Genomic DNA, 46,934 nt, shown 5'->3' on the forward strand with positions numbered 1-46,934 from the left:
TTATCTCCTTATCCCCTTTCTTACACTTTTGATATATAGCCTGAACGGTTACAATTTTATTATACTAAACATTTTATCTGCTGTCAAGTTATATTTGAATTTTTGTTACTGAAGTGCCATTAAACTGCTTCTTGCGGGTTGATAAGTTGGGTCTATGGAAAGCACCTTTTGAAAGGCAGAAATTGCCTCAACTCTATTTCCTGATTGTGAATAAGCCACACCCAAATTATAAATGGCGGCAATATTTTGTGGGGATAAGACAATTGCCTTTTGAAAACAAGCCACCGCCTCATTGTGCATTCCTTTAGAAATATAGGCACTGCCAAGATTTACAAGGATAAAATCACGCTCTGGGTCTAACTCAACCGCTTTTTTATATTCTGAAATTGCCTCATCAACCTTGCCGAGCTTTTGATAGACAAGCCCTAATCCATAATAACCTTTAGCATCTCTTTTATCAATCGCAATTATCTTATTAAATTGTGAAATAGCCTTCTGCGACTTGCCCAAATCATTATAAACCATACCCAAATTATAATAACTCATCAATCGTTTTGGGTCGGCAAAAAGGGCTTCTTGATATTCGGCAATCGCTTGTGGATATTTACCCATATCCTTGAAAAACCCGCCACGATTGTTATATGCGGTTGCATAATTAGAGATGTTACTTTCTACCCGCTCTTCTTTATATATCTTTTTGTCAAGTATGCCTCGATACCTGAATCGTAAATCTTCATCAATTGCACTTAACTGTTCTTTTAGAGGTGTCCCCTTTTTAAAGACTCGATGACAGATACTGGTTGGAACCAGGGTGTAATCCCTGGCAATGTCCTCATCATAAGGCAAATAAATAGCTCGATGTTGGTTCTTCTCGAAAATAGCATCAAACCGTGTCTTGATAATTTGTGCCGCCTCATTAGTTAATCTCTTGACTCTGTTCTGCGGCTTAAATTCAAAATTTAATTCTTTCTTAATCTGATTAGCATACCAATCAAGGTATAGCGAGTGCTGGTCAATAAGTGTAATATCTTTGCGGATATTTTCGACATAATGAAGATACCATAATGGAAAGGCAAAGGTATCACCTTTGATGTAAAGGATTGATTTTTCTTCTAGAGGAAATAAGATATTCATTCCATAATCATAAGAATAATAATTTTTGCGATGGTCTCCATAATAATGATTACAAGCCCAGGAAATAACCGGGATAAGGGAAATAAACAGGGTCAGACCTTGATTGTAGAATGCAGGTAATCTGCATTCTACAATCAAGGTCTGACCCCATTTTACCCCGTAGCCCATAAATATACTGAAAATAATATAAGCCGGGATATAATAATCTTCTATGTTGTGAATACCATATCGACTGGAATGAAGGATATCGGCGAGGATGATTAAGGTCAAGAAAATGAAGATTTTTAGCCTTTGTTTATATAAGAAAAACAATCCGATAAATCCAATCCAGATAAGATATGGAGTAAACTGCTGGATGAAAAATACAGGATGTTGGACAAATATCCGTTTAAGCAAGGTTGGAAGTGAGGTAGCGAAATAAGTGCCATATTCCTTAGCCGTGATGTGGTCCAGGAATCTTTCAAGATTATCCGGACAACCCCAGTTGATAATTGGATGAGCAGAGGCTCGAATAGGCAGATAGGCATATAAAATAATAATTGGCAGGAAAAACAAAATAGCCATTTTAAGTAGAGAGTTAAGACTTAAGAGTTTAGGGTTTGGACGCCAAATTATGATGATAAGAAATATCGCCGCAGGAACTAAAAATATCGTTTGGAGATGGTGGGTGAAAGATAGACCAAGGATGAAAGAGAATAGGTAGAGATAGTTTTGAGTTTTGAGTTTTGAGTTTTGAGTTTTTTCTCCGTGCTTCGTGCTCATTGCTTCAGCCCACTTTAGGATGATGAAAATCAGGAGTGTTGCAAACAAGGCATTTAGTGTATATTTTTCAGCAATGACTGCCTGTTGCCAGAATACCCGTGCAAAACAAAGCATCAATGCCGCAACTACAGCAGGTAAAATAGGTGAGAAGTGAGAAGTAAAAAGTAAGAACTTACCATCTTGTTTCCTACTTCCTACTTCCCATTTCCTACTTCCCACTTTTAATGTGATAAAATAGACCATCATTACCGCTAAACTCGCTGATGTAGCAGAAAATAAATTATAGCGATAGGCAATATTCCCAAGTGGGATAAAACTAAAAAGCTTACCTAATAAACAATATAGTGGATAACCAGGTGGGTGAGGAATACCAAGGACAAAAGAGGCACTGATCATATCACCAGAATCATGCAGGTCAATGCTCGGGGTTAAGGTATGAAGATAGACAAAAAAGGCAAAGAAAAAGACACCAATGCCTATCAAGTAGTCATAGAGCGTAAAAACTCCTGGTGTGATTTCTTCAGTCTCTGGCTTTATAAAATTTAAAAATTTATTCTGCTTAGCATGAATTGGTGTTTTTGTTTTCTTGTCTTTCTTTTTCTTTCCCATCTTAATTAGTATTATATCCCAAAAGTGTATTTTTGTCAAACTTTTTATCTCTACAATGGAGTTAAATTCTAATTGAAATTGGCTCTTCTATCAGTTTAACAGTGCTTTCTGTAAAGCGATAATAAATCTGTGGACTACTTCAGAATCAAATTTACTACTAAAGAAAAAAAGGAAGACTTTTTTCGTAGAGAAGAGATGATAACCTAACTATATGTGAATCATATAGTTACAGAATTTGGCTTATGCTCTGCTATAGTTTTTTTAAAAAAATTAAAAACTTTTAGTTGACACATTCAAGGCTATATGATAAAATAAAAATTTAAAGACTCACACCATAGTAAGCTTTAACAATAGAAGGTAAATATGGGTAGTCAATTATTCTATCTTTCTTTCCATCCTTGCAAAATAATCGTTTTGGATACAGTTCAATAAATTGCTTATTTGTTGTAAGAAAATAGTTAGTATGATTTTTGCTACTTTTAATTTTTAGAAGAGAGATAATATACCTGTAAAAAATAGATTAAGGAAGCGTAGTGAGAAGTAGAATGAGGGATTTTACTCTATGTGGGGAAGAAAGATAAGTGTTTAATAAGTGAATATGTCTAAATAAGAGACATTGTATCCTGTTATCCTGCTCAAGAAAAGATGAAAAGGTGCCGATAAATATATTAAGGAATAAATAAGATAATGAATAATAAGGGGTTCCCATTTAATATTGTGTGTGACAAATTAGATAGTTTTTTACCAGGAAGAGACCTTTCTGATATTGAGTCAGCTATTGAAAAAATCCGAAAAGAAAGAAATCTTCCAGTTTCTGTTTTTGCCTCTGAGGCTCTCCTAAATGGATTAGTCGAGCATAAGAGCCCATATCAACTCACGGAGGAAGCACATCAGTTAATAAGAGACTTCAAAGGGAAATTTACTCCTGAGTTCATTGAGAATCAGATTATGCATAGTCTAAGAGGGAAGTTCCCTCTTCTATATCACAAACTTCTTTCCAAAATGATGTCTACTTTTTGGACACTTATCGATGAAAAAGTTTTTATAAAAGAAACTATTGAGGAAAAAGCATCTGAGAAACTAATTAGACCTGCCACCTTCCTATTCCTCCTGGTCATTTACGGAGTGATAAAAGCAACTGAGGAGCGATTTATTGTTTGGGTAAAATAAGTCTGCCGTATCGACAAACCAGGATTGAAAAGAATAAAGGGAAAAATATGGAAGACCTAAATGAATGGAGTATTAGACTCCTTTTTTCAGTATTTAAAAATGGAATGAGTAATACAGTTAGTGCAGTTCTAGAAAAAATAGAATCAGCATTTAGATTAGATGAAAACGATGATAAAGATAAAATTTCAATGATAGAAAAAGAACCGGATAACTTTAAAAATGAACTATTGAATCGCCTAACGAGGTATAAAACAATAGCAATAAGATCTCCTATTCCAATTATTCCATTAGTGAAATATGCAACTGAGGTTATAGAAGAAGTAGAAAAGAAAGAAAGGATGGATGTGAGAGAATTTTTAAATTTTATGAGCGATAAGTGTGCCTCCTTAAGGCAAGATATGGAGACGAAAAGGAAGAACGCTATTGAATGGGCAGGAAGTCTGGTAGAAAGAGGAGTAGTATTTCTGAGTGGAGAAGAAAGTGATTTCCCAACGAAAATTATAGAAAAATCAAGAAAAAGTTGGCATAGCACACGAATTATATTTCCTATTCATCGAGAAGGAGAAGACTCTATTCCCTTTAAATTGAAAGGCGAGCGATATGAGGAAGAGTATGAACCAAAAAGAGAAATAGATTCTGATATAGACAGACTTAATGAAATTATTATCGCACCTATAGTTAAACATGTTATTACAGAGGCTTATATAGGGAGTAAAGAAGGAGGTGTACTCTGTATCTATGGTATGAAGAAGATAGCATCTATGATAAATGAAAGGGAAATTCCTTTCTATATTTTAGAGGATTCTTTTTCTAATGATTACCGTGAAGATATTTTAAAGAATATGGTTGAAGAATTTCCTGTAATGAGAAAATTTTGTGATTTTCTTCCTTCAGAATACATTACGGGAATAATTAATGAGAATGGCATTAAAACTCTGAGATTTTAAAAGAGAAACAAGAAAAACTCATTTACCCAGCTTATAAATTTTTCCTCTTCCCACCTGGTAAAATAATTAGTATAGATTTCTTCTCTCGTAATAATATTGTCCACCAATCAATTGTTTTAATTCTTCAGGTCTTGGTGAGTATTTCAAAGCATCTTCATAAGTAATTAATTTATTATCATAAAGTTCTTGTATCGACATATTCATTGTTTGCATCTTATGTTCTTTTCCTGTCTGCATACAAGTATAGATTTGTGGAAGTTTTTTGGGGTCTTCATCACGAATTAGACTTCGGACCGCTTCTGTAGCAGATAGAACTTCGCAGGCTAATATTCTTCCCGTGCCAGAGATATGAGGTAATAATTGCTGTGAAATTACAGCCTTTAGTACAAAGGATAATTGAGTCCTTACCTGCCTTTGCTCATTTTTAGGAAATACATCAATGATACGGTTGATTGACTGGACAGCATCCGAAGTATGTAGAGTAGAAAAGACTAAGTGTCCTGTCTCAGCTATATTCAGAGTAACTCTGATAGTTTCTAAGTCACGCATCTCTCCTACCAGGACTATATCAGGGTCTTGTCGCAGTACATACTTTAGAGCATTAGTAAAAGATTTAGTATCAGCAACTATCTCCCGCTGGTGGACAATGGATTCCTTGGACCGATGAAAAAATTCTATTGGGTCTTCAACAGTTATAATATGTTCTTTACGATTAGTATTTATATAATCAATCATAGAAGCTAATGTAGTTGTTTTTCCTGTACCAGTAGGACCTGTTACCAAAACCAATCCAGGAGATTTAGGAGGTAGGTTTACTATGTCATTTACAATAGAAGGAAGGCGTAATCTTTCAAAATTGGGTACCTCATCTGGAATACTTCGTAACGCAGCACATACTGTCCCTTTCTGACGAAATACATTCATCCTTATTCTAGCTGTATCTTTGACTCCAAATGATAAATCTAATTCATTATTCTCTTCAAATTTCATCTTCTGATCATCATTTAAAATAGAGTAGATAACTTGCTGAGCTCTTTCTGCACTGATTTTCTCTTCCTTCTCTACAGGAGTTAGAACACCATCAATTCGTAGCATTGGTGGTTTTTCTATCCCAATATGTATATCAGAAGCTCCTCTATCTTTCATTAGTTGCACTAAGTGAACAATATCCATCTTAGAAAACCTCCTTCTATGTGAAATATAAAACTTTTAAAATAATCTCCTTTTTCCAATCTTACCAAGAATTTCTTTTATTGTCTCCCGGATATTATCAGGAGAACCTAAGAAAACCTTAACTTGACAACCTGTTATAGTCTCAATGAGTTCAAGACTTTGGGAATCATTAGGGTCAGCTGTAACTACTGTAAGTTGATTATCTATTTTGGCAATAGGTATTAAGCAACAGACTCTAAGAATTTCTTCAGGGATCTTCTGGACAACTTCGGTGTCAATTGTCTCTGGAATTAAGTAGATGTAAGGGACATTAAGTTGCTTACTTAATGTCCAATTTATAGACCCTTCCTCAACCCTATTATTAATTAACGCCTCTTCCAAACTTATTTTCTTTTCCTCTTGTTCTTTCAACGCATTTTCTAACTGTTTTTCTGTAATTAATCCTTCTGGAATGGCGTACTTCTTCACGCCTTCTAACAATGCCATCTCAGTTTCTAAAGACCTTCTATATTCTTTCTTCACCTCAGGAATTTCTTCCTTTGGTCTACCTAATAGTCTTTCAAGTATTAGGTTTTTATGTTCCAGAGCCTTTTCCACTTCTGAATATAAAATATCATTAGCACTTTCTCTCGTTTTATCAATATACTGCCAGATGCCAAATTCCATTGCTTTACGAACATTCTCTAATGAGCCATAGGCGGTTAAGACAATTATCTGTGTAAATGAGTCTTTGAGTCTAACCACTCTTACTACTTCTAATCCTCCTTCTTCATCTTCTTCCCTCAATTTCATATCAACTACCGCGACATCAAAAGCAGGACTTTTTTCAATAATATCAATTGCCTCCTCCTTGTTATCTACTCCCTCTATTTCATACCCTTTTTCTTTACTCTTTTCAACTATTTCTTTTAATGTAGTTAATTCATCATCAACTATCAAGATTCTCGCCATTAATTTTTCCTCCTTTATTATTTCGGATAACTTTTTATTTAAAAACCTCATCTTCTAAGAGGTCTACTATTCGTGGGTCATGACATCCAAAGTATTTGGAGTCTGGATTATTTTTATCACCTTTAATCATGGATAATGCATCCTGTTTAGTTTTTGCCTCGTGATATGGCCGCTTTGAAGTTAAAGCATCAAATGCATCAGCAACAGCAATTATCCTTGCCTCTATAGAAATATTATCTCCTGTGACTTTACCAGGATACGGTCTTGGTCGTCTGTCTTGAATCCCTTCTGGAGGGTTATACCATTCATGATGTTCTCGCACTATATGAGCTATGGGTGGAAGTTCAGAAGGGGTATTTAGAATACGAAAACCTTCCTCAGGATGTACCTCTATCATTCCCCAGTCTGCGTTAGATAAGCCTATTGGTTTATGAAGTACACTTTGATTTATACCAATCTTACCAATATCATGGACCGCTGAAGCTATTTCGAGTTTGTCAATATCAACTTTCTCTTCTGGATAAGTCTTATTCCATTTTATCCCAATTTTTTTTGAATAGTTTACTACGCGTTGAGAATGGCCATGGAGATATGGGTCACTTGAATCAATAGCTACCTTTAAACATTCAATAAACCCTTTTTTAAAAGTTACTTGCTCTCTCTGTATTCCTACATAGGTTAATGCCTTTTCTACCTCAACATCCAAAGTTTGATTTGCATCATCCATATTTCTATTAATATAACCCCATAATCGTAATAATTTCATAGCCTCACAAACTTTTTCATAATCTCCGTGGGCAGTTAGAACTATTATCTCAGTCAATGTATCTTTTTCCCTAACCGCTTTTGCTACTTCCATGCCACCCTTCTCATCTCCCTCCCTCAATTTCATATCAACTACCACAACATCAAAAGCAGGACTTTTTTTAATAATATCAATTGCCTCCTCCTTGTTATCTACTCCCTCTATCTCATACCCTTTTTCTTTAAACCTCTCAACAATCTCTTTTAATGCAGTTAGGTTATCATCAACTATTAGTATCTTAGACATTAATCTCTCCTCCTTTTCTCTGCCTCACAGGCAGAAAGATTACAAATCTTGCTCCCTTACCAAAAATTCCTTCTTCCTTTATAATTCCTTTATGATGATTGATAATAAGCTCTATGATAGAAAGTCCCAAACCAGTGCCATTTTTCCTTGTAGTGACTAAAGGCTCAAATATCCTTGATTTATCTTTTTCTGCCACACCTATACCTGTATCAATAAATTCTATCATAATGTAGTCCTCTGCTTTTAAATTATAAGAATTACTTTCATTAGAAGGAATAAATTTGGTATTAATTTTGAGTTCTCTTTTCCCATCCTTCAAGTCTATTTTTGATAATAAAGTATTAAAATAATCTGGTGCCATATCCAGCATAAATTGGTCTTTTATCATCCTTCGTAATTCTTCTTCCTCTTTTTGCTCCATCTTTTGTTCCCTGATGAATCTTTTTATATTCATAAAATATTTAGCATTTTGAGCTAATTCTGAAAATGCATCCTTTAGTTTTTCTGAGTCTCCTTCTATAGAATCTAACTTCTCATCAAAATTGAAACTTATTTCTATCTGTTCATTTTCAGGAGAAGGGAATATAGCACTAACTGCTTTATTCAAAATAGAATTTACATTTACTGAGCTAATTCTTATCTCTAAAGGCTTTGCAAACTCAGTAATTTCTCGCACAATTCTCCTTGCAGATTCAATTTCCTCTTTCATATCTTTTATCTTATTTTGAATTTCATTAAGATTATTCTTTGATGAGATTGACTTTCGTAGTTCCTCTAATGCATAAATCTTATTCCCTATCTTATGAGCAACTCTTGCGGCAAGGTCTCGCCATTCAAAGAGTTTCCTTGCTATAAAACTTTCCCGAGTTTCGTCTAATTTTCTATTTGTCTCTCCAAGTTGAAGTTGTATCTTTTCAAATGTCTGAAGATGTAAAATAGGACTTGTTATAGGGTTTATTATTCCATTCAGAAATTCCCTATCTTCCTCAGTAAACTCATTACCTTCCTGAAATCTATTTAAGCCAATTACTCCCCACAGGTTTCCATTATCCATAATAGGAAAACCGAGATAGAATTTTTTTGGTATTACTAATTGCTGTTGTGCTGTTTCTCCTATATCCCCTTCACCAATGTTACACTTATTCTTTACTATATAATATTTATCGTAAGGTATTACATCAGATGGTGTCTTAATCTTCTCCAAAAATAATATATCGTCTTTTTTATCATAAAGATATATAGTACAAACTGCTTTGAAATAATCAGCAAGGGTAGTAGATATATCTTCCAAAAGGTCAACAAGGTTATAAGATTTTATCATTATGTTATTGAATACCTTCAACATCCTTTCTCTTTCCAACTTTTGAATAGCAATAGATATTTGACTACTGAGTATTTCTAATGCTTGCCTATCAAGGTCAGTAATAGAATTGTTTGGATAACTATACTTTTTATCTGCTAACATTATTCCTTTTACCCTACCTGTGATAATTAAAGGGATAATGATAAAGTCATCTGAGCTTAACTCTCCTAAGAGATTTTTCACTGCTGCAATTATATTCTCATCTATATTCCTAATATGAAGTGATTCTTTTTTAGAAATACATTTCTCTCTTAGCACATATGGACAGTTTTTAAGAGGAATTTCTATCTTTTTAAGTTCCTTTGTTATCTTTGTTTCTATTGGGTAATTTTTAATGCTGTTCTCCATAGAGACTCCCATTGAAATTGTCTCCTCCCATTCTTCCTCATTAATTGGTCCAATTCCTTTCTCCCCTATTAACTTTTCCTCCTTTATAAGAAAAATCATTGCTCTATTAAATCCTAATCCTTCACTATGAGTAACACCGGTTAAAAAAATATGGAGTAATTCATTCAAGTCTCTTGCATTATGTAAGTATGTAATTATGTTCTGAATTATCTTTATTTTTTCATCCCACCGAGATGCTGTGATTTTTAATTCATAGAGTTGCAAATTTAATTCATAGAGTTGCAAATTATTAAGGATACCTCCTATATGGTTACATAATTCAAGAAGAATTTCTAACTCTTCTTCAGTATAATAAGGTTCTTCTATCTTCTTCTTTAATCCTAATATCCCCAATAACTCATCTCCATATACTATAGGCACAAATAATTCCATTTCCATCTTTTCAAGGTTTTCTTTAAAATTCTCCCATCTCTTTTTTCCGATCAACCATTTTTTAAAGGCTGGCCATCTTTCTAATCTTTCTTTTAATATCACCTTCTTCTCTTTTTTAAGCCATTCAACAATAATCTCATTTAGTCCAAATATCTCTTCCTTTACCAAAGTATCTACCCCAATACTCCAATTTACTTTATACCTACTTTCCCCCTCTTCTAATAACAGTATAACAATCTTATCCAGAGGCACTACCTGTTTAATGGTGTTTTCAATTATAACAAATAAGGCTTGTTTATTATTTACAGAAAGGGTTTTACTCTTAAAGGCTTCAATTATTTGTTCTAACTCATACCTTCGATAGAATACCCATTTATCAATGAATCTTTTTACCTTCTCATTTTCAAGTAGTTGAAAGGCAATTGTTATTAAAATAGCAGAAACAAAAACAAGGATTATTCCCCATCCTGGAGGAATGAGGAATAATCTTCCGATGCCAATTACAAAAAAAATAATTAAAAAGGATAATAAAAGATAAATACTACCCTTTCTAACTACGATTTCCATTAATCTATATTTAAAGATGGCATAACCGACCATCAAAGGGAAAAAGACAGCCATTAAATGTTCTATTATTAAAGCAGGGAGTTTAAAGATATATACTAACAAAACATTAACTATCCCTCCTATCATAGCTACAACTACTCCAACACTTAATAATATTAATTTTCTCTTCTCCGCTCGTTTTTGTGTTAAAAAACCTTTTCTGACCATTAATACAGTCCCATAGGCTGGAAAAATAAAAAAAACTATAAGAAAGAGGATAAGGATATATAGTGGGGCACTTACTTGGGGATAATAGTATTCAGAAGAAGGAAAATGAACAAGGTCTACATTTATATACATTAGTCCAAGAATTGCTAAAACAACGCTGAAAATATATCCTGCTCTTGATGCCCAGCGATGAATACCTTTATAATTATTTGTAATAATTAATATAAAATGAAAAAAGGTAGAGTAGATAAATGGTATAGCTATTTTAGGGAGTGCCAAATAAAAAGTTTTGGGAAATCCAAAAGATAGAATTGCTAAAAAAGGATTAAATTCTTCTTTAGTTTCAATAAGAGAGACTCCTGCATATTCCAATCCCCAGATGCCTAAACAAAGCCCTAATCCTGCAAATACCCAATTTATAACTCTTTTAGGATTTTGAACCCACACAAAAATAGCTAATCCAAAATTGATGAAAGCGGTAAGGAAATAAAAATTAGCGTAATGAATATTTTGTATATCCAAATTATAGTCCCCTAAATTTAACTATATGATGATGCATCAAAAGAGGTTATTCTACCTCCCCCAGACCTACCTTCCAGAATTCCTTCCCCAAAGGTTTCTTTACCAATACCAATAGGTGAAATTATTCCTCTTCCCGTAATTACTACACGACGCTTTTTTATCAGTTTCTTCTATCATTGAAGTTCACTTATAAATTTACTAATGCTTGATATAATAGTTGACTATTCCTTTCTGCAATCTTTTTTATTTTAAGTGTATAAAAGCATTTGGGGTTTTAAAATAAAAATAGCAGGTTAAATTTATAATGTCCTATCATAATTACATATAATTTAATTTGCCTCAAAAACTACATTTACAATATCATAATTATAAAACATATTATAAAAAAGTCAAGAAAAATTATAAAAAAATTGTTGCATAAATTGAAATTATGTTGTAAAATATAAAAGTTGATATTTGATGATAGAGGAGATAAATATGGATAGGTTAGATAGAATAGAAAAAATATTGAATGAAACTACCAAAGGCTTAAAACTATTAAAAGATAGACAATTAAAGACCGATGAGCAATTAAAAAAGACCGATGAGCAATTAAAAAAGACCGATGAGCAACAGAGAAAGACCGATGAAGAATTGCGAAAGACCGATGAACAGCAAAGAAAGACTAATGAAGAAATATCTCGTGTATCCAGAGAAATCGGTGGAGGATTAGGGAGAATGGCGGAAGGATTAACCGCACCTTCTATCCCTAAGTTATTCGCAGAATTAGGCATAAAAGTAAAACATGTCTTTCAAAGGGTAAGAACTATTGAGGATGGCAAATGTATTGGTGAAATAGATTTGGTCTGTCCCGCGAGAAGAAATGGGAAAGAAGTAGTATTACTTGGAGAGGTAAAGGCACATCTTACCTCAACCGATATAAAAGACTTTTTGCCTTCTATTGAGCATTTCAAAGAATACTTTCCTGAATATAAAGAAGCAGAAATTATCACTTTGGTCTCGGGTATGTATGTGGCTGAAGAGGCAAAAAGATTTGCTTATAAAAAGGGGTGTTATATCCTTGCTCCAGCAGAGGATACAATGCAAATTCTAAATCCTAAGGATTTTAAACCAAAAGTATATTAACTAATGAAATACTTACAAAGAGGAGGTTTTTAAATTATGGCTATAAAAGTAGGAATAAATGGCTTTGGTCGGATTGGAAGGGGGGTTTTAAGGGCAGGAATTGATAATTCAAAAATAGATTTTGTGGCGGTAAATGATGTAACTGATGGGAAAACATTAGCCCATCTCCTTAAATATGACTCAAATTTTGGCATACTTAACAAAGAAGTATCAGCGACGGCAGATTCTATTATCGTTGGTGGTAAGGAAATAAAGGTTCTAAAGGTTAAAGACCCGCAAGAACTGCCCTGGAAGGATTTAGGGGTAGAGATAGTTATAGAATCAACCGGACATTTTACAGATAGAGAATCTGCTTCAAAACACTTGCAAGCGGGTGCGAAAAAGGTGATTATCAGTGCCCCGGCGAAGAATGAAGACATTACAATTGTGCTTGGTGTAAATGAGGACAAATACAACCAAAACTCCCACCACATCATCTCTAATGCCTCCTGCACCACGAATTGTTTAGCCCCGATAGTAAAGGTATTGCTGGATAATTTTGGGATAAAGCGGGGATTAATGACGACCATTCATTCTTACACAAATGACCAGCGAATTCTTGACTTACCACATAAAGATTTACGACGGGCAAGAGCCGCGGCTATATCTATGATTCCTACCACTACCGGCGCCGCAAAAGCCATTGGATTGGTTATTCCAGAACTAAAAGGCAAACTGCACGGCATTGCCATTAGAGTGCCAACTCCTAATGTTTCATTGGTAGATTTGGTTGTGGAGGTCGAAAAGGATGTAACTAAGGAAGAGGTAAATGCGGCAGTTAAATCTGCGGCTCAAGGAAAATTAAATAAATATTTAGAATATTGTGAGTTACCTTTAGTCTCAACGGATTTTAACGGTAACCCTAAATCCGCTATATTCGACCCGGAATATACCACAGTGATGGAGAATAACTTAATTAAGGTTTTAGCCTGGTATGATAACGAATGGGGGTATTCTTGCCGCGTGGTGGATTTGATTGAGTATATAATGAGTTAAACAAATTTAAGGAGGACAAATATGGATTTTAATAAATTAACTATTGAGGATGTGGAGATAAAAGGAAAACGCGTATTAATTCGTGTGGATTTTAATGTACCTTTAGATAATGGAGGGAATATTAGTGATGATACAAAGATAACCGCTTATCTACCCACAATAAATTATGCCTTATCCCACGAGGCAAAAGTTATCCTGATGTCGCATTTAGGCAGACCTAAAGGAAAGGTGGTGGAAAAATTAAGTCTGGCACCTGTAGCTTCAAGATTGAGTGAACTACTTAAAATAAAGATCAATTTTGTAAATGAATGTCTAGGAGAAAAAGTAAGAGAGGTGGTGATGGCGATGCACCCCAAAGAGATAGTTCTTTTAGAAAATTTGAGGTTTCATCCAGAGGAAGAAACAAACGACCCAAATTTTGCAAAAGAATTAGCCTCTCTGGGTGAAGTATATGTTGATGATGCCTTTAGTGCCGTCCATCGTGCCCATGCATCTATTTCTGCTATTACTCAATATTTCCCACAAGCGGTAAGTGGATTTTTGCTAAAAAACGAGATAGAATATCTAAGTCGTGTTTTCCTTCATCCAGATAGACCAATTTGTATTGTTCTTGGTGGTGCAAAGGTATCCTCTAAAATTGGCGTTATTGATAATCTTCTGAATAAAATTGATAAATTAATTATTGGCGGCGGTATGGCATATACCTTTTTAGCCGCTCAAGGTAAAAAGGTTGGAAATTCACTATTAGAAAAGGATAGAATCGAAGATGTAAATAGGATTCTAACAGATGCCACGAAATACAGGGTAGAAATTCTGCTTCCATCTGATAACCTCATAGCCGATGCGATTAAAGAAGAGGCAAATACCCAAATAGTAAATTTGGAAGATGGTATTCCTGATGGCTGGATGGGAGTGGATATAGGGCCACAAACTATGGAAAAGTTTGCTAATGCCTTGAAAGGGGCAAAAACTATATTCTGGAATGGGCCAATGGGTGTTTTTGAGATTGATAAATTTAATACTGGAAGTGCTACTATCGGAAAGGCAATTGTAGATACAGGTGCACTGACTATTGCCGGCGGCGGTGATACAGATGCGGTCATCGACAAATTAGGATTAATGAATCAAATAACACATATTTCTACTGGTGGCGGTGCCTGTCTGGAATTCCTTGAAGGTAAAGAGTTACCCGGAGTTAAAGTATTGACAAATAAAGAATAGAGGTAAAATCAATGCGAAGACCAATTATTGCGGCAAATTGGAAGATGAATAAAACAACTAAAAAGGCAATCCAATTTGTGACTGAGTTAAAGGAACAATTAGCTAATTATACAGGTGTTGAAGTGGTTGTATGTCCTCCTTTTACAGCTTTAAGTGGAGTAAAGGAAGTCTTGCAGGATAGTAAAATAGTTATTGGCGCCCAGAATATGTATCCAGAACCAGCAGGGGCAGTTACCGGTGAAATATCCCCTTTAATGTTGATTGATGTTGATTGTGAGTATGTAATTATTGGTCATTCTGAAAGACGAATACTATTTAATGAGACGGACGAAATAATTAATAAGAAACTTAAAGTCGCTTCTACTTATAGACTTAGACCTATACTGTGCATTGGAGAACACATCGAGGAAAGAGATGCGGGTAAAACTGAAAAGGTAGTCTATCAGCAATTGATTAACGGATTGGCGGATATAGGTAAAGATGATATTTTAAAAATGGTCATTGCTTATGAACCAATCTGGGCAATTGGCACGGGTAGAACCTCTACTCCAGAGGATGCCAATGCTATTCATAAATTTATTCGTCAGACTTTAAACGATATTTATGATGAAAAAGTTGCTTCAAAAATCAGGATTCAATACGGTGGTAGTGTTAGACCGGATAATATCGATGCCTTGATGTCCCAATCTGATATTGATGGGGTCTTGGTCGGTGGGGCAAGTTTAGATGTGCGGTCTTTTGTTAGAATTGTGAAGTTTAAAAGAGAGATTGTGTGAATCGTAACATTTTAGTAACTATTCACCGCAGAGACGCGGAGACACAGAGAAAAAATTAAAATCTATTGGCTATACACTTAATTCCATTTCTAATAGACCTGGACCTAATGTCTTATGTATTTCAATTACTGCACCAATATTTTTTCTGTTATCTGATTTATTTCCATGTTTTCTCTGTTCCTCTGCGTCTCTGCGGTGAATAGTTACACATTTTACCCAAAATCTTTATTAAAGACTTAAGGAGGTAAAAATAATGTCTGGACATTCAAAATGGGCTGGAATTAAACATCGTAAGGGCGCATTAGACGCTCAACGAGGTAAGATTTTCTCTAAATTAATTCGCGAAATCACCGTTGCCGCAAGAAGTGGTGGAGGTAATCCAGAAAATAATGCTCGACTTCGTATGGTTTTAGAAAAGGCAAAAGGTGAAAATATGCCTGCGGATAATATTAAACGCGCCATTCAACGAGGCACAGGTGAATTACCAGGAATAGTTGTTGAAGAGGTAACCTATGAAGGTTATGGACCCGGTGGGGTGGCAATGTTAGTCGAGGCAATGACGGATAATAAAAATAGAACTACCTCTGAAATAAGAAGAATTTTTTCACGAGGTGGCGGAAATATGGGTGAATCAGGCTGTGTCTCCTGGATGTTCCATAAAAAAGGTTGTCTATCGGTTGATAAAAAGGAGATAGGCGAAGATGAATTGTTAGAGATGATTATGGAAGCAGGGGTAGAAGATATGAAATTGGAAGATGAGGTCTATGAAATTACTACTGACCCACAAAGTTTTGAAGAAGTGAAAAACATCTTAACTAAAAATGGTCTTAAATTAAAATTCGCTGAGATTTCAATGGAACCCCAAAGCTATATTAAGATTGACGCAAATACGGCTCGAAGTGTCTTAAAACTGATTGAAGCATTAGAAGAAGACGAGGATGTTCAAGAGGTTTATTCTAATTCTGATATTCCAGATGAAGTTATGCAAGAATTACAACAAGGATAAAAGGGTGAGAATGAGAAACACTCAAACCTTAATCTCAAAATATGATTGTATTAGGCATTGACCCGGGATTAGCCACAACAGGCTACGGAATAATTAAAGACAATGAAAAGTTAGAACTGATTCATTATGGTTCTATAGAAACGAAGGCAAATCAACCTTTCATAATACGCTTACAGATGATATACAAGGAGATGAAAAAACTCCTGCGGCTATACAAACCGGATGTAGTTGTTATTGAAGAGATATTTTTCTGCAAAAATGTAAAAACTGCTTTACAAATTGGACATGTTCGAGGTGTAATAATGTTAGCCGCGATTGAGGCGAATAGTGAAATAGCAGAATACACCCCACTTCAAGTCAAGCAAGCACTTACCGGCTTTGGCAGAGCACAGAAAAAACAAATTCAGCAGATGGTTAAAATATTATTAAACTTAAAAACTATCCCAAAACCTGACGATGCCGCAGACGCATTAGCAGTAGCAATATGCCATATTCATTCCTCAAAAGTAAGCGTTCAGGCTGTAAGTAAGGGAAAATGGAAAAGTAGGGAAAAAGGGGGAAAATATTAAAGAATTTCATTTCAAATTTTTGGAGTCCTCAATTCCTGAAGCTGTCAGGAACAGGTTTATTGAAGATTGTGTGCTTTGTCAGTATCACAGAAACGAAGATCAAGCGAAGCGTCTAAATCTGGGACTCCGTTAAAAAAAAGGAACTTATTTTTGCAAAAACTATAATGCGGGAACGAGCAGAACAACTTTTAAATTCCTATACATAAGAATAAATTCCCCATTTTTCCATTATTTCCCCTTTTCCCTTCATTACACTCTGAACGGTTACGACACCAGCACTTGACCACTCATATTCCCACGCTGATTCTACCATCTTTACCCTGACTGGATTTAATTCTACATACCTCACCGCTGATAAAAGATGCTGCCCATCCATCGGAAATGAGGCAAAACGCCCCTGCCATAAATATCCTCGCCACCCTTCGCGCAAGTTTATCATCCGGCTGTAGCGACGATGTGTCTCTCCTATGCCTCGAGCAAAACTTTCTTCTATCTTCGGTACCGCAATCAAATGAACATGATTCGGCATCAAACAATACGCCCAAATCTCTATACCACTTCGATTGCACCATTCTCCCCGCAATTCAATATAATATTCATAATCTTCTCGATAAAAGAAAACCTGTTGCCCCCGATTACCTCGCTGGGTAATGTGATGTGGTACCCCTAAAACAGCAACTCTTGCTATCCGTGCCATAAAAATATTATACCAAAATAACACATTACTGGCAACTTAAAATTTAGTATTGTGTCCCCGGAATTGTCGTTTATTTTTGAAAGAACTTGTAAAAGCATTCAATATCTGGTGAAAACTTGCCGATAAATATAATAGGTTCATCTCTTCTCCTCCCATTATAGATTTAAATTCTTTCTTATTATCTTTAATCGGCTGGAGAAGAGATTTTTTTAGCTCTTTCTGAAAAATGACGAAACTATAGTTGTTTATGTGATGAAATTTTAAAAGCACTGGCGGTAAAAGATGATCCTCAAACACAAATGACCACGGCTGAAGTCATGACCACCGCCATAGTAGCAACTACTTTCTTTGCTGGAAATATCCAAACAAGCATGGACTTTCTTAAAGAGTATCATTATCTTCCAAATATGCTTAGCAAAAGTCGTCTAAACCATCGCCTCCAGGCTATCCCTAAGGATATTTGGAAAAGTTTTCCACCTGTGCAATTAGAAATAAAGGGATAATATTTTGGGGACGCAACATCTTCCTTAATTTTCTACCTGCACAGGTCGAAAGTTTTTTCCAAATACTTGCCGAGATTAACAAAAGTTCAAGTTCCACTCAATCAAATGAATATATCATTAGCACTTATTAACCAAAAACTTTACTTAGAATGGATAAAAGTCGACAACTACCATAGTGAATTAGGGGGTAGCGTGAGATTGAAACGCAGACTAAAGTCTGCGACTACCAATTACTCCTTATTTCTATTTTCTCACCCAGCGCAAAAGTGTAGGTTTAGAAATACCTAATACTTCAAGTGCTTTATTCTTACTTCCTACTTTTTCTACAGTTCTCTTAGCTAAAGACCGCAGAGTCTCATTCCATAATGAATTTCCTTTATATACTTTGATTAAATTATCAATTACCTCATCAAAGGTATTTACCCGTGATGATAAAGATGCAGGAAAGCTACATATCTCAGCAGGGACATCTTCTACATCCAGATATTCACCCTTTCCTCGAATAATCATCCTCTGAATAATATTTTTCAGCTCCCGGATATTGCCAGGCCAATCATATTCTATCAACAAGTCTATCGCCTTTTGAGAAATACCTTTAAATTTTTTGGGAATTTCTCTCTCATATCTTTTAATAAAATAATCGGCCAGGGATGGAATATCATCCTTCCTTTCTCGTAAAGGAGGAACATAAATAGGGTAGACATTTAAGCGATAGAAAATATCTACACGGAACTCACCTTTAGATATAGCTTCCTCTAATTTCTTATTAGAGGCTGCAATAATTCGCACATCCACTTTTATTGGTTTTGTTCCACTAATCCGCTCGAACTCTTTATTTTCCAGCACTCTCAATAGCTTTGCCTGGAGAGGAAGACTCATATCACCTACTTCATCCAGGAATATTGTACCTCTGTCTGCCAGTTCAAACTTACCTGGTTTGCCTTTAGGGTCTGCACCTGCAATTCCAGATCTTGGGGCATAACCAAATAATTCGCTTTCCAATAGGGTTTCCGGTATCGCAGCACAGTTTACTACAATAAATGAGTTGTCTTTTCGGCGGCTATTCTCATAAATAAGTTTAGCTACAATCTCTTTACCTACTCCATTTTCTCCTCTGATCAAAACTGATGCATCAGTCGCGGCTACCTCATTTATATTATCCCTGACTTTCTTAATACCCTCACTATTTCCCACCATCTCATCAAAACTACTCTTAATCTTTTCTCTTAAGTATTTATTTTCATTAGCTATTTGGTATTGATCAAGCGCCTTCTGGACTCTAATCCTGATTTCATCTATAGAGAAGGGTTTAGTGATATAATCAAAAGCACCTTCTTTCATTGCATTTACTGCATTCTCAATAGTACCATAACCAGTAATTACAATCACCATCGTAGATGGATTTATCTCTTTTGCCCTCTTAACAACTTGTAAGCCACATTCTTCATCTAAAGGACCGTCTTCTTCACAAGGCATTTTCATATCAGTAATGATTAGATCAAATATCTCTTCTTTTATCTTTGTTACTGCTTCAGTCTCAGTAGCTGCCTCCTTCAGTTGATGTCCCATCTTCTGTAAAGTAATACAGATACTCTCACGAGCACTGCTTTCATCATCAACTACTAATATTTTACTCAAACTATTAAACCTCCTTAAAATTTTAACCTTTATCTTCTACCTTAAATGGAAGAAGAACAGTAAAACTTGTTCCCTTTCTCTCCTCTGATTCAAAGTATATCTCTCCTCCATGACTGGTAATAATCTTATGGACAATCGCCAGTCCTAACCCTGTTCCTATCCCATTTTTGGTAGTAAAGAAAGGTGTAAAAATTTTATCCTGGATACTTTTGGGTATCCCGGAACCTGTATCACTTATCACAACTTTAATATATGAGTCTTTCTCATCATCTAAACTCAATAGAGTAGTACTCACTTTAAGTGTGCCTCCATTAGACATTGCTTGAATAGAATTAAGAATAATGTTTAAGAATGCTCCCTTCATCTGATTATAATCAAGTTCAATTTTAGGCAAGTCAGGGGTTAACTCACGCTCAATTTTAATCTTAGTATTCTTCCCTGCCTCTGCAACTAATAGGGTGTTTTTTAAGAGGTTATTTACATCTGTTTGGATTAGTTCTAATGAGAGTGGTTTAGAGAAATCTTTCAATTGGGTAATTTTATTCGTTAAATTATTTACCTCAGATAAGATTTTTCTTGTATATCGGTGTTTTGAATCATCAGGATTTAACTCCTCACTTAAATTCTCTGTAAATAACCTGATTCCTACCAATGAGTTCCCAACTTCATGCCCAAACTTTGCCGCTATCATCCCTATATCTGCCAATCTTTCACTCAACCTTGTTCGTTCCTCTAATTCTGAAATTTGAGTTATATCATTAAATATTCCTATGGCACCAACTATATTACCTGCACCATCGCACAATAAGGATGTGTTTACCTCTAATAATATCTTTCTGCCAGCATTCTCCACTAAAGTAATCTTTTTATTTCTAATCTTTTTTCCATTCTTCAAAGTCTTTATTAATATTTCAACAACGGACTTTTTAGATTCCGGAAGCACTTCGGTTATAAATCTTTCTTCCACATCTTCACTAAGCCCTATTATTTCACAGGCCCTTTTATTAATGGTAGTTATTCTCCCATCAGCATCTATCGTTAGAAGCCCACCTTCCATATTCTCAATAATATTCTCAGTTTCTTTCTTTAGATACCCGGCTAATTGTTCGCTTACTTTATCTTTCTGCCTTACAATATATCCACTTGTTATTGCAATAATATAGAGAACCAATATTCTGTCAATCACCAGAGAAGAAGCAAATGTTTTACTTATATCTTGTGAAGAAAAAAAACTCTTACTCTCCAGGGTTCCTGTATAATCCAGGAAGATTAATAATCCGTAAAGGATGGAGAAAATAGTAGCAATTATAACACTTGCAGGTAAGGATAATACTATACTGGTAACTATTACTGTAATAAAAGAGGCTAAATAAAAGGGGCTTTGAACACCATCAGTATAATGGATAGTCAAGAGATGAACCAGAATATCAACTAATAAGGTGCAAAAACAGACCTCCCTTAACCACTTTTTCCTTTTAACCAGAGCTATTGCTGTCAAATTTGAGAGAATGGTAACACCTGTACCTATAAAATATGCGGCCCATGGAATGGTCTGTTTCTCTATCATTACTGTAAGCCATACAACTACATTAACTGCCACGATCATAGTCCATCTTATGTTTATTAACAGCCATGCTTTTTTATCCATTTATCTTCACCGTTGCCTTCTTTTGGTCAATTACCCTCTGCCAAACTCGCAATGTTGTAAAACAAAGTATCGCAATACCAGGATATCCAATGATAACTTCATAGGGAATTCCAAGAGGCGAAATAGGAAAGACAATCGCATGGTAGTCCCACATATTCCAGGCCTTATAGCATAGTGTTTCATGAATACTACCGATAATACACATTGAGCCAGCATCACAGAGTAATAATAAAGGATCAAAAGGATTTATTTGAGGCTCCCCTTTTACCCCTCTATAAAACTCTTCTGAAACTACCTGGGAGAGAACCATTACAAAGAGCCAGCCGAAGAGTATTGATAGCGGAAGATCACGCCAGATTGGCATTGGACATTTGTATGTCCAGCACTGTTCTGTAAGAATCTCCCAACCAATTGCAAAGATAAGAACAGGTATCACCATTACCGGAATATTATATCTTTTTAGTAAAGAAATAACACTTACACATATAAGAAATTCCAGATAGATGATGAATTCACCATCAATAAGATAGCCCAAATTCCAGTAATATACTACTACCCCAATAAACGCCCCGAGTATCCCCCATCTCACCTCCCATTTATCTCCTTTAATAAACAGAGAAAGCACAAACAAAAATGCAATTCCAATAAAAAGGTATGTGTGTGACTGTAACATTTTTCATTCACCTCTTTTAAAATTTATATTGGCAGTCAATGATGTAGGTATCACTACCCCACCCATATTCTACTCCATTCAATGTTTCTGTATCACAATTGTGGAGATAGCAGATATCACACATCCATGAGTCCCTTTCATATCCCACCCCTAAAGAAATATATTTCTTATCTACATCTATAATCTTCGCAAAATCTACTCCTTTGGTTGGGACAGGAGATGGATCGCTAAAAGCTCCTATGCGTAGTGCCCATTGCTCATTAGCCCTGAACTCAAGCCCAATCCTCAGTCGATCAGTATTGTCCCAATTTGACCTCTTAGGCTCAACATCCTTTAGAAGTAAAGTACCCGTTCCTGGATCAATCTCAAAATCCACATCTTCTTTCATATCTACCCAATATGTCCTTACCCACTCTCCTGTAATAGTGAGTTTAGGGTTTATTCTGTATGCTATTCCCATACCAAGGGTTGCCGGATAAACAAACTTTTGGGTATAATCACTCTTCTCCACAACTGAAATCAAAAGTGGTGGAGGGGTAGTACTGGTTCCAATAGGGGATTGAATTTCAGCCGAACCAGCCAGGCTAAGAATAGAACCACTTCGATATACTCCACCAATTCTAATGTTTGCTCCCGGCTCGAACAATAGACCTAAAATCCCCTCTACCCCCATACCATTACCTCTCATATTGGAGTCAAAAATATAGTTATATAAAGCAGGAAGGGTAGGATGAGAATATTCCTTTTTAGCTTTAATTTCAAGACTTCCATAAACTAAGTTCAATCCTGTCCCGATTGAAAGCTCAGGCAGGAGTTTTTTAGACAGAGAGATATTGGACACAAGAATAAACAACTTATTAAAGTAGGAACCATAAATATCAGCATTAGAAGAGGCATCCTTCATTCTATCCTCCCACTCAAAGGCATAAGCATTTGGGGTGTATAAACCAGCACCAATAGTAAAGTTGTTATTACGCTGGTATCCTCCTACACCAATCAGATAATCATCTCCCCTAACTTTCTCCTTATTAAACCTGGAAGGTTCGGTGGGATAGGCAAATCCAAAAGGACCATCTGTCCCATTTGCTATCGAATTCTTATCTGTAAATTTTATTATGGGATACCCAATACTTATTCCTGCTTTCCTTTTATGAAGAGTAGCTAATCCGGCAGGATTCCAGTAGATAGCTGTCCAATCATCAGCCAGACCAATAAAGGCACCACCCATACTTACAGCCCTTGCTCCTAATCCACAGAACTCATAGCCACCAGCATGAAGCACAGGAATAGCTGCCATTATCCAAAATATCCCCCATATTACTACTAAACCTCTTTTCCTCATTTATAACCTCCCTCCACCATCTTCTATATATCTGGCAATACATTTAATTTCCTCTATAGTATAACATGTTGCTGGGGCAGAATAATCCCTTTTTACTATAAAGGTAGCGACCTCCCTTGCTGGCCAGGGTCTCTTCACTGTCTGAATTTCCCAGGAGCCATCTCCTTTTATCTTTGCAAAGGTAAATCCTTCTCCTCCATCTGCATAAGGATGGATGTACCATTTATCGGTTTTAACATACACCACCACCTTATACTGGCTGTATTGGCTCTTATCTAAACCAAATACCCTTCCACGAATATAACTATCTGGCACTATCTCATCTATTTTTATCGACACCTCTTCTTCTTCAATAACTTTTAGTGACAGATAATCCCAGAATAGCCATCTACCAGAATTTGGAGGACTTGCATTCTCTAAGATGAGTGTATTTGTACCGGATTTTGTCTTCGCGTTATCTATTTTGATCTCATGCGTCTTCTCTTTATCCAGGATACTCTTAGAGGTAGAAAATTTGTATACACCAAGCGATTGTGGTTTTTCACCATTAGCCAGGGTAATTACTCTTATTGAAAAATCATCTCCAGCTCCACCACAGGTGTCAAGGATTAGGGCTAAATCTTTATCTGCCTGTTCCTCAGTAAGAGAATAGTGAATATAGATTGGGGTTCGTTCTCCATCATTTATCTCTTTAGGGAATTCATCCGGCGGGTCCCCTCCATTATAATGCCAGGGGAAAGGACCAGGGAATTTTGGTAATTGATTAAACTCCCCAAAGCTATTATCATCCTTACCAATTTCCCAGATTAAGGGAGATAATGGAGGAAGAATCTCAGAAAATAACTGACTTCCTAAACAATCAATCTTCTCAGGAATATTTTTATCTTGTTCTTCAAAGGTAATAATCTTAGATGTTCTTATAGTAAGCTCTATCATATTTATGAGTCTCACAATCACTATTATTTGCTTATTCAACTTTGTAATCTTGCCTGTGGCATAAAAATTTGCCCCTAATCCTTTCAACTCTATTATAGTTTTAGAATCTATTATCCCTTTCATCTCTTCATTAAATGCTATCACATCCAAAATCTCTGGTATGCTTTCTCTTTCAATAATTTCTATTCTATCTCCTCCATACTTCTTAAACGCAGTGGTTAATAAATCAGGGATTGCCCACTGCTCAACTTCTTTAACCCCTGAGATATTTTTAAATTCTGGGGCTACCAGTATCCGAATCTGGTCTCCTTGAGCAGAGGATGGGACTGAGCAGCTAAAGAACAAGATAGCCGCTGCACATAAAACAGTAAATCTTTCTTTTGATATATTTAATCTACACATCTTAACACACCTCCTATAATATTTTTGTAGGGACAACCTGACAGAGGTGCTACCTCCTTGTAGTTGTCCATTGGTTCAAATTTCGGCTTAAATCCTTTCACCTCCTTGCATCTAAAACTCTCCTCAAAGTTTTTACTTCTTGTTCAGCTTCTTCAATAGTTTCCGGTCCTAATTCCGGTTGAACACCATGACTGACCAGTATATCTTTCATCTGTTCTGCACTTACTCCAGCAATAATAGCTGCCTTACCTACAGAGATTCCTCAAGGAAGATCAAACAATCCTTCAATAGTTTGGGGACAGTCTTTAGCTTCAGTATTTCCATGAATAACTAAAATCCCTTTTCCTTCTTCTACTAATAGTTCCTGGTGAGGCAAAAAGCCACATTTTTCATAGATCACCTCAGGAATGTGCACCTTTTGTCCCTCTCCTTTTTCCAGAATTAATCTCTCCATAAATTGACACTTCCTTTGCTATTTGGAATACTTTGGATAGTGTTATTCAAACCAGGCCGTTACTTTTAAATCCTTTATTTCACCTGACCCAAAGACAAATCCTAAAAATTCTCCTTTTTTAGTCGGGAGCATTCTTTATAATCTCCTGTTTTGTTTCTGTATAGATAACATTCTCTCTCCAGTTCCTTTCTGTCCGTAATTTCTCGATCAGTTCTAACACATCATCATAGTTTAACAAACTTAACAAGAACAAGGTAATGAGGAAGAATGTGCTATAATAGGTAAGAATTTTATCCCCAATACGCTTAATTGCCTTCAGGTCATCTGTAATTAGAGGAAGTTCTTTATCTCTTGCCAAATTATAGCACTCATTATCTACTGGGTCTAAGTACCGGATATTTTCTTTCAATCTTACCTCTTCTATAATAAAATTTTCTTGATAAGTAAGAATTTTTTTAGCTATCCTGCCTAATCTATCCTCATACCTTGTAAAATCTTCCAATTCTCCTATTACACCTTTAGGGACTACAATTTCAGCAATAGAAAGGACTGGCTCAATCATCTCTATTAACCCTAAGGAGATTAAAGCTGATGTATCAATGATAAACCTATCTTTTGTGAATTTGCTTTTTGAGTTTTTCTGCATATCTAATTCCACCTTTAACACTCCTTTTTGCAATTGTCTTTAAATCTTCTACCTCTTTGACAAACTCATCTCCTAACAGGCTCTGTAGACCATCTTTTGTAATAATTCCTTTGAGGTAAAGATTACACACCTCCGAGAGTAATCTATCTTTTTCATAGTGAATTAAATTAGTTAACGCTGTAGTTGTCCATCTATCAGGAGTCGAATCATTCAGTTTAGAGATAATAGTTATATCTCTTAATATCTCCTTTGGAACTTTAATTTCTAATTCTGTTACTTCCATTTTGCAACACCTCCTTTTCTTCATTGAAATCTCCACTTCCGTATCCTCCAAGTGCTCTGGATATTAATGAGCCAGAAGGAAGATCAAACAATCCTTCAATAGTTTGGGGACAGTCTTTAGCTTCAGTATTTCCATGAATAACTAAAATCCCTTTTCCTTCTTCTACTAATACTTCCTGGTGAGACAAAAAGCCACATTTTTCATAGATCACCTCAGGAATGTGCACCTTTTGTCCCTCTCCTTTTTCCAGAATTAATCTCTCCATAAATTGATACTTCCTTTGCTATTTGGAATACTTTGGATAGTGTTATTCAAACCAGGCCGTTACTTTTAAGTCCTTTATTTCACCTGGACCAAAGACAAATCCTACCTTTCGTAAAACTCCGTTAGAAACTACTTTTTCCGGAATCTTGTAACTAAATGTTCCATCAGCTTTGTAAATAAATTCCGGATCATCCGCCCGTACATTTCCATCCTCACAGTGTAGTCCAAAATCTTCAACTCCAACTATTATCTTAAGCATCTTATTCATATTGAAGAATTCAGACTTATTGCTTCCTTCGATCCTGACGGTTAGAGTTCTTCTTTCTCCTATCTCAAAATAACCAGCTTTTGTATATCCTCTATAACTACTACTCAACCCATTTGCAACAAAGTAACTTCCATCTGGAGATGGTTGTATTTTTATGTTTCCAAATGGATAGAATCCTACACATCTTATTGGAACTGGTTTTGCTTTTTCATCAATTATAAGTGACAGATAATCCCAGAATAGCCATCTACCAGAATTTGGAGGACTTGCATTCTCTAAGATGAGTGTATTTGTACCGGATTTTGTCTTCGCGTTATCTATTTTGATCTCATGCCTCTTCTCTTTATCCAGGATACTCTTAGAGGTAGAAAATTTGTATACACCAAGCGATTGTGGTTTTTCACCATTAGCCAGGGTAATTACTCTTATTGAAAAATCATCTCCAGCTCCACCACAGGCGTCAAGGATTAGGGCTAAATCTTTATCTGCCTGTTCCTCAGTAAGAGAATAGTGAATATAGATTGGGGTTCGTTCTCCATCATTTATCTCTTTAGGGAATTCATCCGGTGGGTTCCCTCCATTATAATGCCAGGGGAAAGGACCAGGGAATTTTGGTAATTGATTAAACTCCCCAAAGCTATTATCATCCTTACCAATTTCCCAGATTAAGGGAGATAATGGAGGAAGAATCTCATAAATTAACTGACTTCCTAAACAATCAATCTTCTCAGGAATATTTTTATCTTCTTCTTCAAAGGTAATAATCTTAGATGTTCTTATAGTAAGCTCTATCATATTTATGAGTCTCACAATCACTATTATTTGCTTATTCAACTTTGTAATCTTGCCTGTGGCATAAAAATTTGCCCCTAATCCCCTCAACTCTGTTACAGTTTTAGAATCCACTATTCCTCTCATCTCTTCTTCAAATGCTATCACATCCAAAATCTCTGGTATGCTTTCTCTTTCAATAATTTCTATTCTATCTTCTCCATACTTCTTAAACGCAGTGGTTAATAAATCAGGGATTGCCAACTGCTCAATTTCTTTAACCCCTGAGATATTTTTAAATTCTGGGGCTACCAGTATCCGAATCTGGTCTCCTTGAGCAGAGAATGGGACTGAGCAGCTAAAGAACAAGATAGCCGCTGCACATAAAACAGTAAATCTACCTTTTGATATACTTGAACTAAACATTTTAAAGCACCTCCTATAATATATATTTTTGTAGGGACAGCCTGTCAGCTGATGTATCAATGATAAATCTATCTTTCGTGAATTTGTTTTAACCTTCTTTGTTCTAACCTTCTTTCTAAATTATTCTGTCCCCTATCTATTGCTTTATGAAGTATATCCAAAAATAACTGACTTGCTAATAATTTAAACTGACCTGCTAATAATTTAAATTGTGTCGTAATATCCTGTCCATTAATCTTCATAGTTCTGCATGTGTCTATAGTAAGTTCTGGGATATATACAATCTTTGCAATCACTATTATTTGTTCTCCTAACCTTATAATTTTGCCAGTGGTATAATAATTCGCTCCTAATCCCTTCAACTCTGGTATAGTTGTAGAATCTATTACCCCGCTCATTTCTTCACTAAAAGCTATCTCATTTAAAATTTTTGTTATGTTCTCTCTTCCAACAATGCTAATCATCTCTCCTCCATACTCCATAAAACCCTCAATTAATAAATCAGGAATATTTCTTACCAGCTTATCAAGTTCTTCAGTCTCTGTACCATGTTCAAATTCTGGTGTTACCAGCATTCGGATATTAATTAACGTTCGGATATCAATCTCTTGAGCAACACTAACCCGTGAAATCAAACAGCTAAAGAATAAAAGAACTACTATCCATAAACCGCAAAACTTACTTTTTGATGTGTTTGAACTATGCATTTTAAACTACCTCCTCCTACTTAAAAGATTCTATCTTTCTTTCTTACCTTTGCTTTTGTCCTCTTCGGGATGTCTAAATGTGAATTCCACTCCATCCTCGGTTATCTTAATTTTTCCTCCTACTCTCACTATCACTATCACTAACCCAAGGATTATCACATACATTAATATTAATAATAACCCAACTGGATGTTTTTCAGTATCTTGGGAAGATTTCCCCTTTTCGTCCTGATGAAAACTTTGGTCTGTTGTAGGAACAATTAGTTTTATTTCATTCTCTCCTTTTTCCAATTTTTCCAAGTAATATTGAAAGTGGAAACAAATATCCTCACCCTCCTCTGTTAGAATCTCTTCTTCCTTCTGAACCATAATATAGAGACAATATCTATCATAATTCTTACCTATACACTCCTCAAAGTATTTTTGCATTTTAGTCCTTTTGACAAATGTATAGCCAGTTGCATCAGTTGGAGGTAAGGGATAAATATAACTTATATCTCTTTCCTGGATATCCCAATACCCTATTTTAACTTTGGCATTTGGAATTGAGAATTCCCGACCATTAACTGATTTAACTATCCGTATTCCTATAATATCCTCCATGGAAATGATATAAAATAACATTATAGCCATGACTACATTAAGAATTATAGAAATTATAAGGAGATATACTACTAAAAATTGTTTTTTCAAATTTTTACCTCTGTTAAATATCGTTGAATCTGGTCAATCACTAAGGATTTAGTATCCAAGATAGAAAATCGTCTCCATCTTTTGAGAGAGATTATCTGGATAGTACATAACACGGGGTATACCAATTGATCCTGTCCCCTTCTTCTATTCTTTTGATATCTTCCATCTCCTTATACCCTTCTTTTTTCAATATCAGAGTATGTCTTCCTGAAGAAATACTTAGTGTCGTGGGGGTTATTCCTCTAAAGTATTCTCTATCTGGCTCTGAGCACCTCAAATATATCTTAGCTCCTGGTGGATCTGAAGTAACGGTGAGATTATACCTTTCATTTAAAGGTGTTAGTGGTGCACTAATACCTTCTGGGGCTTCACCCTCTGTGATAGTAATTTCCTTTCTCCAAACTTCATAACTATCTTTAGCTATCTCTATTAAATGTATTCCTACAGAGACATTTATAGATTTAGGTGTCTTGCCCTTCATTTCTCCATCTAAATATATTTCAGCCCCCGGCGGTATAGAGCTAATAGTTAGAGTCTGCTCTGTTGGTGGGCTTGGTGTTGTTGATGGCTCTGATGGTTGCGGAGGTGGTGTAGGAGAAGGTATCTCTTTTCGTATTTTCACTGCTAATGTCCCTATCTTAGACTTATATGGTATATGTTGCAGGGTAGTATATGCATCCTTTATTTCTCCTTTAATCATTATGGCTGCAACTTCAAATTCTTCACCATCTCTTGGAGGATACCCTTCGCCACCTAAGTATACTTCTTTAATCTCCCACTCTTTTGCAGGGACAATCCCTGGCTTTTGGGTTTGCCAGGTCTCCCATCCTACAGAGCGGTTAACTATAAATATCCTCCAGTCCCGAAATTTCTCCACATCTCCTTTTATCTCTCCTTTAATGGGAATACTTATTGTTTTTTCTCTTGAAAGAATTTTACTCGGAAGGTCTGTTATGGTCAATTCTACTGGCCGAACATACATTATTACAGGAATAATTATACCTATTGAAATACATAGTGTTATACAGATTCTCCAGACCATTTCGAGCATTCTACCCTTTTCCCTTTTTTCTTTAATAGTAATCATTGCTGCTATGGCTGCTGGAATTGCAAGAATAGTACGAATAATGCCAATAATTATTTCCATCCTTTCACCTCATATATCAATCTATCACATTCTTACAAAAAAGTCAAGAATTATTCATTTTTTATAAGAGGGACCTGGTTATGAGGAATACCATTGAAACCATCAAATGACATAACATAGATGTCTTTCTCTTTACAGCCTCGTTGGAGGAAATATTGTTTCCAGAAGTCATGGATACAGTTCTCTTTTTCGGGTGGTTTAACTACACCAGCCGGATAGACCAGCCAAACTTTTACCGTGTGAAAGATATTTTGCTCTTCGGCTATGGGAAGTGGAAGATGTGTGAAAGATTTTGATTCTGGTTCCTGCTGGTATAAGTCATCAGGTTGCCATTGATGCATGTCACCAACAACAATAATAAATTTTTCTTTCATATCCTTATGTTCTTGAAGATATCGGAACCGTTTTGAAATATAATTTAGTGCACCTAAATATGCGCTAAATCCTCCCTCAGCTGGATGTAATTCCTGAATCTTTTCTCTATACTCTTTTACGACCTTTTCAACTGTTACCCATCGCTCCTTTAAACCTTTCTTCCATTCTTGTGGCAGGTCTTTTCCCTCTATCAGGCATTTAAGAACATTCTGAGGTACTGGAGGTAGTTTTTTAGATTGTTGGTTTTTGAAGATTGAGTTGTTGAATTCATCGAATGTTGATGTGCCGATAGTGTAACAAAATATCTGGTCACCTGGTCCCAGAGGAGCGAAGTCAATATATTCCAAATTATGCAGTTCAGGGAAAATATGGTCTATAATAAGGTACTTTGCCTTATCCAAAAATGGTGCTATTCCGTCCATTGAGGCAGTTGTGTCAATCAAAATATAAATCTCACGGGCATAAATCTCCTGACCTTGTTGAAGAGGTGGATGAGTTCCTCGCCAGAAGAGCCATAAAACGCTTCCTACTATACCAACTGGAAGCAAGATTGCAAATAAGGTTACAATTATTTTTTGTATTTTTTTCATTTCCTTTTCCTCCTTAATTTTTATTAAAGAACTGAAGAACGATAGAATATGAATTTCATGACTTAAGACGAATCTCAGAAATATTCTAATTTACTACTTTAAAAAATTATAAAAAATCTGTGTTCATCCGTCTAAATCTGTGTCATCTGTGTTCTATTCTTACAGCTATTTTTAGATGGAATAGCTTTGAACAGCTTTTCTAAAAGACGAAATATCTTTGCCAAAATATAAGTTGGTGCAATCAAGATAGCATAGACGAAAACCCAGGTAATGAAATCAAAAGTTAGGTGGGTAGCCCAAAAGAACCCCAGGGTCTCTATTCCCGCGATAAAGGCGGCCGCTGCACCCAATGCAAAAGGTATCAAAGATTTCTCCTGGGCAATATCTGTGTAAAATTGATAATACAGGATTGCCTGGAAACCCCATAGACATATAGTTACCAGGAAAAGCATAAAAATAAGGGAGGCGAAAAAGAAGTAATATGCAAGAGACTTATCTTTAATACCCGTTGATTGGGGGGTATCTTGTATATCCCCAGTATATTGAATGGTTATGTGGAAAAGCATACCTGCCAGTCCTATAAAAATGATTAGAAGCAACGCTAAACTACGACTTTCCCTAACAGGTAAACCAAGCACTTCTTGAAGGACATGAGTGTAGATTGGGAAATAACTGACTATCCCAAAGAGCATTAATCCAAGAATGATGAGTCCCACAACTGACTTTACAGCATGAGGTTTTGGTACAGATTGAATCTGCATACGAATCCCACCATTTGTTAATCCTAATTCTTTATTCATTATTTATCACCTCTCTTTTACCATAAATTGACTCAAAAGTCTCTGCTAAATACCCTGATAGAATGGAAGGTATCTGAAAGAAATATTCCAATATAGCGAGCACCAGGAGTGATAGCAAAGCAATAATTATCCAGAAGAGCCATGATTTCCAACTATTGCTCTCTCCTTTTTTACTTACAGATACTTGAAGCTTATTGATTCCTGTTTTAGTTTTTTCAGATACATTCACTCCATATATAGTTGGAGAGGCTTCCAGGGTGTAGTTTCTCCACCAGGAGTATGGTCCGTATTTTCCCGGAAGCATCCCTTTTGTAACAATAGCGATGATTTCATATTCCTTCAGGGTGTCTTCTTCTTTTTTATTTTCTCCCTGAAAGATGGCATTTGGCACTTCCCATGTGTTTTCACGCACGAGTGCAGGACCATAGAAACTCCAAATTCCTCTCCCCCTCTTATGAATTCCTACCCATATCTGTGTGCCATTTGGTAGATTCTCCACTTTCCCTTCAATATATCCATTATTTGGCACCTGTATCTTACGACCAGGATGTACTTTTATTCCTGCAATTCGGGAAATAGAAAGTGTAATCTGGGATATTGGATTTTTTCTCTTACCAGTTATCTTTATGATCAGAGAAGGAGAAACCGCAAGAGCACTTTGTCTCAACAAATCGTAGCCAACTACACCAAGAGGTAGAGTTGCGTTAGATACAACACAGATTAGTTCAAAACAATTTGTTTTATTATTGCCCATTGATATGGAATTCAAACCTTTTAGAGTCCATGTGCCGTTACATACAAAAGCCGGTCCATCCTGAACTATCCATTCTCTGGTATCCAGGGGAGATAAGATAGTCCATAAAGATGCTCCCTGAGGAAGGTATTTAACTGTTCCTTCTATTTCTATTATATCCTCCAGAAACGGTAATTCGAGAAATCTGTCTACATTTACTACATATGCATCTACTATATCAGCCGGGCTCCTTCCATAAAAAGTTTGTTCTCTTCGTTCAATTCGCTTGATTCGTTCGATGGTAACCTTTGGAATTCTTTCAGGATCATCCAACAATGGCAATTTTTTAACAAACACATGAATTTTAGGAGAAGATACAATAAAACTTTCTCTCCATGTCGGACGATTAACAGTACCAGTATCCAATAGCTCTTTAGAAACAATAGCGAATATATCAAAATCTGTCCAGGTAGGATTTGCTTGATCCGCAATGAGAATTCCCTTCATTTCCCATTTAACACCATTTACCTCAGCAGGGCCAAAGATTCTCCATTTATCTGTTCCTGGAGCATGAACAATTATGTATATAAAAGTTTCTCCAGATTGTGGGCTATGAGGAAGTCTTACTGTGCCAGCTACCCCAGCCGCAGGTGGTATAACTGCGGGGTCTTCTGGAGTAACACATTGACCATTGATAGTGGAAATCCAAATACCATGAATATCTTCTGATAAGACTTCCCGTGCAGGTATTGTTACATTAACAGGCGCAGAGATAGCATTAGCTTTCTTTTTCCATTCATCAGCATAAACTTCATTGCTCGATAGGCTCTCCCCTTCCTTTAACACTATGGCACGGAGTGTGACATTCCTTCCTTGATAAGCTCCCTCACCTAACCGAACTCCAGGAAGCGTCCATATTCCTTTATCATCTTCCCTTGCATGACTGTAGCAACGCCAGAGATGTGTTCCCTGAGCATTTACCAGCACCCAAATTCTTGAGCCTTCTTCACAATCCCATACATCAATCTTTACATCTACTCCTCCAGCCTCATCAAGGGTATCCAGAATAATATCACTTTTATCTTCAACCTTAATGTTTGCAACCGATACAATAGAGATAGATATAGGTTCTGAAGTTGGTATCGCGGTATCCTGTCCCCAGACCATGGAGTATAAGGTAAGAAATATTCCTATCCAGTAAACAAAATGTTGAATTACCTGCAAAATAACCGCCTCCTTCAAAGGGATTTTTATTTAAAACGATCCTCCAGTATAATATACACCTCACGGGAGAGAGCAATAACATTTTCATCATTTGGCTGTTCAACCTCTCCTCTGGAAACTGCGGCTATAACCATAAGGTGTTGGTCAGCATTTCCAAAATTGACAGGGGGTAACTTCCAATAATAATCACCTACTCGGCTTGCTCTTCCCTTCAGTATCCATGTTCCTTCTCCATTACTGAGTTTAATAAATACCCACATTATATAATCCCTTGGAACAGCATGACCATCAGTCATTTCAATTGTTCCTTCTATACTGTTAACTTTACATACCCGATATTCTTTTTTACCATCTACTGGTTTATCATCAATCATAGTAATGACAATATTTATCCTATCTACTCGTATCACTTTGACTTCAGGTGATAGAGCAAGTATTGAGTCTTGTTTATATTTCTCCCATAGAGAGGGAAGGACATGTCCCTCTGGTAACCGTTCTTTTGACACAATGCTATATACTAAAAATTTCTTTCCTGTATCAACGAGTCCCTCACGACCAAAGTAGCCAATCCCTTTCCAAATTTTACCTTCTCCTTTACCTATATCGGACATAATCCAGCGGTCAGAGCCCTCTACAGGCTGGACGACTACCTGCACAAATGCATCTTTTGTTTTACATACCTCACCACTCAGAGTTTCCTTGTGTGCTACCGGGATAAATTTCCCTGGTATATAAGGCTGTTCTGCTACAGATTGTTCCCCTATGTAGTCAATCCGTATATGTGACACTATTGATTGAGTACCCTCTATTGGATTGCGTACCGCATCCACCTGGTTAGAAAGTGCAACAGAATATCTCTGTAATGTATCGTAGTCTATTACACCTTCCCGTATAAGTTTATTTTTAGAGACTACGAGAGTAACTATCTTAAACCGCTTCCCATAATCTGACTTTTTCCCAAACCGAAACCTTGCTATTTTCCAATTACCTTCTCTTTCAGGTCCAGTTACTACTTCTTGCACTCTCCATGCCTCATTCCCTTCTTGCTGTATAGCAACTTGAACCTTCATATTTACTGATTCATTACTATTAAGGTTGAATATCTTACCTCTTATATCTTCAATATGACTCACTGAGATTTCTCCTGGGTCTATTTCCTTCTGACCGATTGAGGAAATCTCTATCCTGAGCTGAGCAAGAACGATAACTGGCAGTAAGAAGATTAACAGCCACCCCAGAATGATAGAATAAGCTATCTTCTTCATCAAATACCTCCATCTTTATTACCTTATCTATAAAACTGTTTTTTACTGAAATATATAGCAATTTTCATGCCAACTTTAATCCAAATTCAATTAACTTCATCTATTACATACAGTTAGTTCCCTTTTCCCTTATGTCTAACTTCTTCTCAAATATCTTTTGTGTATCCAAAAACTTCTTTTCTAACTATACATTTTAGTAAGTATAGTGAACTACTTTAAAATTAAGTTGATAAATTTCATTATCACCTTAATCCTTTCTTCTATCAAAGAAGGAAGGGAAAATAAATATGTCTCCCTTTCCTTTGGGTAAAAATAGTTGGGATGAGAAAGTATTTCACCTTCCCTTCACCATATTTTATAGCAAAAAACATGCTAACATACGAGAAATTAGTTAAGAAGGTTCTTAGATGGTTTAATTTCAATAGGTTATAAATTACAGGCTAAGTGAGGATACTTTTTCCTTCTTGCTCTAAAAAGTAACGATTTGTTACCACTATGAGAAAGATTCGTTACTATCCCAGGGGCTCTACTTTAACTGATGTTTCCAAAGGAGGGAGGGACAGTAGATTCGCTCCGATAAGGTTGTGTTGTCCTTATCCTTATCGCTCCTATGAGCTCCTCCGACTGCTTATAAAACACCTTGCTACTTCTTATCGTTACCCACAAGTCCAAATATAGTTAATTGACAATTATCAATTAGCCATTATCAATTCACAATTAATATTTGATGTTGACAAAATTAACAAATAATGGTCAATTGTTAATTGTAAATTGTCAATTGTTAATTATTGGGGGCTGCATATCTCTGTTATTTCGCAGTACTTCCCCTCAAAAATCTTCCCTTTCAAGATGTAGGTAACGATAAATTGCTACTTCGGGTTTCCCCTTATAAGTAAGCTGAGCATGTCCCACCAGTCCTGAAGAGTAAAAAATCTTCGCACAAAAACTCTTTGTAATAATCCAATTTTTTATCCCTCCAAAATTTTTTAAAAAAATATTTGTATTTTTACACTTTTTATGGTATAATCATAATATATACTATTATGATTTATTAGACTTCTGCAAAATGAGAATTTTTGCTTTATTTGTCATTCATGCGTTCTTTATGTCATTCCTGCGGAAGCAGGAATCCAGAGGTACAAAGAATGGATTCCCCCTGATTAAGCCTATTCTCCCTGAATTTAGCTTCACATATATTATCAATGTAAAGGAAATAAAGAAGGATTGGGTAGAAGAATATAAGATAGAGCCTGTATTAATAGAGACATTTGTAGATAGAGAGCGATTTAGTGGAGTTTGTTATCGAGCGGCTAATTTTGAATATATTGGTGAGACAAAGGGGCGTGGTAGGCAAGATTGTAAACATGAGCATAAGGTGTCAGTGAAAGGGATATATCTTTATGCATTATGTAAGGATTTTCAAAGGTTGTTATGTGGAGGGCAGGTATTAGAGAGAGAAGAGGCGAGTGTGTCTGAAGATTGGGCAGAGGAGGAATTTAGGAAGGCACGATTAAGAGATTTGAGATTGAAGAAGCGGTTGATGAAGATAGCGAGGGATTTTTATGCCAATCCCCAGGGGAATATACCCCTTAACAAAACTGGGGCGTGAAGTTCCGGATGTGTCCTGTAGCGTATTTTTCGAGGAGGCAGAATGAAAGGTATTAGTTGCATATAAGACCCAAAATCCACATCCACCAGTAACTCCACCGAGTTTAAGAGAAGCGGTTCGGATGGTAGCAAGTTTGGGAGGGTTTTTAGGGCGTAAAAGTGATGGTGAACCTGGAACAAAAACACTATGGTTTGGTCTTCAACGTCTTGATGATATCACTGCTATATGGAAAATTTGTAATCTGATATGTACTTCTATTCCACCTTAGTTTTGTCCAGCAAAAGATGTGGGTAAAGATCAGGCTGGGGGATGGGGCATTCCCTTTGGGAAAGGAGGTTCCCCCAATGGGAGCTGGGGCAAAGCCCCAGAACATCTTCCTTAATTTTCTAATTGCACAGGTGGAAATTTTTCAATCGCTAATTCTAATTCCTTTTTTATCTCCGGGTCATTTTCTTCAACTACCCATTTCTTAAATTCGTTAATGACTGTTTCTTTCCGTAATTCACCTAATCCATAGATAGCGGCTAATTGCAATTTTTTATTATTACCTTTAGCCATTTTTAATAAAGGGTCAATGACTTCATCGAATTTTAAGTTAGCCAGTGCCACTGCCGCGGCGATACGCATATTTTCATCCTCTGTTTCATCGGTTAATATCTTTTTCAGTGGAGCAATTACCTTTTTAGTTTCCATTTTAGATAAAAGTTGGGCTAAGACAAATCTAAGTTTCCAATCCTTATTTTTATCTACCAATACCTCAATTATCATTGGTGCCGCGGGTTTACCCACAAATCGTAGGTAGGATATTTGAGGTTTTCCAATAGTAAATATTTGATTGATATCATTTGTGGAATTACAGGCTTTTTCTAATAATCCAATCTCACGCCAGATTTCCTTTTTTATATCATCCCTAATTTCCTGTTTTTCTGTCCTTTTAAAGGTATGACTAATCCACAGAAACATAGTGATTAAAATTATGGCAAAGATAAGAATTCTTACAAGTGGATTTTGTGGCTTTTCCATCTAAAACTTCACCTTTGTTGCAAATGATGAGGTTTGGGATTTATTCCCAATGTTATCATAGACTTTTTGATAGATATAACTTAAAGATATGTTTTTTGATAACTCAAAATTTATTTTTTCTGTAAGCGTACTATTCGGCGCATTAAAATCAAGCAAGTGATACCCTTTTTGCCTTCTTTCATGGTCATAACAGAAGAGAACAGAGATGTTTTGTTTAATAATAAGTTGAAACAACTCTTTTTTTAAGAGTAATTCCAGATGTAATCTTGGGGCTATTGTTTCTTTCAGGTCTTCATATCCTGAAGAGAGCAAGATTAATCTGGCTATATCCAGATTAGCACCTGAATACCATCCTGTCTGGCTTTCTGCCTGCTGGATGCTGGAAGTCCCATTTCTTCTTACTTCATATAACGGATTAAATAGAGCCGGGACAAAATTAGAATCTAAGTCTCTAAATTCTGTTTTATAACCCAGGATAGTATTAACTGAAACAAGGTTTAATTTTCCTCCCAATCCTACAGATAATCCATCACCAAAACCAGATATTTTCGCATAATCTGTGTAAAAACCTAAAACCTTCTCATAAATTGGCAACTCAAAATCTAATCCATAAACACTCAAATTATCTTTGTCCCCAACTTGAGGTTTTGTGTCATTAACATAGGTTGCTCCAATAATAATTTTGCAAAGTAAAGGATTATTTAGATTTTTTAATGGTAAAAAGTAAATTCTACCTCCATAAAGTCGTGGGTCAGTAATATCATTAATCAATGTTTCTACGCCACCGTTTTTAAAATTAATATCTATATTTGCCCCGAGAAAATTTTTGCTTGTATCTGTTCCTTGATTAGAATATCTATCCACAATGAACCCATGTCCTAATGTTGCTTCTGATAATTTTCCCAGATAAATGTATAGCGGACTGTCTTCCTTATTTGCCCAACGAATATAATGGACGATATTACCCACTTCATCCCAATCTTCCTCCCGAAAGCCATCTTCCTCATTCCACCGACACAATAGATTTAATCCAATTCCAAATTTACCCCGCTTAAATTCAGGATGGAAAACTATTTCATTATAATAATCTCCATCAATCATTCTGACGCCAATTACACCAGCCCACCGCCATTCTTTTTGTTTGCCTTCACCATAACAAATTAGTGGAAAAAAGAATAAAGAAATAATCATTGACAACCAAATAAATTTTTTATAATTCATTTTATCTTCCTCCATTGAAGTTGGTAATTGGTAATTGGTAATTGGTAATTAAATATCGTTTGGATGAGTTCACGACGAAGCCATTCAACCAATTACCAGTTACCAGATTTTACTCATGATATTCCCGTATGACCTTTACGGCTATTCCACCACGGATATTCCAGACTACCTCGATTTTTGCCCATTTAGGTTGGACTATGGTAACAAAATCATCAAGTATTTTATTGGTAGCGTGTTCTTGAAATATTCCAATGTTCCGATAGCCCGTAAGATAAAGTTTCAATGCCTTTTGCTCTACCAGAAATTTATTAGGTTTATACGCAATTGTCAAGGTCGCAAAATCTGGCAGACCTGTCCTGGGACAAACAGTAGTCAATTCATCGGTGCTTAATTCCACAATGTAATCTCTATCCGTATATTGATTTTCCACCACCTCTAATTCAGGTGTAATTTTCAAACCCCGTATTTTATCCTGTTTTCCTTCATAACCTGTTTTTGCCATATTATTTTATTTCCTCCGTTGTAACGGTTCACCGCAGAGACGCAGAGAAAAAATTAAAATCTATTGGTAACTATTCAGCCACAGATGAACACAGATGAAACACTGAGAATTCGTGAATCGCGTCCGTAATCAAGCTGAAGGTTTTTGCTCCTGTTGTCCTCTGCCTTCTGCCCTCTGCCCTCTGCCCTCTGTATTTATCCGTGCTAATCCGTGTTAATCCGTGGCTGAATAGTTACTTTATTTCTATGTCTTCTCTGTTTCTCTGCGTCTCTGCGGTAAAAGATTACCTGAACGGTTACCCTCCTTTTACCCTTTCCTGGTCAATTGGACTATTTTATCTGTGACGACATCTTTAATAAATAATGCCCCATTTTTAGAATAGGCAATTTTATTTTTAAACGGTAACCAATTAAAATCATCAATCAAATCCTCAAGTTTTTTTTCTTTTTTATCCATTATCCAGAGATTTCCATTCTTTAAATAAGCAAGAATCTGTCCATCACAAGACCATTTAGGGCATCTACCTTTAACTAATTTAGATTCTCCCTCTTCATTTACATCTTTTATCCAGAGCATGTCATTGCGTTCAAAGGCTATTTTGCCCGTGATAGAAATATTGGGATTTTTCCCGTGATTTATCAATTGGACATAGTTAGTGCCGTCTTTATTGATAATCCCAATATTTTCTTTAAAATCAGTCGGCTGAATGACATCCAATAAATATTCATTAGCTATTTTACCTTTTTCCTGGTGTATTTTTTGATTTACCTTAAGGTGAAAATTCCACCAATTTAAAGAAGTTTTCTCATATTGTTCAAATATTATTCTGTCTTCAAACCAATTTGAGCAGCAACCGCCCAGTAATGTAAGTTGAAATTTGTTGGTTCCATCCGTTAACATAACATAGATATTATCTGCGTTTTCATAAGCGAGGTATTTTTTATTCCGGGACAAAACAGGATTTTTGCCGCCTTTTAAGGTCAGAAGATATGGAGTTTTATCCTTTAATCTGGCAATATTTCCACCAAGATTACCAAAGATAGAAATCTCATCATAAGATTTTGGGACAAAGATTAAACCTTTAAACGAGGCTAATATCTCTACCGGAGTTCCCTGATAGACCTGTTGTTTTCTTGTATTATTAATTATAAAATAACTCTTTGAATCATAACACAGGATTTTTGAATCCAGCCATTTTAATGGGGTTACTTTTGAATAAGATAATAATTTATCTCCAAGAAATAATCTTCCTTTTGAATCATTATAAGCAATTAATTTACCATTTGGGAGTGGATTGTGGCCTTTGTATATTACTTGTTTAATTTTTCCTTTTAAATCTAAAACCCTATAAATGAAAAAATCCTTTCTCTTAGTTATGCCGCATAGGGATTGATTAGATTTCCATTGAAGGCAAATTAGGATGATATTGGATAAATGTTGCCAATTTTTGCCGTTTGCATCTATGATTGATGTTCCTCGATAGTTTGAATATGCGATTTTAGATGAATCAGGAGACCAACAAATATCTCTGGCACTGTCATAAACCACTGTATGCACCATACCCCGTTGGACATCCACTATTTTTACCTCTTCAGATATACCCCTTACCCATTTTCGAGTTATGCCATAGGCAATTTTATTACTATCCTTTGACCAGCGAAATCCTTGTGATGTCGAAAAGCGAATTTGCTTATCGAAAATCTTGTTTATCCTTTTTCCTGCATTGCCATTAGAATCAAATATCACCAGGTCAGCGACACTACCATCTTTACTCCAATCTAAACAGACAAATTTTGTCGAATCATAAGACCATACAGGGGAAAAAGAACCAGCCGAAAGGGATTTTACAAGAAGTTTAGTCAACTTATTATCTTGAATCAGGAAAAGCGTATCTTCGGTTTCATAAATAATCCCTTTTCTGTCAAAAGACCAGTGAATATTCACTTTTACCCCTTGTTGTTTTACCAGTTTTGTTTTTTTGACTCCATCAATACCTACCCGCCAGAGATAATCACCACTTCCAACTATAAATTCATTCCCCCCTGGTGAAAAAAACATTTTGGTATTAAAAGGGAAAATATCCATATTATTGACATCTTCTTTCGTTAAATTTATTAAAACTAATGAATCTTTATTATTGTAAATAATCCCTTTATCAAGACATAAAAAATAGGTTTTGGGCTGATTTTCGTTCTGGATTATGCGGATTTGAGGAGACATTTTCCGAATAAACTCCTGAATATCATTTTTAAGAGTGGTATAGGGATAATTGAATAGGACTTTTAAAAACTCATCTTTTGCCTTATCGTTTTGGCGTTGAAGATACAGGCAAAATCCTATCATTGCTTGAGAGTAAGGGGTTATTTTACCTTTAAAAAATTTTTTAGTAACTCGTTGAAATTGCGAGATAGCACGCTGATAATTTCCCTGGGATAGATACACCTCTCCTATTCTAAATAGTCCTTCATCGACTAAATCCTCATTCGGGTAATTCTTAACGATTAATTTATATGCCTGTTTAGCCTTGCCAAATTTACCGCAAGCCCAGTAAAGTCGGCCAATATTATACTGAGCCTCATCGGCAAGATCACTGTTGGGAAACATCTTCAGGAATTTTTTAAACCTAACAATAGCCGCTGGATAATCTTTGTTTTTAGCATAACAAAATGGAATAAAAAAACTAATAGATTCTAAGTATTTACTATTGGGATAATCATTTAATAATTTAAGGTAGGCTTTTAGTGGTTTATCCCAATTTTTGTCTGTATTGGCGCATTCTTTAAATTTAATCTTGCAAATCTGATAATAGGCATCCTCGACATAGTCAGAACCAGGATATTTATTAATAAATTTTTTAATCCTAACAATAGCCATTGGATTAGATAATTTACGACTTTCGCTTATCGTTTGCCAGTAAATCTCGCCAATGCTTCGTCTGGTCTGTTTTGTAATTATTATCGTACTTCCCACACCAAAAAATATGCCGATAATAAATATTAGACAAAACAATAGAACCTTCTGAGTTAATCTCATAACAAAATACGCCTCGCTCTGGAATTCAGGTAAATGAACCTTGTGAGTCACAAAGGAGAATGAAAATATTGTGGCTAAACACTTACCTACAAATCAACCACTGAGATAATCCCTTCATAATCTACAAATTCCTTGCTAACCACATAGCACTCCGGTAATCCTATTGTTGTCGAGATAGTTTTTAGCCTTTCAAAATCACCTGGGATTCCTTTGAGTTTAACCTCAATACCAATCCTGCTATCAAGGATAAAGTCAATTTCTCTGCCGGATCTCCTTTGATAATAATGGATATTATTAAATTGCGATAAAGCATTGAAGACCGCATTCTCAAAGAGTGCACCATCAGAAACCTTTGCAAACTCACTCACTATCCCGGTATCACAAAAATAAACCTTTTTGGCTTTACTCACCAGTTTATCCATACTCCCGGTAAACGGCGGAACCAGGGTAATAAAAAATGTATCTTGTAAGAAAGAGAGATAGGAATATATAGTCTCCCGAGAGGTGCCCAACTCAGAAGCCAACCTGGCAATATCAAGTTTTGAGCCTACGCGAGCAATTAACAAAAGCAATAAGTCCCTGAATAACTGCACTTCTCTAAACTTAGCAAGGTTCTGCACCTCTTTTTCAAAATAGGATTTAAGGATATCATGAAGATGCATCTTCTTCCTGGTAATATCTTCCTCCAGAACAACCTGTGGGAAACCTCCGTAATTAAGATATTCTTCATAAGCCCCCTTTAACCTCTGATATCGAATAAAATTTTTATACCTATCTCTTTGGATTAAATCTACAAAAGATTCTTTTTCTCTACCTTTAAATGTCAAAAATTCCTCAAAATCCAAAGGACGGAGATTAAAGACAAACTTTCTACCCGCTAAGCTTTCTGGAAAAAGATTCTTTAGATAGAAACTACTTGAGCCAGTAAGGAAGAATTTAAAACCAACATGGTCATAAAGATACTTGACTACCTTTACAATGCTGGGCATAGCCTGAATCTCATCAAGAAAGATATAAGCCTTTTCCGCTGAGGTAATACCATATTCCTTTAAATTTAGAACGATATTGTTATAATCTATTTCCTCAAATATCTTTTGCACAATTGGATTTTCCAGGTCAAAAAAGGCTTTGTTTTTGCTTTCAATACTATTAAATATGGATTGATAGAGGGTTGTCTTACCTACCCGGCGCATACCAGTAAGCACAATAATCTCGGGTGAAAAGACATATTTTATTAATTCCTTTTGTATCTTTCTTGGGAATATCATAAGTCATAGTCTACACAAATAATAACAATTTGTCAAGTATTATTTGACAGAAGATGTGATTCAGACAGTAGACTATAGACATCAGACCTCAGACTAAAGTGGGCAGAAATTGCAGAAGAATGAAGGCTTGAGAGACCTGCCTATACTTCTGCTGGAAGAGTTGAAAGAGTAGAAAGAGTTGGAAGTGTTGGATGAGTTGAAGGAGTTTCTTCACTGACACTGACACTCCCACTGTCACTGATATAGGTAAGACTTAGGAAAAATTCAGGGAGTGAAGTTTTGAGGATGGTTTCCCAAAAGTCACTAATTTCCTGCATAAATAGAGTCTATAGTCTTGTGTCTGATGTCCAGTGTCTGAATCACTGGTTTCACTTTTTGTAACCGTTCAGGCTATATATCAAAAGTGTAAGAAAGGGGATAAGGAGATAAGAGTGATATGGAGATAAGATAATAGAAATAGATTGAAATTTATAGAAATAGGTAGAAATTGATTGTGGAAAACAACAAATTTCCATAAATTTCTATTAGTTTCTATTAATTTCAATTTTTTTAATAATATCTCCCTATCTCCTTAATCTCCACATCTCCTTTTGTTACACCACCTGAACGCTTACCACTTTTTTCCTCTTGACAAAATTGACTCAATAATGTAAAATAATAACCAATATGAGTGGTTTTGAAACAATATATTATACATTTACCAAACCTGTTGTCAGTATGAAAGCACTTCAAGGGCAGAAACCCGTAAGTTGGGCGTTTTTTGTGGTGCTTTTAGCCACTATCAGTAGCCATGTGGGAGGAGTATTAATAAGCCCGGTTGAGCTAAATGTGGCTAAGGCTATCCTCACGGTAGGATTACTGGGAAGATTAATTTTTATCATTGGTATCTGGATAGTTGGAACGGCGATTCTCCATCTATTTGCTGAATGGTTTGACGGAGAAGGTAAAGTAAGTAGTTTGTTCACGGCATTAGGCTTTTGTTTTTTACCCGCAATATTAATTACCCCCTGGTCATTATTAATTCAAAATACCCCACACACAATAAAATTCTCACTCTATCTCCTTTTTAATTTAATCATCCTCCTGTGGATAGTCAAATTAGAAATTATCTCTATCCGTGAGATTTATCAGGTCTCAAATTTTAGGGCAGTGATGATATTAACCACACCTGCTACTCTCATTATTCTTGGTGTTTTTATACTTATCCTCCTTGCCTTAGTGCTGAGTTTTTCCATTATCCCTGCTTCTTTTCCACATTCCCTGTTTTAAGAGCATTTTAGATTTTGGATTTATCTAAAATCGAAAGAAGGATAAAAAAGATGAAGGCAATTATTGCTTTAGAAGATGGAAAAATATTTGAAGGACAGGCATTTGGCCACTCTGGAGAAAAATATGGCGAGATAGTTTTTAATACCAGTATGACCGGGTATCAAGAAATTCTAACTGACCCTTCCTACAAAGGTCAAATAGTGACAATGACTTATCCCTTGATTGGCAACTATGGGGTAAACGATGAGGATATGGAATCTCAAATGCCTCATGTTGAGGGTTTTGTGGTTAAAGAATACAGTCAAATTTATAGCAATTGGCGAGCACAAAAAACATTGGCTGAATTTCTGAAAGAGCATAAAATTATTGGAGTAGAAGGGGTAGATACAAGGGCACTTACCAAACACATTCGGACTTGTGGTGCAATGAAAGCAGTTATCTCAACTGAGGATTTAGATAAAGAAAGTCTTGTGGCTAAAGCCATCTCTTCTCCTGGCTTAATTGGTCGGGACTTAGTTAAAGAAGTTACTTGCCAAAAGGCGTATCATTGGCAAACCAATCCCCAGTCCCCAATCCCCAATCTAAAATACAAAATTGTGGCGATGGATTTTGGTGTAAAACATAATATCTTACGGATGCTGGAAGATGTTGGTTGTGAAATGATTATTGTGCCAGCGAACACCTCGGCAGAAGAAATACTTTCCTACCATCCTGATGGCATTTTTTTATCCAATGGTCCCGGCGACCCCGCTGGTGTCCCTTATGCGGTTGAAACCGTTAAAAAACTCATCTACCAATTACCAATTACCAATTACCAGTTACCAGTTACCAATTACCAATTGTCAATCTTTGGCATTTGCTTAGGCCATCAGATTTTAGGATTAGCCTTTGGTGGTAAAACCTACAAACTTAAATTCGGACACCGAGGTGGAAATCAACCGGTGAAAGATTTAGCCACCGGTAAAATAGATATTACGGCACAAAATCATGGCTTTTGTGTGGATATTAATTCTTTGAACAAAGATGAGGTTGAAATTACGCATATCAACCCTAATGACCAGACATTAGAAGGAATGAGGCATAAAAAACTGCCGATTTTCTCGATTCAATACCATCCTGAGGCTTCACCAGGTCCGCATGATGCAGGTTATTTATTTAAGAAATTTGTTGAAATGATGAATAGAAATTAGAAATTAGGGAAAGATAGGAAAAAGTTCTCAAAAGCGTCAAAATGTAATGGGTCAGTGAAATGAGGGATTTTCCTGAAAATAGGAAGTAGAGAGTAGAGAGTAGAAAGTAAGGAAAACATCACTCCTCACGCCTATCTCCTTACCTCCCACCTCCTATCTCCTACCACTATTTTCATCCTCCTCGTATAATATATATTGTTGGTCATTTTGAATGCCACAATCCTAATTCCTTATTAAATCCCCCAAGATTGGGGGGTGGGGGTTGAAAATAAAATTAAAAAATTAATTATTAGTAGTGGTAGTGGTAGTGGTAGTGGTAGTGATGTGGAGAATGTGGGTAACTCCAAAGGAGTTATCCAAGCGATT

General features: G+C 35.9%; 41 protein-coding genes and 2 pseudogenes. 13 read left to right on the forward strand and 30 right to left on the reverse strand.

Annotation, left to right across the window (positions count from 1 at the left end):
* Positions 1-105: 105 nt before the first annotated feature.
* Complete coding sequence (locus AB1422_00485; GenBank protein ID MEW6617825.1) at positions 106-2,505, reverse strand: DUF2723 domain-containing protein; 2,400 nt, start codon at positions 2,503-2,505, stop codon at positions 106-108.
* Between the two features lie 687 nt (positions 2,506-3,192).
* Here AB1422_00485 and AB1422_00490 point away from each other — a divergent pair.
* Positions 3,193-3,675: a hypothetical protein gene (locus AB1422_00490; protein MEW6617826.1), complete on the forward strand. Its 483-nt coding sequence runs from the start codon at positions 3,193-3,195 to the stop codon at positions 3,673-3,675.
* Entirely contained in the window at positions 3,663-4,622 is a 960-nt protein-coding gene (locus AB1422_00495; protein MEW6617827.1) for a hypothetical protein, read from the forward strand. Before AB1422_00490 ends, AB1422_00495 begins: the two co-directional genes overlap by 13 nt.
* 66 nt (positions 4,623-4,688) lie before the next feature.
* Here the strand turns inward: AB1422_00495 and AB1422_00500 are convergent, their stop codons facing one another.
* The 5 genes and pseudogenes from AB1422_00500 to AB1422_00520 all read right to left on the reverse strand — a co-directional run bounded on the left by AB1422_00500 (position 4,689) and on the right by AB1422_00520 (position 11,397).
* On the reverse strand, positions 4,689-5,795 hold the full coding sequence (locus tag AB1422_00500) for a type IV pilus twitching motility protein PilT (protein ID MEW6617828.1): 1,107 nt from the start codon (positions 5,793-5,795) through the stop codon (positions 4,689-4,691).
* Positions 5,796-5,831: 36 nt separating this feature from the next.
* A complete protein-coding gene (locus AB1422_00505) occupies positions 5,832-6,746 on the reverse strand; it encodes a response regulator (protein MEW6617829.1) in 915 nt (304 codons plus the stop codon).
* 34 nt (positions 6,747-6,780) lie between these two features.
* Positions 6,781-7,797, reverse strand: a complete 1,017-nt coding sequence (locus tag AB1422_00510) for an HD domain-containing phosphohydrolase (protein ID MEW6617830.1) — start codon at positions 7,795-7,797, stop codon at positions 6,781-6,783.
* On the reverse strand, positions 7,790-11,236 hold the full coding sequence (locus AB1422_00515) for a GAF domain-containing protein (protein ID MEW6617831.1): 3,447 nt from the start codon (positions 11,234-11,236) through the stop codon (positions 7,790-7,792). Before AB1422_00515 ends, AB1422_00510 begins: the two co-directional genes overlap by 8 nt.
* 20 nt (positions 11,237-11,256) lie before the next feature.
* Positions 11,257-11,397: pseudogene (locus AB1422_00520) on the reverse strand (beta-ketoacyl synthase N-terminal-like domain-containing protein).
* Between the two features lie 298 nt (positions 11,398-11,695).
* Between AB1422_00520 and AB1422_00525 the strand changes: the two are divergent.
* The 6 genes from AB1422_00525 (at position 11,696) to ruvC (ending at position 16,968) form a co-directional block, all read left to right on the forward strand.
* On the forward strand, positions 11,696-12,361 hold the full coding sequence (locus AB1422_00525) for a hypothetical protein (protein MEW6617832.1): 666 nt from the start codon (positions 11,696-11,698) through the stop codon (positions 12,359-12,361).
* Between the two features lie 36 nt (positions 12,362-12,397).
* Positions 12,398-13,396 (forward strand): type I glyceraldehyde-3-phosphate dehydrogenase, encoded by a 999-nt coding sequence (gap, locus tag AB1422_00530; GenBank protein ID MEW6617833.1) that lies wholly within the window; start codon positions 12,398-12,400, stop codon positions 13,394-13,396.
* Between the two features lie 21 nt (positions 13,397-13,417).
* A complete protein-coding gene (locus AB1422_00535) occupies positions 13,418-14,617 on the forward strand; it encodes a phosphoglycerate kinase (protein MEW6617834.1) in 1,200 nt (399 codons plus the stop codon).
* An 11-nt stretch (positions 14,618-14,628) separates the two neighbouring features.
* A complete protein-coding gene (gene tpiA, locus AB1422_00540; protein ID MEW6617835.1) occupies positions 14,629-15,393 on the forward strand; it encodes a triose-phosphate isomerase in 765 nt (254 codons plus the stop codon).
* A gap of 253 nt (positions 15,394-15,646) precedes the next feature.
* On the forward strand, positions 15,647-16,399 hold the full coding sequence (locus AB1422_00545; GenBank protein MEW6617836.1) for a YebC/PmpR family DNA-binding transcriptional regulator: 753 nt from the start codon (positions 15,647-15,649) through the stop codon (positions 16,397-16,399).
* A gap of 41 nt (positions 16,400-16,440) precedes the next feature.
* The gene (gene ruvC, locus AB1422_00550; GenBank protein ID MEW6617837.1) at positions 16,441-16,968 is read left to right on the forward strand and encodes a crossover junction endodeoxyribonuclease RuvC; all 528 of its coding nucleotides are present in this window, start codon (positions 16,441-16,443) and stop codon (positions 16,966-16,968) included.
* Between the two features lie 196 nt (positions 16,969-17,164).
* Here ruvC and AB1422_00555 read toward each other — a convergent pair whose 3' ends face one another.
* A complete protein-coding gene (locus AB1422_00555) occupies positions 17,165-17,665 on the reverse strand; it encodes a transposase (GenBank protein ID MEW6617838.1) in 501 nt (166 codons plus the stop codon).
* A 299-nt stretch (positions 17,666-17,964) separates the two neighbouring features.
* Between AB1422_00555 and AB1422_00560 the strand changes: the two genes are divergently transcribed.
* Positions 17,965-18,168, forward strand: a complete 204-nt coding sequence (locus AB1422_00560) for a hypothetical protein (GenBank protein MEW6617839.1) — start codon at positions 17,965-17,967, stop codon at positions 18,166-18,168.
* A gap of 243 nt (positions 18,169-18,411) precedes the next feature.
* Here the strand turns inward: AB1422_00560 and AB1422_00565 are convergent, their stop codons facing one another.
* From AB1422_00565 to AB1422_00645, 17 genes are all read right to left on the reverse strand, one after another.
* Entirely contained in the window at positions 18,412-19,806 is a 1,395-nt protein-coding gene (locus tag AB1422_00565; GenBank protein MEW6617840.1) for a sigma-54 dependent transcriptional regulator, read from the reverse strand.
* 22 nt (positions 19,807-19,828) lie between these two features.
* A complete protein-coding gene (locus tag AB1422_00570; GenBank protein ID MEW6617841.1) occupies positions 19,829-21,454 on the reverse strand; it encodes an ATP-binding protein in 1,626 nt (541 codons plus the stop codon).
* Positions 21,447-22,127 (reverse strand): hypothetical protein, encoded by a 681-nt coding sequence (locus AB1422_00575; GenBank protein ID MEW6617842.1) that lies wholly within the window; start codon positions 22,125-22,127, stop codon positions 21,447-21,449. Before AB1422_00575 ends, AB1422_00570 begins: the two co-directional genes overlap by 8 nt.
* Positions 22,128-22,143: 16 nt before the next feature.
* Positions 22,144-23,469, reverse strand: coding sequence for an outer membrane protein transport protein (locus AB1422_00580; protein MEW6617843.1), 1,326 nt, complete (start codon positions 23,467-23,469; stop codon positions 22,144-22,146).
* Positions 23,470-24,807, reverse strand: a complete 1,338-nt coding sequence (locus AB1422_00585) for a hypothetical protein (protein ID MEW6617844.1) — start codon at positions 24,805-24,807, stop codon at positions 23,470-23,472. It lies immediately after the preceding gene.
* Between the two features lie 262 nt (positions 24,808-25,069).
* Complete coding sequence (locus AB1422_00590) at positions 25,070-25,261, reverse strand: hypothetical protein (protein MEW6617845.1); 192 nt, start codon at positions 25,259-25,261, stop codon at positions 25,070-25,072.
* Between the two features lie 118 nt (positions 25,262-25,379).
* Positions 25,380-25,907, reverse strand: coding sequence for a hypothetical protein (locus tag AB1422_00595; protein ID MEW6617846.1), 528 nt, complete (start codon positions 25,905-25,907; stop codon positions 25,380-25,382).
* Positions 25,870-26,190, reverse strand: coding sequence for a hypothetical protein (locus AB1422_00600; protein MEW6617847.1), 321 nt, complete (start codon positions 26,188-26,190; stop codon positions 25,870-25,872). The genes AB1422_00595 and AB1422_00600 overlap by 38 nt, the downstream gene beginning before the upstream one ends.
* Positions 26,165-26,455, reverse strand: coding sequence for a hypothetical protein (locus tag AB1422_00605; protein MEW6617848.1), 291 nt, complete (start codon positions 26,453-26,455; stop codon positions 26,165-26,167). The genes AB1422_00600 and AB1422_00605 overlap by 26 nt, the downstream gene beginning before the upstream one ends.
* Before the next feature lie 42 nt (positions 26,456-26,497).
* Positions 26,498-27,919 carry a hypothetical protein gene (locus tag AB1422_00610; protein MEW6617849.1) on the reverse strand — a complete coding sequence of 474 codons (1,422 nt, stop codon included), beginning with the start codon at positions 27,917-27,919 and terminating at the stop codon, positions 26,498-26,500.
* A 68-nt stretch (positions 27,920-27,987) separates the two neighbouring features.
* Positions 27,988-28,626 (reverse strand): hypothetical protein, encoded by a 639-nt coding sequence (locus tag AB1422_00615; protein MEW6617850.1) that lies wholly within the window; start codon positions 28,624-28,626, stop codon positions 27,988-27,990.
* Positions 28,627-28,656: 30 nt separating this feature from the next.
* The gene (locus AB1422_00620; protein MEW6617851.1) at positions 28,657-29,319 is read right to left on the reverse strand and encodes a hypothetical protein; all 663 of its coding nucleotides are present in this window, start codon (positions 29,317-29,319) and stop codon (positions 28,657-28,659) included.
* Between the two features lie 91 nt (positions 29,320-29,410).
* A complete protein-coding gene (locus tag AB1422_00625) occupies positions 29,411-30,466 on the reverse strand; it encodes a PEGA domain-containing protein (protein MEW6617852.1) in 1,056 nt (351 codons plus the stop codon).
* Between the two features lie 50 nt (positions 30,467-30,516).
* Positions 30,517-31,431: a hypothetical protein gene (locus tag AB1422_00630; GenBank protein ID MEW6617853.1), complete on the reverse strand. Its 915-nt coding sequence runs from the start codon at positions 31,429-31,431 to the stop codon at positions 30,517-30,519.
* Between the two features lie 131 nt (positions 31,432-31,562).
* Positions 31,563-32,231 (reverse strand): hypothetical protein, encoded by a 669-nt coding sequence (locus AB1422_00635; protein MEW6617854.1) that lies wholly within the window; start codon positions 32,229-32,231, stop codon positions 31,563-31,565.
* On the reverse strand, positions 32,224-34,188 hold the full coding sequence (locus tag AB1422_00640; protein ID MEW6617855.1) for a hypothetical protein: 1,965 nt from the start codon (positions 34,186-34,188) through the stop codon (positions 32,224-32,226). The genes AB1422_00635 and AB1422_00640 overlap by 8 nt, the downstream gene beginning before the upstream one ends.
* A gap of 26 nt (positions 34,189-34,214) precedes the next feature.
* Complete coding sequence (locus AB1422_00645) at positions 34,215-35,453, reverse strand: hypothetical protein (GenBank protein MEW6617856.1); 1,239 nt, start codon at positions 35,451-35,453, stop codon at positions 34,215-34,217.
* 1,066 nt (positions 35,454-36,519) lie between these two features.
* On the opposite strand from AB1422_00645, the gene AB1422_00650 reads away from it, so the two are divergent.
* A complete protein-coding gene (locus AB1422_00650; GenBank protein MEW6617857.1) occupies positions 36,520-37,062 on the forward strand; it encodes a transposase DNA-binding-containing protein in 543 nt (180 codons plus the stop codon).
* 79 nt (positions 37,063-37,141) lie between these two features.
* Positions 37,142-37,330, forward strand: a pseudogene (locus AB1422_00655) (IS4 family transposase).
* A 110-nt stretch (positions 37,331-37,440) separates the two neighbouring features.
* On the opposite strand, the gene AB1422_00660 reads toward AB1422_00655, so the two are convergent.
* The 6 genes from AB1422_00660 to AB1422_00685 all read right to left on the reverse strand — a co-directional run bounded on the left by AB1422_00660 (position 37,441) and on the right by AB1422_00685 (position 44,624).
* Positions 37,441-38,085, reverse strand: a complete 645-nt coding sequence (locus tag AB1422_00660; protein ID MEW6617858.1) for a HEAT repeat domain-containing protein — start codon at positions 38,083-38,085, stop codon at positions 37,441-37,443.
* Positions 38,086-39,306: a hypothetical protein gene (locus AB1422_00665; protein ID MEW6617859.1), complete on the reverse strand. Its 1,221-nt coding sequence runs from the start codon at positions 39,304-39,306 to the stop codon at positions 38,086-38,088.
* Positions 39,307-39,415: 109 nt separating this feature from the next.
* Positions 39,416-39,808: a preQ(1) synthase gene (queF, locus tag AB1422_00670; GenBank protein ID MEW6617860.1), complete on the reverse strand. Its 393-nt coding sequence runs from the start codon at positions 39,806-39,808 to the stop codon at positions 39,416-39,418.
* A gap of 306 nt (positions 39,809-40,114) precedes the next feature.
* Entirely contained in the window at positions 40,115-42,841 is a 2,727-nt protein-coding gene (locus tag AB1422_00675) for a tetratricopeptide repeat protein (GenBank protein MEW6617861.1), read from the reverse strand.
* Between the two features lie 86 nt (positions 42,842-42,927).
* Positions 42,928-44,109: an ATP-binding protein gene (locus tag AB1422_00680; protein MEW6617862.1), complete on the reverse strand. Its 1,182-nt coding sequence runs from the start codon at positions 44,107-44,109 to the stop codon at positions 42,928-42,930.
* A 368-nt stretch (positions 44,110-44,477) separates the two neighbouring features.
* Positions 44,478-44,624 (reverse strand): hypothetical protein, encoded by a 147-nt coding sequence (locus AB1422_00685; protein ID MEW6617863.1) that lies wholly within the window; start codon positions 44,622-44,624, stop codon positions 44,478-44,480.
* Positions 44,625-44,775: 151 nt separating this feature from the next.
* On the opposite strand from AB1422_00685, the gene AB1422_00690 reads away from it, so the two are divergent.
* Complete coding sequence (locus tag AB1422_00690; GenBank protein ID MEW6617864.1) at positions 44,776-45,378, forward strand: YIP1 family protein; 603 nt, start codon at positions 44,776-44,778, stop codon at positions 45,376-45,378.
* A gap of 50 nt (positions 45,379-45,428) precedes the next feature.
* On the forward strand, positions 45,429-46,568 hold the full coding sequence (gene carA, locus AB1422_00695; protein ID MEW6617865.1) for a glutamine-hydrolyzing carbamoyl-phosphate synthase small subunit: 1,140 nt from the start codon (positions 45,429-45,431) through the stop codon (positions 46,566-46,568).
* The last annotated feature ends 366 nt before the right edge of the window (positions 46,569-46,934 follow it).

Source organism: bacterium (assembly GCA_040757115.1).
GTDB lineage: Bacteria > UBA9089 > CG2-30-40-21 > CG2-30-40-21 > SBAY01 > JBFLXS01.

Coding starts and splice junctions, on each gene's coding strand:
- AB1422_00485 (MEW6617825.1), bottom strand. CDS start 2,505: ATGGGAAAGAAAAAGAAAGACAAGAAAACAAAAACACCAATTCATGCT.
- AB1422_00490 (MEW6617826.1), top strand. CDS start 3,193: ATGAATAATAAGGGGTTCCCATTTAATATTGTGTGTGACAAATTAGAT.
- AB1422_00500 (MEW6617828.1), bottom strand. CDS start 5,795: ATGGATATTGTTCACTTAGTGCAACTAATGAAAGATAGAGGAGCTTCT.
- AB1422_00505 (MEW6617829.1), bottom strand. CDS start 6,746: ATGGCGAGAATCTTGATAGTTGATGATGAATTAACTACATTAAAAGAA.
- AB1422_00510 (MEW6617830.1), bottom strand. CDS start 7,797: ATGTCTAAGATACTAATAGTTGATGATAACCTAACTGCATTAAAAGAG.
- AB1422_00525 (MEW6617832.1), top strand. CDS start 11,696: ATGATAGAGGAGATAAATATGGATAGGTTAGATAGAATAGAAAAAATA.
- gap (MEW6617833.1), top strand. CDS start 12,398: ATGGCTATAAAAGTAGGAATAAATGGCTTTGGTCGGATTGGAAGGGGG.
- AB1422_00535 (MEW6617834.1), top strand. CDS start 13,418: ATGGATTTTAATAAATTAACTATTGAGGATGTGGAGATAAAAGGAAAA.
- tpiA (MEW6617835.1), top strand. CDS start 14,629: ATGCGAAGACCAATTATTGCGGCAAATTGGAAGATGAATAAAACAACT.
- AB1422_00545 (MEW6617836.1), top strand. CDS start 15,647: ATGTCTGGACATTCAAAATGGGCTGGAATTAAACATCGTAAGGGCGCA.
- ruvC (MEW6617837.1), top strand. CDS start 16,441: ATGATTGTATTAGGCATTGACCCGGGATTAGCCACAACAGGCTACGGA.
- AB1422_00555 (MEW6617838.1), bottom strand. CDS start 17,665: ATGGCACGGATAGCAAGAGTTGCTGTTTTAGGGGTACCACATCACATT.
- AB1422_00560 (MEW6617839.1), top strand. CDS start 17,965: ATGACCACGGCTGAAGTCATGACCACCGCCATAGTAGCAACTACTTTC.
- AB1422_00570 (MEW6617841.1), bottom strand. CDS start 21,454: ATGGATAAAAAAGCATGGCTGTTAATAAACATAAGATGGACTATGATC.
- AB1422_00575 (MEW6617842.1), bottom strand. CDS start 22,127: ATGTTACAGTCACACACATACCTTTTTATTGGAATTGCATTTTTGTTT.
- AB1422_00580 (MEW6617843.1), bottom strand. CDS start 23,469: ATGAGGAAAAGAGGTTTAGTAGTAATATGGGGGATATTTTGGATAATG.
- AB1422_00585 (MEW6617844.1), bottom strand. CDS start 24,807: ATGTGTAGATTAAATATATCAAAAGAAAGATTTACTGTTTTATGTGCA.
- AB1422_00590 (MEW6617845.1), bottom strand. CDS start 25,261: ATGGAGAGATTAATTCTGGAAAAAGGAGAGGGACAAAAGGTGCACATT.
- AB1422_00595 (MEW6617846.1), bottom strand. CDS start 25,907: ATGCAGAAAAACTCAAAAAGCAAATTCACAAAAGATAGGTTTATCATT.
- AB1422_00600 (MEW6617847.1), bottom strand. CDS start 26,190: ATGGAAGTAACAGAATTAGAAATTAAAGTTCCAAAGGAGATATTAAGA.
- AB1422_00605 (MEW6617848.1), bottom strand. CDS start 26,455: ATGGAGAGATTAATTCTGGAAAAAGGAGAGGGACAAAAGGTGCACATT.
- AB1422_00610 (MEW6617849.1), bottom strand. CDS start 27,919: ATGTTTAGTTCAAGTATATCAAAAGGTAGATTTACTGTTTTATGTGCA.
- AB1422_00615 (MEW6617850.1), bottom strand. CDS start 28,626: ATGCATAGTTCAAACACATCAAAAAGTAAGTTTTGCGGTTTATGGATA.
- AB1422_00625 (MEW6617852.1), bottom strand. CDS start 30,466: ATGGAAATAATTATTGGCATTATTCGTACTATTCTTGCAATTCCAGCA.
- AB1422_00630 (MEW6617853.1), bottom strand. CDS start 31,431: ATGAAAAAAATACAAAAAATAATTGTAACCTTATTTGCAATCTTGCTT.
- AB1422_00635 (MEW6617854.1), bottom strand. CDS start 32,231: ATGAATAAAGAATTAGGATTAACAAATGGTGGGATTCGTATGCAGATT.
- AB1422_00645 (MEW6617856.1), bottom strand. CDS start 35,453: ATGAAGAAGATAGCTTATTCTATCATTCTGGGGTGGCTGTTAATCTTC.
- AB1422_00650 (MEW6617857.1), top strand. CDS start 36,520: ATGAGAATTTTTGCTTTATTTGTCATTCATGCGTTCTTTATGTCATTC.
- AB1422_00660 (MEW6617858.1), bottom strand. CDS start 38,085: ATGGAAAAGCCACAAAATCCACTTGTAAGAATTCTTATCTTTGCCATA.
- AB1422_00665 (MEW6617859.1), bottom strand. CDS start 39,306: ATGAATTATAAAAAATTTATTTGGTTGTCAATGATTATTTCTTTATTC.
- queF (MEW6617860.1), bottom strand. CDS start 39,808: ATGGCAAAAACAGGTTATGAAGGAAAACAGGATAAAATACGGGGTTTG.
- AB1422_00675 (MEW6617861.1), bottom strand. CDS start 42,841: ATGAGATTAACTCAGAAGGTTCTATTGTTTTGTCTAATATTTATTATC.
- AB1422_00680 (MEW6617862.1), bottom strand. CDS start 44,109: ATGATATTCCCAAGAAAGATACAAAAGGAATTAATAAAATATGTCTTT.
- AB1422_00685 (MEW6617863.1), bottom strand. CDS start 44,624: ATGGAAATTTGTTGTTTTCCACAATCAATTTCTACCTATTTCTATAAA.
- AB1422_00690 (MEW6617864.1), top strand. CDS start 44,776: ATGAGTGGTTTTGAAACAATATATTATACATTTACCAAACCTGTTGTC.
- carA (MEW6617865.1), top strand. CDS start 45,429: ATGAAGGCAATTATTGCTTTAGAAGATGGAAAAATATTTGAAGGACAG.